The 57,317-nt window shown below is 71.9% G+C and carries 47 protein-coding genes, 1 tRNA gene and 1 pseudogene (2 of these 49 cut by a window edge); 22 read left to right on the plus strand and 27 right to left on the minus strand.

Features of this window, described 5'->3' with window-relative positions; translation table 11 throughout:
* Positions 1–904 carry the 5' portion of a hypothetical protein gene (locus ACZ7L0_RS35200; RefSeq protein ID WP_471246619.1) on the minus strand. The gene continues 296 nt to the left of window position 1, outside the view, so the window shows 904 of its 1,200 coding nt (coding positions 1–904); it begins with the start codon at positions 902–904; the stop codon falls past the left edge of the window.
* Between the two features lie 62 nt (positions 905–966).
* Complete coding sequence (locus ACZ7L0_RS35205; RefSeq protein WP_471246620.1) at positions 967–2,094, minus strand: alpha/beta hydrolase; 1,128 nt, start codon at positions 2,092–2,094, stop codon at positions 967–969.
* 229 nt (positions 2,095–2,323) lie between these two features.
* On the opposite strand from ACZ7L0_RS35205, the gene ACZ7L0_RS35210 reads away from it, so the two are divergent.
* From ACZ7L0_RS35210 to ACZ7L0_RS35235, 6 genes are all read left to right on the plus strand, one after another.
* Positions 2,324–4,147, plus strand: a complete 1,824-nt coding sequence (locus tag ACZ7L0_RS35210; RefSeq protein ID WP_471246621.1) for a phosphatidylglycerol lysyltransferase domain-containing protein — start codon at positions 2,324–2,326, stop codon at positions 4,145–4,147.
* 75 nt (positions 4,148–4,222) lie between these two features.
* The gene (gene folP, locus ACZ7L0_RS35215; protein WP_471246622.1) at positions 4,223–5,113 is read left to right on the plus strand and encodes a dihydropteroate synthase; all 891 of its coding nucleotides are present in this window, start codon (positions 4,223–4,225) and stop codon (positions 5,111–5,113) included.
* Positions 5,110–5,613: a nuclear transport factor 2 family protein gene (locus tag ACZ7L0_RS35220; protein WP_471246623.1), complete on the plus strand. Its 504-nt coding sequence runs from the start codon at positions 5,110–5,112 to the stop codon at positions 5,611–5,613. Before folP ends, ACZ7L0_RS35220 begins: the two co-directional genes overlap by 4 nt.
* A 246-nt stretch (positions 5,614–5,859) precedes the next feature.
* Positions 5,860–6,219, plus strand: coding sequence for a dihydroneopterin aldolase (folB, locus tag ACZ7L0_RS35225; protein WP_471246624.1), 360 nt, complete (start codon positions 5,860–5,862; stop codon positions 6,217–6,219).
* Positions 6,216–6,827, plus strand: a complete 612-nt coding sequence (folK, locus tag ACZ7L0_RS35230; protein WP_471246625.1) for a 2-amino-4-hydroxy-6-hydroxymethyldihydropteridine diphosphokinase — start codon at positions 6,216–6,218, stop codon at positions 6,825–6,827. Before folB ends, folK begins: the two co-directional genes overlap by 4 nt.
* Positions 6,828–6,881: 54 nt before the next feature.
* On the plus strand, positions 6,882–7,370 hold the full coding sequence (locus tag ACZ7L0_RS35235) for a DUF3180 domain-containing protein (RefSeq protein ID WP_471246626.1): 489 nt from the start codon (positions 6,882–6,884) through the stop codon (positions 7,368–7,370).
* Between the two features lie 27 nt (positions 7,371–7,397).
* Here ACZ7L0_RS35235 and folE read toward each other — a convergent pair whose 3' ends face one another.
* The 6 genes from folE to dacB all read right to left on the minus strand — a co-directional run bounded on the left by folE (position 7,398) and on the right by dacB (position 15,065).
* The gene (folE, locus tag ACZ7L0_RS35240) at positions 7,398–8,003 is read right to left on the minus strand and encodes a GTP cyclohydrolase I FolE (RefSeq protein WP_471246627.1); all 606 of its coding nucleotides are present in this window, start codon (positions 8,001–8,003) and stop codon (positions 7,398–7,400) included.
* A 124-nt stretch (positions 8,004–8,127) separates the two neighbouring features.
* A complete protein-coding gene (gene ftsH / locus ACZ7L0_RS35245; RefSeq protein ID WP_471246628.1) occupies positions 8,128–10,167 on the minus strand; it encodes an ATP-dependent zinc metalloprotease FtsH in 2,040 nt (679 codons plus the stop codon).
* Positions 10,168–10,363: 196 nt separating this feature from the next.
* A complete protein-coding gene (hpt, locus tag ACZ7L0_RS35250) occupies positions 10,364–10,924 on the minus strand; it encodes a hypoxanthine phosphoribosyltransferase (RefSeq protein ID WP_471246629.1) in 561 nt (186 codons plus the stop codon).
* A gap of 76 nt (positions 10,925–11,000) precedes the next feature.
* Complete coding sequence (gene tilS, locus ACZ7L0_RS35255) at positions 11,001–12,032, minus strand: tRNA lysidine(34) synthetase TilS (RefSeq protein WP_471246630.1); 1,032 nt, start codon at positions 12,030–12,032, stop codon at positions 11,001–11,003.
* A 193-nt stretch (positions 12,033–12,225) separates the two neighbouring features.
* Positions 12,226–13,362, minus strand: a complete 1,137-nt coding sequence (locus ACZ7L0_RS35260; protein ID WP_471246631.1) for a zinc-dependent metalloprotease — start codon at positions 13,360–13,362, stop codon at positions 12,226–12,228.
* Positions 13,363–13,466: 104 nt separating this feature from the next.
* Entirely contained in the window at positions 13,467–15,065 is a 1,599-nt protein-coding gene (gene dacB, locus ACZ7L0_RS35265; RefSeq protein ID WP_471246703.1) for a D-alanyl-D-alanine carboxypeptidase/D-alanyl-D-alanine endopeptidase, read from the minus strand.
* A 123-nt stretch (positions 15,066–15,188) separates the two neighbouring features.
* On the opposite strand from dacB, the gene ACZ7L0_RS35270 reads away from it, so the two are divergent.
* Together ACZ7L0_RS35270 and ACZ7L0_RS35275 are read left to right on the plus strand one after the other, a co-directional pair.
* Complete coding sequence (locus ACZ7L0_RS35270) at positions 15,189–15,680, plus strand: inorganic diphosphatase (protein ID WP_003991985.1); 492 nt, start codon at positions 15,189–15,191, stop codon at positions 15,678–15,680.
* A gap of 115 nt (positions 15,681–15,795) precedes the next feature.
* Positions 15,796–17,460 carry a threonine/serine exporter family protein gene (locus ACZ7L0_RS35275; RefSeq protein WP_471246632.1) on the plus strand — a complete coding sequence of 555 codons (1,665 nt, stop codon included), beginning with the start codon at positions 15,796–15,798 and terminating at the stop codon, positions 17,458–17,460.
* A gap of 4 nt (positions 17,461–17,464) precedes the next feature.
* Here the strand turns inward: ACZ7L0_RS35275 and ACZ7L0_RS35280 are convergent, their stop codons facing one another.
* Positions 17,465–18,415, minus strand: a complete 951-nt coding sequence (locus ACZ7L0_RS35280; RefSeq protein ID WP_471246633.1) for a DedA family protein — start codon at positions 18,413–18,415, stop codon at positions 17,465–17,467.
* Positions 18,416–18,553: 138 nt separating this feature from the next.
* Here ACZ7L0_RS35280 and ACZ7L0_RS35285 point away from each other — a divergent pair, with 138 nt between their 5' ends.
* Complete coding sequence (locus ACZ7L0_RS35285) at positions 18,554–18,919, plus strand: YbjQ family protein (protein WP_471246634.1); 366 nt, start codon at positions 18,554–18,556, stop codon at positions 18,917–18,919.
* Positions 18,920–18,934: 15 nt separating this feature from the next.
* On the opposite strand, the gene ACZ7L0_RS35290 is transcribed toward ACZ7L0_RS35285, so the two are convergent.
* Positions 18,935–19,696 (minus strand): MerR family transcriptional regulator, encoded by a 762-nt coding sequence (locus ACZ7L0_RS35290; RefSeq protein WP_471246635.1) that lies wholly within the window; start codon positions 19,694–19,696, stop codon positions 18,935–18,937.
* A 110-nt stretch (positions 19,697–19,806) separates the two neighbouring features.
* Between ACZ7L0_RS35290 and ACZ7L0_RS35295 the strand changes: the two genes are divergently transcribed.
* Both ACZ7L0_RS35295 and ACZ7L0_RS35300 read left to right on the plus strand, forming a co-directional pair.
* Positions 19,807–21,093, plus strand: a complete 1,287-nt coding sequence (locus tag ACZ7L0_RS35295) for an ion channel protein (RefSeq protein ID WP_471246636.1) — start codon at positions 19,807–19,809, stop codon at positions 21,091–21,093.
* A gap of 32 nt (positions 21,094–21,125) precedes the next feature.
* The gene (locus ACZ7L0_RS35300; protein ID WP_471246637.1) at positions 21,126–22,538 is read left to right on the plus strand and encodes a glutamate decarboxylase; all 1,413 of its coding nucleotides are present in this window, start codon (positions 21,126–21,128) and stop codon (positions 22,536–22,538) included.
* 20 nt (positions 22,539–22,558) lie between these two features.
* Here ACZ7L0_RS35300 and ACZ7L0_RS35305 read toward each other — a convergent pair whose 3' ends face one another.
* The 6 genes from ACZ7L0_RS35305 to ACZ7L0_RS35330 all read right to left on the minus strand — a co-directional run bounded on the left by ACZ7L0_RS35305 (position 22,559) and on the right by ACZ7L0_RS35330 (position 28,097).
* A complete protein-coding gene (locus ACZ7L0_RS35305; protein WP_471246638.1) occupies positions 22,559–23,320 on the minus strand; it encodes an ABC transporter permease in 762 nt (253 codons plus the stop codon).
* Positions 23,317–24,282: an ATP-binding cassette domain-containing protein gene (locus ACZ7L0_RS35310; protein ID WP_471246639.1), complete on the minus strand. Its 966-nt coding sequence runs from the start codon at positions 24,280–24,282 to the stop codon at positions 23,317–23,319. The genes ACZ7L0_RS35305 and ACZ7L0_RS35310 overlap by 4 nt, the downstream gene beginning before the upstream one ends.
* Before the next feature lie 84 nt (positions 24,283–24,366).
* Complete coding sequence (locus tag ACZ7L0_RS35315; RefSeq protein WP_471246640.1) at positions 24,367–25,008, minus strand: PadR family transcriptional regulator; 642 nt, start codon at positions 25,006–25,008, stop codon at positions 24,367–24,369.
* A gap of 18 nt (positions 25,009–25,026) precedes the next feature.
* Positions 25,027–25,563, minus strand: a complete 537-nt coding sequence (locus tag ACZ7L0_RS35320) for a DinB family protein (RefSeq protein WP_471246641.1) — start codon at positions 25,561–25,563, stop codon at positions 25,027–25,029.
* Positions 25,564–25,655: 92 nt separating this feature from the next.
* Entirely contained in the window at positions 25,656–27,116 is a 1,461-nt protein-coding gene (locus tag ACZ7L0_RS35325; RefSeq protein WP_471246642.1) for an aldehyde dehydrogenase family protein, read from the minus strand.
* Between the two features lie 156 nt (positions 27,117–27,272).
* Positions 27,273–28,097 carry a helix-turn-helix domain-containing protein gene (locus ACZ7L0_RS35330; RefSeq protein WP_471246704.1) on the minus strand — a complete coding sequence of 275 codons (825 nt, stop codon included), beginning with the start codon at positions 28,095–28,097 and terminating at the stop codon, positions 27,273–27,275.
* 333 nt (positions 28,098–28,430) lie between these two features.
* Here ACZ7L0_RS35330 and ACZ7L0_RS35335 point away from each other — a divergent pair, with 333 nt between their 5' ends.
* Entirely contained in the window at positions 28,431–28,928 is a 498-nt protein-coding gene (locus tag ACZ7L0_RS35335; RefSeq protein ID WP_471246643.1) for an ATP-binding protein, read from the plus strand.
* A gap of 96 nt (positions 28,929–29,024) precedes the next feature.
* On the opposite strand, the gene ACZ7L0_RS35340 is transcribed toward ACZ7L0_RS35335, so the two are convergent.
* The gene (locus ACZ7L0_RS35340; protein WP_389143463.1) at positions 29,025–29,294 is read right to left on the minus strand and encodes a DUF397 domain-containing protein; all 270 of its coding nucleotides are present in this window, start codon (positions 29,292–29,294) and stop codon (positions 29,025–29,027) included.
* Between the two features lie 467 nt (positions 29,295–29,761).
* Between ACZ7L0_RS35340 and ACZ7L0_RS35345 the strand changes: the two genes are divergently transcribed.
* The gene (locus ACZ7L0_RS35345) at positions 29,762–30,262 is read left to right on the plus strand and encodes a hypothetical protein (protein ID WP_471246644.1); all 501 of its coding nucleotides are present in this window, start codon (positions 29,762–29,764) and stop codon (positions 30,260–30,262) included.
* Between the two features lie 81 nt (positions 30,263–30,343).
* Positions 30,344–30,859, plus strand: a complete 516-nt coding sequence (locus ACZ7L0_RS35350; RefSeq protein WP_471246645.1) for a DUF4232 domain-containing protein — start codon at positions 30,344–30,346, stop codon at positions 30,857–30,859.
* A gap of 3 nt (positions 30,860–30,862) precedes the next feature.
* On the opposite strand, the gene ACZ7L0_RS35355 is transcribed toward ACZ7L0_RS35350, so the two are convergent.
* Positions 30,863–31,969 carry a DUF2786 domain-containing protein gene (locus tag ACZ7L0_RS35355; RefSeq protein ID WP_471246646.1) on the minus strand — a complete coding sequence of 369 codons (1,107 nt, stop codon included), beginning with the start codon at positions 31,967–31,969 and terminating at the stop codon, positions 30,863–30,865.
* 126 nt (positions 31,970–32,095) lie between these two features.
* Between ACZ7L0_RS35355 and ACZ7L0_RS35360 the strand changes: the two genes are divergently transcribed.
* The 3 genes from ACZ7L0_RS35360 (at position 32,096) to ACZ7L0_RS35370 (ending at position 35,287) form a co-directional block, all read left to right on the plus strand.
* Positions 32,096–32,722: a LysE family translocator gene (locus ACZ7L0_RS35360; RefSeq protein WP_471246647.1), complete on the plus strand. Its 627-nt coding sequence runs from the start codon at positions 32,096–32,098 to the stop codon at positions 32,720–32,722.
* Between the two features lie 61 nt (positions 32,723–32,783).
* On the plus strand, positions 32,784–33,551 hold the full coding sequence (locus tag ACZ7L0_RS35365) for a Clp protease N-terminal domain-containing protein (RefSeq protein WP_471246648.1): 768 nt from the start codon (positions 32,784–32,786) through the stop codon (positions 33,549–33,551).
* Positions 33,552–33,601: 50 nt separating this feature from the next.
* Positions 33,602–35,287, plus strand: coding sequence for a bifunctional 3'-5' exonuclease/DNA polymerase (locus ACZ7L0_RS35370; protein ID WP_471246649.1), 1,686 nt, complete (start codon positions 33,602–33,604; stop codon positions 35,285–35,287).
* A gap of 15 nt (positions 35,288–35,302) precedes the next feature.
* On the opposite strand, the gene ACZ7L0_RS35375 is transcribed toward ACZ7L0_RS35370, so the two are convergent.
* The 3 genes from ACZ7L0_RS35375 to ACZ7L0_RS35385 all read right to left on the minus strand — a co-directional run bounded on the left by ACZ7L0_RS35375 (position 35,303) and on the right by ACZ7L0_RS35385 (position 42,141).
* Entirely contained in the window at positions 35,303–38,545 is a 3,243-nt protein-coding gene (locus ACZ7L0_RS35375; RefSeq protein WP_471246705.1) for an AfsR/SARP family transcriptional regulator, read from the minus strand.
* 474 nt (positions 38,546–39,019) lie between these two features.
* Positions 39,020–41,404 carry an ABC transporter permease gene (locus ACZ7L0_RS35380; protein WP_471246650.1) on the minus strand — a complete coding sequence of 795 codons (2,385 nt, stop codon included), beginning with the start codon at positions 41,402–41,404 and terminating at the stop codon, positions 39,020–39,022.
* Positions 41,401–42,141, minus strand: a complete 741-nt coding sequence (locus tag ACZ7L0_RS35385) for an ABC transporter ATP-binding protein (protein WP_471246651.1) — start codon at positions 42,139–42,141, stop codon at positions 41,401–41,403. The genes ACZ7L0_RS35380 and ACZ7L0_RS35385 overlap by 4 nt, the downstream gene beginning before the upstream one ends.
* 215 nt (positions 42,142–42,356) lie before the next feature.
* On the opposite strand from ACZ7L0_RS35385, the gene ACZ7L0_RS35390 reads away from it, so the two are divergent.
* Positions 42,357–43,829 carry a sensor histidine kinase gene (locus tag ACZ7L0_RS35390; RefSeq protein WP_471246652.1) on the plus strand — a complete coding sequence of 491 codons (1,473 nt, stop codon included), beginning with the start codon at positions 42,357–42,359 and terminating at the stop codon, positions 43,827–43,829.
* Positions 43,826–44,494 carry a response regulator gene (locus ACZ7L0_RS35395; protein WP_471246653.1) on the plus strand — a complete coding sequence of 223 codons (669 nt, stop codon included), beginning with the start codon at positions 43,826–43,828 and terminating at the stop codon, positions 44,492–44,494. Before ACZ7L0_RS35390 ends, ACZ7L0_RS35395 begins: the two co-directional genes overlap by 4 nt.
* A 25-nt stretch (positions 44,495–44,519) precedes the next feature.
* Here the strand turns inward: ACZ7L0_RS35395 and ACZ7L0_RS35400 are convergent, their stop codons facing one another.
* The gene (locus tag ACZ7L0_RS35400; protein WP_471246654.1) at positions 44,520–45,830 is read right to left on the minus strand and encodes a UDP-glucose dehydrogenase family protein; all 1,311 of its coding nucleotides are present in this window, start codon (positions 45,828–45,830) and stop codon (positions 44,520–44,522) included.
* 303 nt (positions 45,831–46,133) lie between these two features.
* Here ACZ7L0_RS35400 and ACZ7L0_RS35405 point away from each other — a divergent pair, with 303 nt between their 5' ends.
* The 3 genes and pseudogenes from ACZ7L0_RS35405 to ACZ7L0_RS35415 all read left to right on the plus strand — a co-directional run bounded on the left by ACZ7L0_RS35405 (position 46,134) and on the right by ACZ7L0_RS35415 (position 48,251).
* Positions 46,134–46,352, plus strand: a complete 219-nt coding sequence (locus ACZ7L0_RS35405) for a hypothetical protein (RefSeq protein WP_471246655.1) — start codon at positions 46,134–46,136, stop codon at positions 46,350–46,352.
* Complete coding sequence (locus tag ACZ7L0_RS35410; RefSeq protein WP_471246656.1) at positions 46,349–47,743, plus strand: glycosyltransferase; 1,395 nt, start codon at positions 46,349–46,351, stop codon at positions 47,741–47,743. Before ACZ7L0_RS35405 ends, ACZ7L0_RS35410 begins: the two co-directional genes overlap by 4 nt.
* Positions 47,744–47,889: 146 nt before the next feature.
* Positions 47,890–48,251 (plus strand): annotated as a pseudogene (locus ACZ7L0_RS35415) (type II toxin-antitoxin system VapC family toxin).
* Positions 48,252–48,661: 410 nt separating this feature from the next.
* Here ACZ7L0_RS35415 and ACZ7L0_RS35420 read toward each other — a convergent pair.
* The 5 genes from ACZ7L0_RS35420 to topA form a co-directional block, all read right to left on the minus strand.
* Positions 48,662–48,735 (minus strand) — tRNA-Thr (locus ACZ7L0_RS35420).
* A gap of 120 nt (positions 48,736–48,855) precedes the next feature.
* Positions 48,856–50,466, minus strand: coding sequence for an alpha/beta hydrolase (locus ACZ7L0_RS35425; RefSeq protein WP_471246657.1), 1,611 nt, complete (start codon positions 50,464–50,466; stop codon positions 48,856–48,858).
* Between the two features lie 112 nt (positions 50,467–50,578).
* Positions 50,579–51,784: a DNA polymerase III subunit delta' gene (locus tag ACZ7L0_RS35430; protein ID WP_471246658.1), complete on the minus strand. Its 1,206-nt coding sequence runs from the start codon at positions 51,782–51,784 to the stop codon at positions 50,579–50,581.
* 107 nt (positions 51,785–51,891) lie between these two features.
* The gene (gene tmk, locus ACZ7L0_RS35435; RefSeq protein ID WP_471246659.1) at positions 51,892–55,104 is read right to left on the minus strand and encodes a dTMP kinase; all 3,213 of its coding nucleotides are present in this window, start codon (positions 55,102–55,104) and stop codon (positions 51,892–51,894) included.
* Positions 55,105–55,234: 130 nt separating this feature from the next.
* Positions 55,235–57,317, minus strand: the 3' portion of a protein-coding gene (topA, locus tag ACZ7L0_RS35440) for a type I DNA topoisomerase (protein ID WP_471246660.1). It continues 734 nt past the right edge of the window; only the last 2,083 of its 2,817 coding nucleotides appear in the window; the start codon falls outside the window, past its right edge; it ends in the stop codon at positions 55,235–55,237.

Raw genomic sequence — 57,317 nt, forward strand, 5'->3', positions numbered from 1 at the left:
GTACCGTGAAGTGCCCCGTGGTCTGCGAACCGAGCTGCGATTCGGGCTGCGATTCGGACTGCGGCGCGGACTCGTCCGGTGCCGTCGTGGCGGTGGCGGCGGCCGCGCGCTGATGCCCGTCGACCGCCTCGGGCTGCCCCTGGACCTCGTCCTCCTGGGCCGCTTCCCGGCCGGCCGCTTCCGTCACGCCCTCGTCGACGCCATCCCCTTTGGCAACGGCCTCGGCCTCGCCCCCGGGAGTCTCGTCACCGGCGGCGAACCGGCCCAGCGCCACCTTGGCCCGCAGGAACAACTGGGAGCCCTGCGGCGAGAACACCCCGGGAGCCACCGGCTCGGTCACGGCGTCCACGGCCGCCTCGGCGCTCTCCTCCTCGGCCGGGGCAGCCACAGCCTCGGCATCGTCCTCCGCCGCGCGCGCGGGCGGCAGGGCGAGCGACGAAGACGGCGGCCCGGCCTCTATCTCGAGCAGACGCCGCCCCTCCAGCGCGCTGGCCCGCTCGGTCTCCGCCGTGGCGTACCGCCGCAGCAGCGCGGCGTGCTCGTTGCGCAGGCCCGCCAGCTCCGCCCGCTTGGCGCGCAGCCGCTGCTCCAGCTTGGCGCGCAGCTCGCGGGACTCCTCGAGGTCGGTCTCCAGTTCGGCGACCCGCTCCTCGAACCGCCACTCGTCACCCGCCCGCGCGCGCACGAGGTCGGCCACCTGCTTGCCCGCCTGCGTGTCCCAGCGGCGCATGACGACCGCACCGGCGATCGCCGTCGCCGCGGCGGCCGCGGCGAGGGCGCGCAGCACCGTCTGCTCCGAGAACACCCAGGGCCCCAGCGCGCAGACGACGGAGACGCCTGCGATCGCCGACGGGGGCAACAGCCTGTGCAGGGGCGGGGAATGGCGGTGACGTCCACGTGGCATGGCCAGAAACTTACCGCGAGTAGGCGATTCTTGGCGCGCCGCCCCCGTAAAAACACGGCCTTTCAGCGGTCGCTGAGCCGCCCGCTGATCCACTGCAGCGTCCCCGGGATCTCCCGCCGCCAGGTGTTGAAGTTGTGACCGCCGCTCTCCAGGATGATCGACGAGATCCGGGTCAGGTTCGTGGCCCGCACACGCTCTATGAATTCGAGCGTGTCCTTGTAGTTGGATTCGCCGATCTTGCTGCTGCTGACGAGCAGTGAGGTGTCCGGGGCCGGCTCGTGCTTGAGGCACCACCACAGATCGGAACGATTCCGCAGTTTCCGGTCACCGTGGAAGAGGTCACCGGTCGTCGGGTCGATCGGCGCCTTGTAGTACGGAGACAGGCCCGCCCCGGCCGCGTACACGTTCGGGTGGTGCATGGCGAGCTTCAACGCGCAGTACCCGCCCGTGGAGTCACCGATGATCCCCCAGCTGCCGGGCTTCTTGCCCACCCTGTAGTGGGCCAGTACGGCGTCGGGCAGGTCCTTGGCGAAGAACGTCTCCGTCTGCGGGCCGCCCGGAACGTCCACGCACTCCGTGTCGCGCGGCGGCGCCACCGTCGGCCGCAGCATGACCAGGATCATCGGCTGCATCCGCCCGTCCTTGGCCAGGTCCTGCGCCGTACGCGGGTAGTGCAGTTTGTCCACCAGGGCCTGTGCGGTGCCGGGGTATCCGGTGAGGACTACGGACGCGGGGAACGTACGCGTGCGGTACTGCGGCTGGAAGTACTCCGGGGGGAGGTAGACGTACGCCGGTGTGGCGATGTGGGTCGTACGGCCCACGATGTCGACCTTCTGGACCTGTCCGGCCGTCTGCGGCCGCGCTCCGCCCGACCCGTTCACCCGCCGCGTGGAGATCACCTGGAGCGGACCGCCGGTGCCGCCGCCCGCCGTGTGGTCGATGACTATCCCCTGGTCGGTCTCCTGACCGAGCAGGTCGGCCCAGCTGGCGTAGAAGCCGAAGGCCTGGTTGGCGCCGATGCCCACGGAGGCGAAGAGCGTCACCTGGGTGGCGAGAAGCAGACCGACCCGCCCGCTGACGGACCGCCAGCCGCGCCGGGCCAGCCGTGGCCACAGCCACACCGTGCCGACGAACAGCAGGACGGCGAGCGCGATCGCCACCACCAGCACATTGTTGCTCGTGAGACCCATGAGCTGTTCCTGCCTGCGCTTTCCGCCCGCGGCTCGCCCACGCGATCGTCGCAAGGGCTTGCCCCAGGCTTTCCCTGGGCTTTGAACCGGCTTTCCGGCGAGGAAGGAACCTCCTTCCCCGAGACACCGTCCTAGAGGGCGCAATGTCGCCGGATGCCCGAAACGGGCGCCGGACTCAAGGTCTCTCGCAGAACTACGGGATGCGATGTCTGTCAGGATAGATGGGGAAATGTCGGGCGGGGTTCCGAGCCGATCAAGCCGGGCGCGGCGCGTCTTCCGCGGTCCGCGTCCCGAGGTCGTCCCCGCGCTCATCGGCAGGGCCTGCGCGGTCGTGGGGCTGCTGGACATTGCCGCGGGCGTGTTCCCGCGCTTCCGTCACAGCCGTATGCACGCCATGGCCGAGGTGCTGCCGGGCTCCTTCGGCCCGTTCGCCGCGGCGCTCTCGCTCAGCGCGGGCGTGCTGTTGCTGCTGCTCGCGCACGGGCTCAAACGGCGCAAGCGCCGGGCGTGGCGGGCCGCGGTGGCGCTGCTGCCGGCCGGCGCGGTGGCGCAGTTCGTGTACCGGCACTCCGTCATCGGGATGGTCATCTCGCTGGCCCTGCTCGTACCGCTGCTGCGCCACCGCGCCGAGTTCGCGGCCCTGCCCGATCCGCGCAGCCGCTGGCGCGCGCTCGCCAACTTCGTCCTCATGAGCGCCGGTTCCCTCGTCCTCGGACTGGTCATCGTCAGCGTCCACCCCGACCGGCTGGTCGGCGACCCGAGCCTGGCCGATCGGCTGACCCACGTCATCTACGGCCTGTTCGGCTTCGAAGGCCCGGTGGACTACCAGGGCAACACCTCCTGGACGGTCGCCTTCTCCCTCGGCGCCCTGGGCTGGATCACCGCGGTCACCACCGTCTACCTGGCCTTCCGCCCCGAACACCCGGCCGCCCAGCTGACCGAGGAGGACGAGTCCCGGCTGCGGGCCCTGCTGGCCAAGCACGGCGGACGCGACTCCCTCGGCCACTTCGCGCTGCGCCGCGACAAGGCGGTCGTCTTCTCGCCCAGCGGCAAGGCGGCGGTGACGTACCGGGTGGTGTCCGGCGTGATGCTCGCCAGCGGTGACCCGATCGGCGACGTCGAGGCCTGGCCCGGCGCCATCGAACGGTTCATGGACGAGGCCAAGGCCCACTCCTGGACCCCCGCCGTCATGGGCTGCTCGGAGACGGGCGGCGAGGTGTGGACCCGCGAGACCGGCCTGGACGCCCTCGAACTGGGCGACGAGGCGGTGGTGGACGTGGCGGATTTCTCGCTCGCCGGACGCGCGATGCGCAACGTGCGCCAGATGGTCAAGCGCATCGAGCGGGCCGGCTACGAAACCCGGGTACGGCGCATCCGTGACCTCGGCGAGGCCGAACTCGACCGTATCCGGCGCGCGGCGGAGGACTGGCGCGGCACCGACACCGAGCGCGGCTTCTCCATGGCGCTCGGCCGCATCGGCGACGCCGCCGACGGCGACTGCCTGATCGCCACCGCGCACAAGGCCGACGAACAGCCCGGCCCGTACGGCGACCTCAAGGCGATCCTGCACTTCGTGCCCTGGGGCACCGACGGCGTCTCGCTGGATTTGATGCGGCGCGACCGCTCGGCCGACCCCGGCATGAACGAGCTGCTGATCGTCGCCGCGCTCCAGGCGGCCCCGAAGTTCGGCATCGCCCGCGTGTCGCTGAACTTCGCGATGTTCCGCTCCGCCCTCGCCCGCGGGGAGAAGATCGGCGCGGGGCCGGTGCTGCGCGCCTGGCGCGGGCTGCTGGTGTTCCTCTCCCGGTGGTTCCAGATCGAGTCGCTGTACAAGTTCAACGCCAAGTTCCAGCCACGCTGGGAGCCGCGCTTCGTGGTCTACCGGGCCTCCGGCGACCTGCCCCGCATCGGCTTCGCCGCCATGCAGGCGGAGGGCTTCGTCGACCTCGCCCTCCCGCTGCCGCGCTTCCTGCGCCGCCGCTCCACCGCCGCCGCCCGCCCGTGCTCCCACGGGCTCGCGGAACGCGACGTCCGCGACGTCCGGGCGGCGTGACCCCGAACCGGTCCGGGCCGAAGCCCCCGGGTGGGCCGTACTCGGCCCTCCCCGGGCTGGGCCTACGCTGAACGTATGAGCAACGAGAGCGGGCGCGGCCGAGTGGCGGGCCTTCCGGCATGGGACCGCTGCGCGGTCATGGGGGTCGTCAACGTCACCCCCGACTCCTTCTCCGACGGCGGCCGCTTCTTCGACACCACGGCCGCCGTCAAGCACGGGCTCGAGCTGGTCGCCGAGGGCGCCGACCTGGTGGACGTCGGCGGCGAGTCCACCCGCCCCGGCGCCACCCGCGTCGACGAGGACGAGGAGCTCAGACGCGTCGTCCCCGTCGTCCGCGGCCTCGCCTCCGAGGGCGTCGTCGTCTCCGTCGACACCATGCGCGCCTCGGTCGCCGCACAGGCCCTCGCGGCCGGCGCCGCCGTCGTCAACGACGTCAGCGGCGGCCTCGCCGACCCGGCGATGATCCCGGTGGTGGCCGAGGCGGGCGCCCCCTTCGTCGTCATGCACTGGCGCGGCTTCCTCCAGGGCGGCAACGTCAAGGGCGTGTACGAGGACGTCGTCACCGAGGTCGTCGACGAACTGCACGCGCGCGTGGAGGCAGTCCTGGCGGGCGGCGTCGCCCCCGACCGCGTCGTCGTCGACCCCGGACTCGGCTTCTCCAAGGAGGCCGAACACGACCTCACCCTCCTCGCCCACCTCGGCCGCCTGCGCGCCCTGGGCCATCCGCTGCTGGTCGCCGCCTCCCGCAAGCGGTTCCTCGGCCGGGTGCTGGCCGGACCGGGAGGGGCTCCCCCGCCCGCCCGCGAACGCGACGCCGCCACCGCCGCCGTCTCCGCCCTGGCGGCCCAGGCCGGCGCCTGGGCGGTGCGCGTCCACGAGGTACGCGCCACGGCGGACGCGGTCCGGGTGGCCCGGGCGGTGGAGGGGGCGCGTTCGGCGGAAAGCGCACCGGAAGGAACCCGGTGAGCGCCCCCCACACCGACGTCGAGCAGGTGGAACAGGCCAACACCGCCTTCTACGAGGCGATGGAGCGCGGCGACTTCGAAGAGCTGTCCTCGCTCTGGCTCGCCCCGTCCGACCTGGGCGTCGACGAGACCTACCACGACCCGGCGGACGTCGGCGTGATCTCCTGCGTGCACCCGGGCTGGCCGGTGCTCACCGGCCGCGGCGAGGTCCTCAGGTCGTACGCGCTGATCATGGCGAACACCGACTACATCCAGTTCTTCCTCACCGACGTGCACGTCTCCGTCACCGGTGACACCGCCCTCGTGACCTGCACGGAGAACATCCTCAGCGGCGGCCCCGCACCCGAGGGCGGCGAGGAACTCGGCCCCCTCGTCGGCCAGCTCGTCGTCGCCACGAACGTCTTCCGCCGTACCTCCCTCGGCTGGAAGCTCTGGTCCCACCACGCGTCCCCCGTTCTGGCCGAAAACGACGAGGAAGAGGACGGCGACACACCCGCCTGAGTGGGTAGGCGGGCCACAGGGAGCAAGAAGTGGTTGGAATCACGAACCCACGGGTAGGTGCGGCTACCAGCCCGTGAGCCACCGGGTTCCGCAGGGGAAACTCGCGATGAACCCTCCGGTCCCGCAGCCGGCCCAGGTCCCCGTGGCCCGGCTCCGTCAGCGCCCGCGGGTAGATTCGTCCGAGGCCGGTGCGCCGCCCGCACACGGCACGGACCGGCCGTACCGACGACTGCAGGAGTGATTCGCGTGGATCGTGTCGCGCTGCGCGGCCTGAAGGCCCGCGGGCACCACGGTGTGTTCCCCAAGGAGCGCGAGGAGGGCCAGACCTTCTTCGTGGACCTCGTCCTGGGCCTGGACACCCGGCCGGCCGCGGCCGACGACGACCTGGCGAAGACCGTGCACTACGGCATCGTGGCCGAGGAGGTCGTGGCCGTGGTCGAGGGCGAGCCGGTGAACCTCATCGAAACGCTCGCCGAGCGCATCGCCCAGACCTGTCTGAAGCACGAGGGGGTCCAGGAGGTCGAGGTCTGCGTCCACAAGCCCGACGCGCCGATCACGGTCCCCTTCGACGACGTGACCGTCACCATCACCCGGAGCCGAGTATGACCGCGCCCTTCACCAAAGGTCACAGCGACCCGACCGTTCAGCCGGTGCCCGCCTCCGTCGTCGAGAAGGTCGACGCCGCCGACACCACCCTGCAGAACCCACGGCGGGCCGTGATCTCCCTCGGCTCCAACCTCGGCAACCGCCTGGAGACCCTCCAGGGCGCCATCGACGCCCTGGAGGACACCCCCGGCGTCCGCATCAAGGCGGTCTCCCCCGTGTACGAGACGGAGCCGTGGGGCGTGGAGCCCGGCAGCCAGCCGTCCTACTACAACGCGGTCGTGGTCCTGAAGACCACGCTGCCCCCGTCCTCCCTCCTGGAGCGCGCGCACGCCGTCGAGGAGGCCTTCAACCGGGTACGGGACGAGCACTGGGGCCCGCGCACCCTGGACGTCGACATCGTCGCGTACGCCGACGTCACCTCCGACGACCCGCACCTCACCCTGCCCCACCCGCGCGCCCACGAGCGCGCCTTCGTGCTGGCGCCCTGGTACGACGTGGATCCCGAGGCCCAGCTGCCCGGCCGCGGCACGGTCGCCGACCTTCTCGGCGCCGTCACCCGCGAGGGCGTCGCGGCCCGGGGGGACCTGGAACTCCGGCTGCCCGAGTAGTCGTTAAGGTCAAGACGACCGGAAGACGGGCACAGTGGGAGCTGAAGGGACACCGTGAGAGAGCTGCGCATCAGGGTGCTGGCGGGCGTGTTCGTCGTGGCAGGCATCCTGTCCTGGGCGGGCGCCCGCCTGTGGAATTCGATCGGAACCCTGCCGAGCGTCCCCGTGGCCGCCCCCATCGTGCTCGCCCTGATCGCCGTGGTCCTGCTGTCCACGGCCCTCTCCCTGCGCGCCCGGTTCAAGGCCCAGCGCGAGCGCCGCCCCGGCGCCAAGGGCGTCGACCCCCTGATGGCCGCCCGCGCGGTCGTCTTCGGCCAGTCCAGCGCCCTCGTCGCCGCCCTGGTCGCCGGGATGTACGGCGGGACCGGCGTCTTCCTCCTGGAACTCCTCGACATCCCCGCCCGCCGGGACCAGGCCATCTACGCGGCCTTCTCGGTACTGGCGGGCATCGCCGTCATAGTGGCGGCCCTGTTCCTGGAACGCGTATGCAAACTGCCGGAGGACGACGACGAGAACCATCCGGGGGCGGAACCGGTGGCGTGACCCGCCCCCGTCGCGTCCACGGGGCGTTCAGCGCGCCATGATGAGGCTCATCGCCTCGTTCCGCGTCGCCGCGTCCCGCAGCTGACCACGCACCGCCGAGGTTATGGTCATCGCGCCCGGCTTGCGGATACCGCGCATCGACATGCACATGTGCTCGCACTCGATCACGACGATCACACCCCGCGGCTCCAGGATCTCCATCAGGGAGTCCGCGATCTGCGTGGTGAGTCGTTCCTGTACCTGCGGGCGGCGGGCGTAGACGTCCACCAGCCGGGCCAGCTTGGACAGGCCGGTGATCTTGCCGGAGACCGACGGAATGTAACCGACGTGAGCAACACCCCGGAACGGGACCAGGTGGTGCTCACAGGTCGAGTACACCTCGATGTCCTTCACGAGCACCATCTCGTCGTGCCCGAGGTCGAACGTCGTCGTCAGTACGTCGTCGGGCTTCTGCCACAGGCCCGCGAAGATCTCCTTGTACGCCCGCGCCACCCGCGCCGGCGTCTCCCTCAACCCCTCGCGGTCCGGGTCCTCGCCGACCGCGATCAGGAGTTCGCGTACGGCGTTCTCGGCGCGCTTCTCGTCGAACTCGCCGATGGTGCCCTCGCCGTCCAGCGTCACGGGGTCGGTCATCTGGTGCCTCGTTCCTGTGCGGGTCACGCGTGTGGGCCACGCGCCTCATCTGCGGCCATGCGAAACGCCGCGCCCCCCAGGCTAGAACCTGGGGGGCGCGGCGTTCATTCCGGTCCGGGAACGGTCAGCTCTCGGGACGGTCCTCCGGGGCCGGCTCGGTCACCGGGGCGGACTCCGCCGCGGTGGACTTCGCCGTGTTGATCGCCGGAGTCGCGCCGTTCGCACCGTTGGTCAGCGCGAGCTCCTTGGGGGAGAGCACCGGCGGGCGGGTGGACGGCGTACGGCGGGAGGAGCCGGTCCAGGCGGGCCGCGGCGGGCGCTTGTGGATCGGGGCGAAGATCTCGGCGATCTCCTCCTTGCCCAGGGTCTCCTTCTCCAGCAGCTGGAGGACGAGGTTGTCGAGGACGTCGCGGTTCTCGACCAGGATCTCCCAGGCTTCGTTGTGCGCGTTCTCGATGAGCTTCTTGACTTCCTCGTCCACCAGCGCGGCGACCTCTTCCGAGTAGTCGCGCTGGTGAGCCATCTCACGTCCGAGGAACGGCTCGGTGTTGTCGCCGCCGAACTTGATGGCGCCGAGGCGCTCGGTCATGCCGTACTGCGTGACCATCGCGCGAGCCGTGGCCGTGGCCTTCTCGATGTCGTTCGCGGCGCCCGTGGTCGGGTCGTGGAAGACCAGTTCCTCGGCCGCGCGGCCGCCCAGCATGTACGCCAGCTGGTCGAGCATCTCGTTGCGCGTGGTCGAGTACTTGTCCTCGTCCGGAAGCACCATCGTGTAGCCGAGGGCGCGGCCTCTCGACAGGATCGTGATCTTGTGGACCGGGTCGGAGTTGGGGGAGGCCGCCGCGACCAGGGCGTGACCGCCCTCGTGGTACGCGGTGATCTTCTTCTCCTTGTCCGACATGATCCGGGTCCGCTTCTGCGGGCCCGCGACCACGCGGTCGATCGCCTCGTCCAGCATCTTGTTGTCGATGAGCTTCTGGTCGCTGCGGGCCGTGAGCAGGGCCGCCTCGTTCAGCACGTTCGACAGGTCGGCGCCGGTGAAGCCGGGCGTGCGGCGGGCGACCGCGGCCAGGTCGACGTCCGGGGCGACCGGCTTGCCCTTCTGGTGGACCTTGAGGATCTCCAGGCGGCCCTGCATGTCCGGGCGGTCGACCGCGATCTGGCGGTCGAAGCGGCCGGGGCGCAGAAGGGCCGGGTCGAGGATGTCGGGCCGGTTCGTCGCGGCGATGAGGATCACGCCGCCCTTGACGTCGAAGCCGTCCATCTCGACGAGGAGCTGGTTCAGGGTCTGCTCGCGCTCGTCGTGACCGCCGCCGAGGCCGGCGCCGCGGTGTCGGCCGACCGCGTCGATCTCGTCGACGAAGACGATCGCCGGGGCGTTCGCCTTGGCCTGCTCGAACAGGTCACGGACTCGGGAGGCACCGACGCCGACGAACATCTCGACGAAGTCGGAACCGGAGATCGAGTAGAACGGCACGCCCGCCTCGCCCGCGACGGCGCGCGCGAGCAGGGTCTTGCCGGTGCCGGGCGGGCCGTACAGCAGCACGCCCTTGGGGATCTTGGCGCCCACGGCCTGGAACTTGGCCGGTTCCTGCAGGAACTCCTTGATCTCGTGGAGCTCCTCGACGGCCTCGTCCGCGCCCGCGACGTCCGAGAACGTCGTCTTCGGGGTGTCCTTGGTGATGAGCTTCGCCTTGGACTTGCCGAAGTTCATGACCCGGGAGCCGCCGCCCTGCATCTGATTCATCAGGAACAGGAAGACGACCACGATGAGGACGAAGGGGAGCAGGGAGAGCAGGACGCCGAGGAACGGGTTCTGCTTGGACGGCGACACCGTGTAGCCGTCCGGGATCTGCTTGTCCTGGTACTTGGTCTGCAGGGTGCTGGCGATGGTCACGCCCTGGTCGCCGATGTAGCTCGCCTGGATCTTCGAGCTGCCGTCGACCTTCACGCCGTCCTTGAGCGTGACCTTGACGGTCTGCTCGTCGCCGGTGGTGAGCTTGGCCGACTCGACCTTGTTCTGATTGATCGCCGCCACGACCTGGCCGGTGTCCACCGTCTTGTAGCCGCCGGACGAGCCGACGACCTGCATCAACACGACCACGGCAAGGACGGCCAGCACGATCCACATGACCGGCCCACGGAAGTATCGCTTCACGTCCATCCATACGGAGCGGTGCCGCCCCGTCCCTCCTGCCATAGTGAGTTTGATAAGACAGTTCTTCTGACGGTACCCCAGCATTGTCGCCCGAAGCCGCACGAAGCTGCTCGGACGGCTGGCAATCCCGTCTCTGCATCCTCCAACGGCGCGAAACCCGCTGGGGTTCCCGATCGTCTTACGAGCTTGGGCCCTCGGGGACTCAGCCGCCGTAGACGTGAGGCGCGAGCGTACCGACGAACGGGAGGTTCCGGTACTTCTCGGCGTAGTCGAGGCCGTAGCCCACGACGAACTCGTTGGGGATGTCGAAGCCGACCCACTCCACGTCGATGGCGACCTTGGCGGCGTCGGGCTTGCGCAGCAGCGTGCACACCTTCAGGGAGGCGGGCTCGCGGGAGCCGAGGTTGGAGAGCAGCCAGGACAGGGTCAGCCCGGAGTCGATGATGTCCTCGACGATCAGGACGTGCTTGCCCTTGATGTCCGTGTCGAGGTCCTTGAGGATCCGGACGACACCGGAGGACTGGGTGCCCGCGCCGTACGACGACACGGCCATCCAGTCCATCGTGACGGGGGTGGACAGCGCCCGGGCGAGGTCCGCCATGACCATCACCGCGCCCTTGAGGACGCCGACGATCAGCAGGTCCTTGCCCGCGTACTCCGCGTCGATCTTCGCGGCCAGCTCGGCCAGCTTCGCGTCGATCTCTTCCTTGGTGATGAGCACCTCTTTGAGGTCGGTGCCCATGTCTTTCGCGTCCACCCGCATCACTTTCGGTCGTCCCGCACTTGCGGCCTCCGGCTGCCCGAACCACGCCGGACGGTCCCTGGCGGGAGGTACGGATTCAGCCTTGCCGAATCACCAGTCTGCCACCCTGCCGCCGGGCGACGACTTTGCCGGGGAGATTGATGGCTCCCTGACCGCGCCAGCCGGTGATCAGCCGGTCCACTTCCTCGATGTGGCGGGCGAACAGCGAACCGGCCGGGGCACCGGCCTCGATGGCGGCGCGGCGCAGGATGCGGCGGCGCACGGCGGGCGGGAGGGCGTAGAGCTTGGCGCACTCCAGGAGTCCGGCGGAGTCACGGACGGAGGCCTCGGCCTGGCGGGCCCAGGCGTCGAGGGCGTCGGCGTCGTCGCGGGAGAGCTGGGCGGTGCGGGCGAGGGCCTCGACGACGCCTTTGCCGAGCGCCTTCTCCAGGGCGGGCAGGCCCTCATGGCGGAGCCGGGAGCGGGTGTAGGCGGGGTCCGCGTTGTGCGGGTCGTCCCAGACGGGGAGGGACTGGACCATGCAGGCCTTGCGGGCGGTCTGCCGGTCGATCTGGAGGAAGGGGCGGCGGTAACGGCCGCCGGCCCCCGAGACCGCGGCCATTCCGGACAGGGAGCGGATGCCGGAGCCGCGGGCGAGGCCGAGCAGGACGGTTTCGGCCTGGTCGTCGCGGGTGTGGCCGAGCAGGATCGCGGTGGCGCCGTGGCGTTCGGCGGCGGCGTCGAGGGCGGCGTACCGGGCGTCGCGGGCGGCGGCCTCGGGGCCGCCCTCGCGGCCCACGGTCACGGCGGTGGACTCCACGGGGTCGAGGCCGAGTTCGCGCAGCCTGAGGACGACCTCCTGGGCGCGCTGGTCGGAGCCGGACTGCAGGCCGTGGTCGACGGTGACGCCGCCGGCGCGGATGCCGAGCTTGGGGGCTTCGAAGGCCAGAGCGGAGGCGAGGGCCATGGAGTCGGCGCCGCCGGAGCAGGCCACGAGCACGAGCGGGGAGGGGGGACGCTCGGCTGCCTCGTCCGGGGTCGTGCCGGAGGTCTGGTGGTCGTTGAGGATGTCGTGGAGAACGCGGCGGACCGCCAGGCGTATCGCCGCGACCGCAGGATGGGGACCCATGTCCGGTTCCCTTCATGAAGTTTTCGGGGGGTGAACCCGAGATCGGTCACTCAGAGTGTGTCGATGGTGACAGAAACGGGCCGTTCCCCGAGCATCGCACGCCTACCCATCGCTCACGGTCCCTCGGACGGGTGATTGAAGGGGCGTTCGCCTGCCGTCGGCCGGATTCGTTTCACAACTTCCGCACCGGCGTTCACGAATCGGCCTTGCGGTGCACCCGTGCGACCCAGTCCGCCGGTTTGGCGATCTCCGCCTTGGTCGGCAACGTGTTCGGAGAGGTCCACACCCGGTTGAAGCCGTCCATGCCGACCTGGTCGACGACGGCCCGTACGAAGCGTTCGCCGTCCCGGTACTGCCGGAGCTTGGCATCCAGGCCGAGCAGCTTGCGCAGGGCCAGGTCGAGGCGGGAGGCGCCCTTCGCGCGGCGCTGCTGGAACTTCTCGCGGATCTCCGCGACGGTCGGTACGACTTCCGGGCCGACCCCGTCCATCACGAAGTCGGCGTGGCCCTCCAGGAGGGACATCACGGCGGTGAGGCGGCCGAGGATCTCGCGCTGGGCCGGGGTCTGCACCAGTTCCACGAAGGACCGGCCGCCGTCCTCGCCCTCCTCGCCCTCGGGGCGACCCCCGGCGAGCGACTGGGCGGCCTCCCGGACGCGTTCCAGGACGGTCATCGGGTCGACGTCGGTCTCCGCCAAGAAAGACTGGATTTCGCCCTCGAGGTGGTCGCGCAGCCAGGGCACGGCGGTGAACTGCGTGCGGTGCGTCTCCTCGTGCAGGCACACCCACAGGCGGAAGTCGTGGGGCTCGACGTCGAGTTCGCGCTCCACGTGGACGATGTTGGGGGCGACCAGGAGCAGCCGGCCGCCGCCGTTGCCGCTCGAAGGGAGGTCGCGGGCGGCGGGGGCGAAGGTCTCGTACTGGCCGAGGACGCGGGAGGCCAGGAAGGACAGCAGCATGCCCAGTTCGACGCCGGTCACCTTGCCGCCGACGGCGCCGAGGACCGCGCCGCCGGGGGTGCCGCCGCGGCGCTCCTGCATCTTCTCCAGCAGCGGCTTGAGGATCTCCCGGAACCCGGCGACGTTGGCCCGGACCCAGCCCGGGCGGTCGACGACCAGGATCGGTGTGTCGCGGGCGTCCTCGGTGTCCATACGGGTGAAGGCCCGGACGTGTTCCTCCGAGACCTTCGCGTGGCGGCGCAGCTCCGCGACGACGGCCCTGGCCTCGTCGCGGCTCACCTCGGGGCCCGGCCGTACGAGCCGGGTCGCGGTCGCCACCGCGAGGTTCCAGTCGACCATCCCTGAAGAAGCGGCACCACCGATGCTCGTCATGTGTCAACCGTACGTGAGCGCCGCCGCTGGGGGCAGGGCGTGGGGCGGTAGGGGTGAGGGCGTCCGGTGGTGGCCGGGGTACCTGCGGTGGGCCGGGGCTGCCGTCAGCCGCAGCCGCACTCCGCCAACGCCGTTGCCGTGCGGTCCAGGGCCGCCTGGGCTTCTGTGGGGTCCGTCGTGTCGGAGGTCAGGAAGGCGAAGGCGAGGAGGCGGCCGTCGTGGTCGACGACCGTGCCGGCCAGGGTGTTGACGCCGGTCAGGGTGCCCGTCTTGGCGCGTACGAGGCCGGCCGCGCCGTCGGTGTAGCGGCTGGTCAGGGTGCCGGTGAAGCCCGCGACGGGGAGGCCGGTGAGGGCGGGGCGGAGTTCGGGGCGGGAGGGGGAGCCGGCCTTGACGAGGAGGGCGGTCAGGAGGTTCGCCGTCAGTCTGTCGTCGCGGTCGAGGCCGCTGCCGTCGTGGAACTCGGCGCCGGACATCGGCAGGCCGAGCTTCTTCAGCTGTGCGGCGATGGCCGCGGCGCCGCCGGCGAAGGTCGGTTGCCGACCGGTCCCGAGGGCGGTCTGGCGGGCCAGGGCCTCGGCGATGTCGTTGTCGCTGTTGGTCAGCATCCGTTCGACCAGGGCGGACAGCGGGGGCGAGGAGACGGTGGCCAGGGTGCTGGCGCGGCTGGTGGCCTTGGACGGGCCGGGGGAGGTCGTCCTGATGCCGTCCTCGTCGAGGAGGGCCGCGAACTTGCGGGCCGCGTCCGCCGCCGGGTCGGTCACCCGGGTCACCGGACCGCTGGTGGAGTCGTCGGTGCGGCCCTCGTCGGCCGTCAGTGCGCTGACGGGGGCGATGTTGTCGTTGACACCGATGGGGTGGAGGTCGGGGCCCGCGGCCGTTTCCGGGTAGCGGGTGGTGTCGTACGAGAGCGTCACCTCGCGGATGCCGCGCCCCCGCAGCGCCTTCGCCGTCTCCGCGGCGAGCGTGCGCAGACTCGCCCAGCCGTCGGCCTCCTTGTGGGCGGTCAGGGTGGGGTCGCCGCGGCCGACCAGGACGAGCTCCTTCGTGTCCGGTTCGAGCGCCGTGCGGGTGGTGAGGCGGTGGTCGGGGCCCAGCGCGGACAGGGCGGCGACGGCGGTGGCGATCTTGGTGGTGGAGGCGGGGGTCAGGGCCTTGCCGGCGCCGGTGCCGTACAGGCGCCTGCCGGTCGCCACGTCGACGACCGCCGCCGTACGGACGCGGCCGAGCGCCGGGGAGTCCAGGAGGGGATCCAGGACGTCCGCGAGGGCCTTTTCGGCGGGGGCGGACTTCACGGTGTTCGCGGCGCCGCCGAGGCCGGTCAGGACGGACGCGGCGCTGGGGGCGGGCCGGGGCCCGTCGGCCGCCGTACCGGTGTCGCCGCCGTGATCTGTGCCACCTGACCGCTCCAGGGCGGCGGCCCGGTCGCGCTCGGCCGTACGCTGACCGGTGGCGTCCCAGGGACCGGCGGCGGTCACCACACCGGCGGCCAGTGCCAGTCCGGCGGTGGCGGCGCCGGCGGTGTACTGCCAGGTCCTGAGGGCCGTCGGCCGGGAGGCTGCCGGGAACCGTGTGGGGTTCGTGGACCGCGTGATCCGTGCGAGGCGCGGTCGCACGGCCCGCGTCACCCGCGCGACCTGCGGTTTCGCGGCCGTGGCGGCCCGTGCCAGTCGCGGTCGTACCGCGTCCGCGATCCGCACCACGTGCGGTCTCGCGGCTCGCCAAGGCCTCAGCTCTGGCACGACACCAGCCCCTTTCGCGATCACACACCTGCGTGAGGGACACTTAATCACCAGAACTATGTGCTGATCATGGAGGAGCCACCGGTGGAGTTCGACGTCACGATCGAGATTCCGAAGGGTTCGCGGAACAAGTACGAGGTGGACCACGAGACCGGTCGGATCCGCCTGGACCGTCGTCTCTTCACTTCGACCAGCTACCCGGCCGACTACGGCTTCGTCGAGAACACCCTCGGCGAGGACGGCGACCCGCTCGACGCGCTGGTCATCCTGGACGAGCCGACCTTCCCGGGCTGCCTCATCCAGTGCCGCGCCATCGGCATGTTCCGTATGACGGACGAGGCCGGCGGCGACGACAAGCTGCTGTGCGTCCCGGCGCACGACCCGCGTGTGGAGCACCTGCGCGACATCCACCACGTCTCGGAGTTCGACCGCCTGGAGATCCAGCACTTCTTCGAGGTCTACAAGGACCTGGAGCCCGGCAAGTCGGTCGAGGGTGCCAACTGGGTCGGCCGCACGGACGCCGAGGCGGAGATCGAGCGGTCCTACAAGCGCTTCAAGGAGCAGGGCGGTCACTGACCCGCAGGTTTCGTCGTCGGCGGGCCGCGGCACCCTGGTGGGGTGCCACGGCCCGTCTGCGTACCTACGCGCATACTGAGGCCTACGGGAGGTGTCGTTCAGGGAGCGTTGCGGAGTGACGGAGGCGCAGGACCGCAAGCCTCGGTCGGACGAGGCGAGGAGCTCGTACGACCCCGAGATCACGTCCGAGTTCGCGGTTCCCGAGGGACTGGCCGCGCCCAGGGCCGGCAGTGAGTCCGAGACGACCTCCGAGTTCGCGGTGCCGAAGGGGCTGGGCGCGCCACAGCCGCCGAGCCCCGAACCGGAGGGGTCGGCGTTCAGCACGCCCAGCACCTACAGCGCCCAGCAGGCCCCGCCCGCCTTCACCCCGCCGACCGGCATCCCGGCCGTCAGCCTGATCAAGGACGCTCCCTGGCAGGACCGGATGCGCACGATGCTGCGCATGCCGGTGACGGAGCGGCCCGCGCCGGAGCCGGTGCAGAAGGCGGAGGAGGAGGGCGGCCCGGCCGTCCCGCGCGTGCTCGACCTGACGCTGCGTATCGGCGAGCTGCTGCTCGCGGGCGGGGAGAACGCCGAGGACGTGGAGGCCGCGATGTTCGCGGTGTGCCGGTCGTACGGGCTGGACCGGTGCGAGCCGAACGTCACCTTCACGCTGCTGTCCATCTCGCACCAGCCGTCGCTGGTGGAGGACCCGGTCACTGCGTCCCGGACGGTGCGGCGCCGGGGCACCGACTACACGCGGCTGGCGGCCGTCTTCCGGCTCGTGGACGACCTGACCGACCCGGAGACCCATATCTCGCTGGAGGAGGCCTACCGGCGCCTCGCCGAGATCCGCCGGAACCGGCATCCCTACCCCGGATGGGCGCTGACCTCGGCTGCCGGGCTGCTGGCCGGGGCGGCTTCCCTGCTCGTCGGCGGTGACGCGATCGTGTTCGTGGCCGCCGCGCTGGGCGCCATACTCGGCGACCGGCTGGCGTGGCTGTGCGCGGGACGCGGGCTGCCGGAGTTCTACCAGTTCACGGTGGCCGCGATGCCGCCCGCGGCGATCGGGGTGGCGCTCACGCTGGCGCACGTCGACGTGGTGGCGTCCGCGGTCATCACCGGTGGGCTGTTCGCGCTGCTGCCGGGGCGGGCGCTGGTGGCGGGCGTGCAGGACGGGCTGACCGGCTTCTACATCACCGCCTCCGCACGGCTGCTGGAGGTCATGTACTTCTTCGTCGGCATCGTCGTCGGGGTGCTGGTGATGCTGTACTTCGGCGTGAAGGTGGGCGCCAAGCTCAATCCGGACGCGGCGCTGAACCTCGCCGAGCGGCCGCTGCTGCAGATCGCGGCGTCGATGCTGCTGTCGCTGACCTTCGCCGTGCTGCTCCAGCAGGAGCGGTCCACCGTGCTTGCCGTGACCCTCAACGGGGGTGTCGCCTGGTCGGTGTACGGGGCGATGCACTACGCCGGCGGTATCTCGCCGGTGGCCTCCACGGCCGTGGCGGCGGGGCTGGTGGGGCTGTTCGGACAGCTGCTGTCGCGGTACCGGTTCGCGTCGGCGCTGCCGTACACGACGGCGGCGATCGGGCCGTTGCTGCCGGGATCGGCCACGTACTTCGGGCTGTTGTCGATGGCGCAGAACGAGGTCGACAAGGGTCTGGTGTCGTTGGCCAAGGCGGCGTCACTCGCCATGGCCATCGCCATCGGGGTCAATCTGGGCTCGGAGATCTCGCGGCTGTTCCTGCGGTTCGGCTCCGCCGAGGGGCGGCGGGCCGCCAAGCGGACCAGGGGCTTCTGAGTACCTACCGGCGGTAATTGCCCTGGTCGTAGCCGCCCTGGCCGTAGCTGCCCTGGTCATAGCCGCCCTGGCCGTAGTTGCCCTGGCCGTAGTTGCCCTGGTCGTAGCCGCCCTGGTCGTAGCCGTAAGGGTTCTGCTGGTTCTGCGGGTTCTGCTGGTGGTCGCCGTACTGCTGCTGCGGGTACTGCTGGCCGTAGTACTCGTCGTACCCCTGGGGGGAGCCGTACTGCTGCTCCTGCTGGACCGGCTCGATGCGGCGCAGCCGGGTCGTGGCGTCGTCCATGACCGGGGGCTGCTGCTGGAGCGGCTGCCGCTGCTCGGCGGGCGGGGCGTTCTTGGCCTTGGAGCGGGCGCGCAGGAACTCGATGGCGATCGGGACCACCGAGACGAGCACGATCAAGATGAGGATCAACTCGATGTGCTTGTTGACGAAGCCGACGTTGCCCAGCCAGGAGCCGAGCAGGGTCACACCCGCGCCCCACAGGACGCCGCCGATGACGTTGAAGGTCAGGAACGAGCGGTACTTCATGCCGCTGACGCCGGCGATGATCGGCGTGAACGTGCGCACGATGGGCACGAAGCGGGCCAGGACCAGGGACTTGGGGCCGTACTTCTCGAAGAACTCGTGCGCCTTGGTGACGTTCTCCTGCTTGAACAGGCGGGAGTCCGGGCGGTTGAAGAGGGACGGTCCGACCTTCTTGCCGAACATGTAACCCGCCTGGTCGCCGAGGATCGCGGCGACGCAGATGAGGGCGATCGCGGCCCACAGCGGGAAGTCCAGGTCGCCGGACGTGATCAGCAGACCGCAGGTGAACAGCAGCGAGTCACCCGGCAGGAAGAAGCCGATGAGCAGGCCTGACTCGGCGAACACGATGAGGAGCAGGCCCCAGATGCTGTACGTGTCGAGCAGGTAGTTGGGGTCCAGCCAGCTCGGGCCGAGGGCGAGCGTCGTCACGGTTCCGGGCTCCTGAGGGGTGAAGGCAAGGCGGCGTCCTCGCGCGGACGCCCAAGCTATCAACGTGATGTGTCCGCCCCAGGTTCCACCGGTGCCTCCAGGATGCACTGTGCGGCGACTGGCACAAAGCTGTGAGCCATGGGCATCGATGAATACGGCGGCGGCCAGGGGCCCCAGTCGGACGTACTGGTAGTGACCACCAACGACGTACCCGGGTACCGGGTGCAGCAGGTGATCGGCGAGGTGTTCGGGCTGACCGTGCGCTCGCGGCACCTGGGCAGTCAGATCGGCGCCGGACTGAAGTCGATGATCGGCGGTGAGCTCAAAGGGCTGACCAAGACCCTCGTGCAGACCCGTAACCAGGCCATGGAGCGGCTCGTCGAGCAGGCACGCGCGCGTGGGGCCAATGGAGTGCTGATGTTCCGCTTCGATGTGACGGAGGCCGCGGACGTGGGCACGGAGGTGTGCGCGTACGGGACGGCGGTGGTCCTGGCCCGGGAGTGACCCCGGGCCAGGGGGTCACGAGGTGTGCCGGGCCGCGTTCGCGGTGATCGCCTCCTTGAGGTGCTCCGCGAAGCCCGGGCGCATGGAGTCGAAGTACGCCTTGAAGCGCTCGTCGGAGACGTACATGTCGCCGAGGCAACGGTGCATCTCGTACGGGCAGTCGTAGAACCATGTGCCGATGTGCCGCCGGTGCTCCTCGGCCCGGTCCATGGCCGCCTCTCCGGTCGGCGGCTCCCCGGCGGCCATCAGGGCCTTGTAGCGTTCGGCCCAGGCGTCGGCTTCGGCCTGCATGCGCTTCCAGTCGTCCTTGGTGTAGCGGGCGGCGCGGCGCTGCGACTCGGCGTAGGCCTCCGTGCCGCCCCAGCGCCGCTCGGTCTCCTCGGCGTACCGCGCGGGGTCGTCATCCCCGAAGACCTCGAACCGTTCCTCGGGTGTCAGGTTGATGCCCATCTTGCGTGCCTCCATGGCTTGCTCCACGGCCGCGGCCATCTTCTGCAGCTTCTCGATCCGGGCGGTCAGCAGTTCGTGCTGGCGGCGCAGGTGTGCGCGCGGGTCCGCCTGCGGGTCGTCGAGCAGGGCCGCGACCTCGTCGAGCGGGAAGCCGAGCTCCCGGTAGAACAGGATCTGCTGCAGCCGGTCGAGGTCGGCGTCGCCGTAGCGCCGGTGACCCGCGTGGCTGCGCTCGCTCGGGACGAGCAGGCCGATCTCGTCGTAGTGGTGCAGGGTGCGCACCGTGATCCCGGCGAACCCGGCGACCTGTCCGACGGAGTAGCTCACTTCCGCTCCTTCTCTCGGTACGCACTCCACGGTGGACCCTCACGTGACGTGAGGTGCAAGCCCGTTTCCCTCGGGATGTTGCGCCGGTTTTGTCCGCTTATGGTGATCTCGTGGCCCAGGACACCGCGCGGCAGAAGCCCCCGACCGCCCCGGCGACGACCGCGCGTGCCCTGTTGCCGCTGATCCTGCCCGCTCTGGTCGTCGGGATCGGGTCCTGCCTGCTGTTGCTGCTGGTGAGCGGGGTGGCCGAGCGGCTCCAGGACGTGCTGTGGACGGACCTGCCGGACGCGCTCGGGGTGGGCCGGTACTCGGTGCTGTGGATGCTGGTGATGCTCACAGCGACGGGTGCACTGGTCGGGCTGGTGGTGTGGAAGGTGCCCGGGCACGCGGGTCCGGACCCGGCCACGTTGTCGCTGCACGCCGTGCCGCTGCCGCCCGCCGTGCTGCCGGGACTGCTGCTGGCGACCGTGCTGATGCTCGCGGGCGGACCCAGTCTCGGGCCGGAGAACCCGATCATCGTGGTGAACGTCGGGCTCGCGCTCTGGCTCGGGCAGCGGCTCATCCCCCGGCTGCCGGGCGGCCTGTGGGCCATGCTGGCGGAGTCGGCGACGATCGGCGCGCTCTTCGGCACGCCGGTGGCGGCGGCGCTGGTGATCTCCGAGGCGCTGGCCGGACGGCCGCTCAAGGGGGCGCTGTGGGACAACGTGTTCGCTCCGCTGGTCGCCGCGGCGGCGGGCGCGCTGACCGCCGCCCTGGTGGCCCACCCCGCCCTGGACCTCGGTCTGCCCCCGTTGGGCCGACCGGACTGGGGTGATCTCGTGGCCGCCCTGGTGATCGCGCCCGCGGCGGCCCTGCTGGGGCTGTGCGCCGTGTACGCCTTCCCGTATGTGCACGGCGGCTTCCGGCGGCTGCGGCACCCGATGCTGGCCCTGCCGGCCGGCGGGCTCGTGCTGGGGCTGCTGGCCGCCCTGGGCGGGCAGCTGACGCTCTTCAAGGGACTGGCCCAGGCCGCGGAGCTGGCGCGGGATCCCGAGGGCTACTCCGCCGGGCGGCTCGCGGTCTTCGCGGTGGTGAAGACGGCCGCACTGCTGGTCGCCGCGTCCTGCGGCTTCCGCGGCGGGCGGATCTTCCCGTCCGTGTTCATCGGTGTCGCGCTCGGTCTGTGCGCGCACGCGTGCGTGCCCGCCGTCGATCCCGCGCTGGGCGTGGCGGCGGGCGTGCTGGGCATGCTCCTGGCGATCACCCGGCAGGCCTGGGTGAGCCTGTTCACGGCCGCGATCATCGTGGCCTCGCCGACGGTCCTCGCCGTGCTCTGCATCGCCTCGCTGCCGGCCTGGCTGCTGGTCACGGGGCGGCCCCAGATGCAGTTGCACGAGGACGGAACCTCGGTCCGCTGACCCTGTCGAGACCCCTTCAGGAAGGCACCTCCATGGCACTGCACAAAGGCCCCGGGAAGCACGACGAGCGGCCCCTGTCGGTCAACCCGTTCTTCGGCGAGGCGAACCCGGTCGCGGACATGACCGAGGCCCCGCCCAAGCAACGGCTGCCAAAGGCGCCGCTGCCGCCGTCGACCGCGTACCAGCTGGTCCACGACGAGCTGATGCTGGACGGCAACTCGCGGCTGAACCTGGCCACCTTCGTCACCACCTGGATGGAGCCGCAGGCCGGGGTGCTGATGGCCGAGTGCCGGGACAAGAACATGATCGACAAGGACGAGTACCCGCGCACCGCCGAGCTGGAGCGGCGCTGTGTGGCGATGCTCGCCGACCTGTGGCACGCGCCGGACCCGGCCGCCGCGGTGGGCTGTTCGACGACCGGCTCCAGTGAGGCGTGCATGCTCGCCGGGATGGCGCTCAAGCGGCGCTGGGCGCGGCGCAACGGCGACCGCTACCCCTCGCCGACCGCCCGCCCGAACCTCGTCATGGGCGTCAACGTCCAGGTCTGCTGGGACAAGTTCTGCAACTTCTGGGAGGTGGAGGCCCGCCAGGTGCCGATGGAGGGCGACCGGTACCACCTCGACCCGCAGGCGGCGGCCGAGCTGTGCGACGAGAACACCATCGGGGTCGTCGGCGTCCTCGGCTCCACCTTCGACGGGTCGTACGAGCCGATCGCGGACCTGTGCGCGGCCCTGGACGATCTCCAGGCGCGCACCGGTCTCGACGTCCCCGTGCATGTGGACGGCGCGTCCGGCGCCATGATCGCGCCCTTCCTGGACAAGGACCTGGTGTGGGACTTCCGCCTCCCGCGCGTCGCCTCGATCAACACCTCGGGGCACAAGTACGGGCTGGTCTACCCCGGGGTCGGCTGGGCGCTGTGGCGGGACAAGGAGTCCCTCCCCGAGGAGCTGGTGTTCCGCGTCAACTACCTGGGCGGCGACATGCCGACCTTCGCCCTCAACTTCTCCCGGCCGGGCGCCCAGGTGGTCGCCCAGTACTACACGTTCCTGCGGCTGGGCCGGGAGGGCTTCCGGGCCGTGCAGCAGACCACGCGGGACGTCGCGCGGCAGCTCGCCGACCGGATCGAGGCGCTCGGCGACTTCCGGCTGCTGACCCGGGGCGACGAACTGCCGGTGTTCGCCTTCACCACCGCCGAGGACGTCACCTCGTACGACGTGTTCGACGTCTCCCGGCGCCTGCGGGAGGCGGGCTGGCTGGTGCCCGCCTACACCTTCCCGCCCAAGCGGGAGGACCTGTCCGTCCTGCGGGTGGTCTGCCGCAACGGCTTCTCCGTCGACCTCGCCGAGCTCTTCGTCGAGGACCTGGGCCGCCTGCTACCGGAACTGCGCCGGCAGCCGCGTCCGGTGACGCGCGACAAGGGCACGGCCACCGGGTTCCACCACTAGGCCGTCTCCTAGGCCGTGTCCTAACGGCCCAGGCGCGCGAACTTCCGTACCGCCAGCGGGAAGAACACCGCCAGCAGGGCGAGCGGCCAGGCGAGGGCCGCCCAGGTGTGCCCCGGTTCGCCGCCGGAGCCGCCGAGCAGGTCGCGTACGGCCGCCGCCGTCTGGGACAGGGGGTTCCACTGGACGGCCGTGCCGAGCCAGTCGGGCATGGCGGCGGGGGTGGCGAAGGCGTTGGAGAGGAAGCCGACCGGCCAGACCAGGATCTGCACGGCCTGCACCAGCTCCGGCTTGCCCGCGAGCAGGGCGAGGTGGATGCCGACCCACAGCATGGCGAAGCGGAACAGGAGCAGCAGCCCGAAGGCGGCCAGGAAGGCGCCGGGGCCGCCGTGCGCGCGCCAGCCCAGCGCGTACGCCACCCCGGTCATCAGCGCGAGCGCCACCGCCGACTGGAGCATGTCGGCAGCCGAACGACCCACCAGCACCGCCCCGTCCGCCATCGGCATCGAGCGGAAGCGGTCGATGACGCCCTTGTTGAGATCCTGGGTGACCGCGAGCATGGTGCCCTCCAGGCCGAAGGCCATGGTGAGCGCGAGCATGCCGGGCACCAGGTAGTCGACGTAGTCGCCGCGCACACCCCGGCCGCCGCCCACCAGATAGCCGAACATCAGCAGCAGCATCACGGGGAAGACCAGGGCGATCAGCACCTGCCCGGGCCGCCGTGCCCAGTGGGCGAGTTCGCGGCGGGTCATGGTCCAGGAGTCGGCCACGAAGTAGGTGCTCACAGGGTCTCCTTCGTACGGTCCGTGCGGTCGCCGCCTCCCGTGAGGTGCAGGAACACCTCGTCCAGCGTGGGGCGGCGCAGGGCCACGTCCACCGCCTCGACGCCGGCGGACTCCAGGGCCCGTACGACCCCGGAGAGTGCCGCCATCCGGTCGGTGACCGGGGCGCTGAGCAGTCGGCGGTCGGGGTCGACGGAGATGTCCTCGGGCGGGAGCGGCAGCAGGGCGACGGCGGCGCCGAGCTGGCCGGCGTCGCGCAGGACGACGTCGATGCGGTCGCCGCCGGTCATGGCCTTGAGGTCGTCGGCCGTGCCGTCGGCGATGACGCGGCCGTGGTCGAGGACCGAGATGCGGTCGGCGAGCTGGTCGGCCTCCTCCAGGTACTGGGTGGTCAGCAGCACCGTCGTACCGCCGCCGACCAGGGAGCGGACGGACGACCACACCTCGGCCCGGCCGCGCGGGTCGAGGCCGGTGGTCGGTTCGTCGAGGAAGAGCACCTCGGGTTCGGTGATCAGGGCCGCGGCGAGGTCGAGGCGGCGCCGCATGCCGCCGCTGTAGCGGCCGACCGGCTTGCGGCCGGTGCCGTCGAGGCCGAAGCGCTCCAGGAGCTCGCCTGCGCGTACGCGGGCGGGGCGGGCGCCCAGGTGGTGGAGGCGGGCGAACATCTCCAGGTTCTGGCGGCCGTCGAGTTCCTCGTCGAGGGCCGCGTGCTGGCCGAGCAGGCCGATGCGCCGGCGGACCGCGCGGGCCTCGGTCGGCACATCGTGCCCGGCGACCGTGATCCGGCCGCCGTCCGGCCGGAGCAGGGTGGACAGGATCCGGACCAGGGTGGTCTTGCCCGCGCCGTTGGGGCCGAGCAGTCCGTGCACCGTGCCGCGGGTGACCTGGAGGTCGAGCCCGTCCAGTGCCTGTTTGCCGCCGTAGGCCTTGCGTGCGCCCTCGACGGTGATAGCCGTGCCGGCCACTTGCCACTCCCCCTCGCCGATCTGTGTAGTCAAATTTGATTACCCGGTGAAGGTAATGCCCAGCGGGGCATTGGTCAAACTTGATCAGTGACTGTCTTCCGGATGCCGCTGCCCCGTCGCGTACGGGTTCTCCTCGCCCTCGGCCAGGACGCCGACGAACGGTTCGCCCTCGCCGGCGAAGGTGTAGGCGCCGCCTTCGAGGCGTTCGATGAGCCCGCGGGTCCAGGCGGCGTCCGAGTCGGCCGTGTGGACCCACAGGTTCATGATCTCCCCGATGTGGCCCAGCTGTTCGGGCCCGTTCTCGGGGATGTAGTGCTCGGTCACGGCGGACCGCCACTGCCCGATCCGCCGGATCCGCTCCTTGAGCAGGGCCACCGCCTCGTCCCGCTCCAGCTCGACCAGGAAGCCGATCCCCGCCGACTGGATGTCCATCTTCTGGTCGTAGGAGACCAGGGACTCGCGCAGCAGCCGGAAGAACTCCTCCGTCCCCCAGTCGGTGATCTCGTACTCGGTGCGCGGCGGGCCCCCGGCCGTGGACGGCGCGATCTCGTGCGCGTGCAGCAGCCCCTGCTTGGCCATCTGCTTCAGGGCGTGGTAGATCGAGCCGGGCTTGGCGTTGGACCACTCGTGCGCGCCCCAGTACTCCAGGTCGTTGCGCACCTGGTAGCCGTGGGCCCGCCCGTGCTGGCGGACCGCGCCCAGCACGAGGAGACGGATCGTTGACATGCGGTCCAGGTTATGACCTCAGTTCTCGGCGAGAGCAACCAGCTCGAACGCCGTCTTCCCGTCCAGCGACTCCCGGATGATGTCGGCGTGGCCCGCGTGCCGGGCGGTCTCCCGGATCAGGTGCAGGCACAGCCAGCGCAGCGAGACGGCCTCGTCCGGCGGGAACCAGGGGTCGTTCGGCAGCGGGAAGGTGTCGTCCAGGCTCGGCGCGGAGCGGATGAAGGCCTCCGTCTCGGCGGCGACCTCCTCCCAGTACGCCAGCTGCGAGGCGAGGGTCTCGCCGTCGGCCAGCTGGAAGCACTCGTGCCAGTTCGACTCGTCCCGCTTGACCGCCGGCGGCTCGCCCTTGGCGCGGGCGATCCAGCCCTGCTCGACCTCCGCGACATGCTTGACCAGCCCGCCCAGGGACAGCTCGCTGGCGCTGGGCCGGCTCGCGGCCTGCTCCTCGCTCAGCCCCAGCACCGCCCGCCGGATGCCGCCGCGCTGCTCCGCGAGGAAGGAGAGCAGCGCTCCCCGCTCGTCGCCCTGCGCCTCGGCTCGCACGTGAGTGACCATGACCGTCCGCCTTTCATCGGGGGTTCCTGCCTGACACCGACGACGTTACGGACCCTTGCGGTCAGCTTCTGTCCGCGACTACGGGACCGGACTCAGAACGGAAAGGCGCTCCGCCCGTACTGCACCGAGATCCACTTCAGCGTGGTGAAGGCGTCCAGCGTCGTCTCGCCGTTCAGCCGGCCGATCCCGGAGTGCTTCTCGCCGCCGAAGGGGACCAGCGGCTCGTCGTGGATCGTGCCGTCGTTCACATGGAACATGCCGGTGTCGATCCGCTTGGCGAAGGACACACCCCGTTCGACGTCCGCGGTGTGGACGGCGCCGCTCAGGCCGTAGGGCGTGTCGTTGACGATGCGGACCGCCTCCTCCTCGCCGTCGAAGGGGACGAGCAGGGCCACGGGCCCGAAGATCTCCTTGTGCAGGAGGGAGGAGCCGGAGGGCACGTCCGTCAGGACGGAGGGCTCCACCAGGTTGTCGGTGGTCGAGCCGCGTACGAGGAGCGTGGCGCCCTCGGCCACGGCCTGCTCGATGGTGGCCGAGATGGTGTTCGCCTGAAGGGAGTTGATGACCGGACCGATGACCGTCTGCGGGTCGCTCGGGTCACCGGTCTTCAGCGTTCTGACCTTGGCGACGAACTTCTCGGTGAACTCGTCCGCCACCGACCGGTCCACCAGGACGCGGTTGGCGGCCATACAGACCTGGCCCTGGTCGGCGTACCGGCTGAAGACGGCCGCGTCGACCGCGTAGTCGACGTCGGCGTCGTCCAGCACCACCAGCGCGCTGTTGCCGCCCAGTTCGAGGACCGTGCGCTTGAGCTGCGCGGCGCACACGGTGGCGATGTGCCGGCCGACCTTGTCGGAGCCGGTGAAGGAGATCAGCTTGGGGACGGGGTGCTCGATGAAGGCGTCGCCTATCTCGGCTATGTCGGTGAGCACCACGTTCAGCAGGCCGGGCGGCAGACCGGCGTCCTCGAAGAGCTTCGCGAGCAGCGTGCCGCCGCAGATCGGGGTGTCCTGGTGCGGCTTGAGGACGACGGCGTTGCCGAGGGCGAGGGCCGAGGCCACCGGCTTGACCGACAGCAGGAACGGGAAGTTGAAGGGGCTGATGACGCCCACCACGCCTACCGGGACGCGGTAGAGGCGGTTCTCCTTGCCGTCGATCGGCGAGGGCAGGAACCGGCCCTCGCAGCGCAGCGCCAACTGGGCCGACTCGCGCAGGAACTCCTTGGCCAGGTGCAGTTCCAGCTGCGCCTTCATCCGGGTGCCACCGAGCTCCGCGATGATCATCTCGGTGATCTCGGTCTCCCGCTCCTCGACGAGGCGCAGGACCTTCTCGAAGAAGACGCGGCGGGTGTAGGGGTTGGTCTCGGCCCATTCCCGCTTCGCGCGGGCCGCCGCCCGGTAGGCCTCGTCGACCTCGTCGGTGGTGGCTATCGTGATCGAGGCCAGCTTCTCACCGTCGTACGGGTTGAAGTCGATGATGTCCCAGGAGCCGGTACCCGGGCGCCACTCACCGTCGATGTACTGCTGGGCCAGGTCGGTGAAGCAGGACGACATGTGATCCCTCGATCCTTGCTGCCGAAGCGGTCGAGACAGACACCCGATCAACTTCACGGTCCGATGAGACTGATCACACATCATCGTACTTGTGATTGTGGTGAGTTGGGGTGTCACCTGGGGACACGACGGCTGTGAAGTCAAGGGCGCCCTGCGTCAGGACAGCTGCAGCAGCCCTCGCAGCAGATCCCGGCTCTCGTCCGGTCCGGGGCTGTCCTGCTGGAGCTCCTTCAGGGCCTGTTCGTACTGGGCGACGTCCTCGCGCTTGTCCAGGTAGAGCGCGCTGGTGAGCTGCTCCAGGTAGACCACGTCCGACAGATCGGACTCGGGGAAGCTGAGGATCGTGAAGGCACCGCTCTCCCCCGAGTGGCCGCCGAAGCTGAACGGCATGACCTGCAGCCGGATGTTGGGCCGCTCGGAGATCTCGATCAGGTGCTGGAGCTGGCCGCGCATCACCTCGCGGTCGCCGTACGGGCGGCGCAGGGCGGCCTCGTCGAGGACGATGTGGACGTCGGGGGCGTTCTCGGCCACCAGGTACTTCTGCCGCTCCAGGCGCAGCGCCACGCGCCGCTCGACATCGGCCGTGCTCGCGCCCTTCATACCGCGCCGCACGACCGCGCGGGCGTACTCCTCGGTCTGCAGCAGACCGTGCACGAACTGCACCTCGTACGCCCGGATCAGGGAGGCCGCGCCCTCCAGGCCGACATAGGTGGGGAACCAGCTCGGCAGGACGTCGGAGTAACTGTGCCACCAGCCCGCCACGTTGGCCTCCCTGGCGAGGGAGAGCAGAGACTCGCGCTCGGCCTCGTCCGAGATGCCGTACAGCGTCAGCAGGTCCTCCACGTCCCTCGTCTTGAAGCTCACCCGGCCCAGCTCCATCCGGCTGATCTTCGATTCGGAGGCCCGGATCGAGTAGCCCGCCGCCTCTCGCGTGATCCCCCGCGATTCACGCAGTCGCCTGAGTTGTGATCCGAGCAGCATGCGCCGCACCACCGATCCCGGCTCTCCCGCGCTCACGTTCGCCAGCCTCCCCAACCGTCTTCAGGGGCCGCAGTCTGCCACTAAAACACTTCGAGCAGTACTCGTCCGGTTACGGAAACGGAAAGACGCCAATGATTTCACACAGGAAGTTGCAAGGGAGAGGTGTGGGACGTGCATGAGCTTGGCGGAAAAAATGGCCAACAAGCGGTACGGGGCGGCTCAATTCGGTCTCGTGCACGTGCATCTGCCCTTGCATCTGCTGTGCGCATCCGAAACCATGGTCCCGCGCCACCGCTGCATCGCAACGACCGCGAATTCCCGGGAGTGCCTCGCATGGGGACGAATGGATCGACCATGCTCGAGCCGTTACGGCAGGGCCTTCCGCCGCTGGATCCCGCGGCCGTGTCCAGCGCCGCCTCCTGCGCTCTGCCCGCCCGCTACGAAGCGGTGCGCGAGGCCCGCCTGTTCACCCGCCGGACGCTCGACCAGTGGGACGTGGGCGACCGCTTCGACGACATATGCCTGGTCGTCTCCGAACTGGTCACCAACGCCCTGCGGCACGCGCTGCCGGGCGACACCGGGCGGTGCGCGGACCATGCCTCGTCGGTGCGGCTGCACCTGATGCGGTGGACCGAGCGGCTGGTGTGCGCGGTGCGCGACCCCAGCCACGAGACCCCGGTCGCACGCGACTCGGACGACTTCTCGGCGGAGTCGGGACGCGGTCTGTTCCTCGTCGACTCCTTCAGTGACGGCTGGGGCTGGCACCCGCTGGCCGGCACCCTCGACGGCAAGGTCGTCTGGGCGCTGTTCCGGCTGCGGCCGGACGAATGACGAAACGCGGCGTCGTCCGACGCCGCGTTTCTACGCGCGTCCAGCGCGAGTGTTGTCGTGAAGGCCCTGGTGTGTCCCCGGCCGGGCGCGTGTGCGTCAGCCTGCTACCAGGTGGTCGAACTCGCCGTCCTTGACGCCCAGCAGCATCGCCTCGATCTCCGCGCGCGTGTAGACGAGCGCGGGACCGTCCGGGAAGCGCGAGTTGCGCACCGCCACATCTCCGCCCGGCAGTCTCGCGAACTCCACGCAGGAACCCTGCGAGTTGCTGTGCCTGCTCTTCTGCCAGGCCACTCCGTCCAGCTGCGTGGCAGCCATGCCGTTGTACACGTCGTACCCCCCGTACACGCCGTCAACGTCGCGGTCCACAGGTCGCTCCCCGGTGGTGCACTTTGGCTGGTGTGGCCATAGATGCTTTGGTCAACTGTGCCGGATCATAACCCTGTTCACGTGCAGATGCATGGGCAGATGCACGTGCACGAGGGGTGGCTCTCCGGTTACAGCTTGGACGACTGCCGTACCGAAGCTGTTCCAGCGCCTGCCCCAGTGCTCGCCGCACATGCGAACGCCGACCCCCGTCCGTGATCATCAGCGCATGGTCTGCGCCCAGGTCGTCCGGTTCGAATCCTTCGTGCACTAGGAAGAGACGCGCATCGCGCCCTTGGTGTTCCAACGTTCACATATTGGTGCGGTCCGCGAGATCGGCCGGATCGGCGTCAGCCGGGCATCCGGAGGTCCTCCTGGGGAGTCCTGGTAGCTTGCTGCGGTCCCTCCGGCCAACCGGCGGCCGACCGGCTACAGCTTGGGAGCTTGCAGTGATTTCGGCGACTACGAGGGTGGCGACCACGAGAGCGCGGATCACGGCCGTGGCCGCGGCGCTGGCGGGCGCGCTGGCGCTGACCGCGTGCGGCGGCGGGGGTGACTCCGAGGACGACGCCTCGACCAGCCCGAGCGCGTCCTCGGCCCCGGCCTCGACCGCGAACACCGGGGGCGGTACGGGCGGGGTCACCGGCGCGTCCGACGACCTGCAAGGCAGCTGGCTCGCCACGACCGACGGCAAGGCGGTCGCCCTGGTGGTCAACGGCAAGAAGGCCGGGCTCTTCGCGACCGGCGGCACCGTGTGCAGCGGGACCGCCGGCGAGGAGGCCGGGATGGAGATGATCCACCTGACCTGCGCCGACGGCAGCAAGGCCCGGGCGACCGGGATGGTCGGCTCGGCCGGCAAGAACGCGATGACGGTGACCTGGTCGGGCAAGCTCGGCAAGGAGAAGTACACCAAGGCCGAGGGCGGAAAGCTGCCGCCGGAGCTGTCGACGGCCGCTTCCCCCGCGTCGTAGCGGTGGGGCGTGCGACGGGGCACCGGGCGCAGGCGTGATGATGCTGGGGCACCGTCACGATTTCGACAGGGGACTCCACTCATGCGCGCCATTCCGCTCACCGTCACCGCCCTCGCCGCCGCCCTCGTCCTGACCGCCTGCGACGACGGCGACGGCGGCGGCGGCAAGGGCAAGAGCAGCTCCGCCTGCGAGATCGGCGGGGTCTCCGTGCAGGTCGGGTCCGCGAGCGTGGCCCCGGCCGCCGGTGACACGGGCGAGGTGCCCGTCAGCATCACCAACCAGAGCAAGCCGTGCACCCTGGACGGTTTCCCCGACGCCACCCTGGACGGGGGCGGCGCCTCGGTGAAGCTCGCCGCCCAGCAGGGCGCGAAGGCGCAGAAGCTGAAGCTCCAGAAGGGCGACTCCGCGTCCTTCACCATCACCTACGAGCGCAGCGCGGCGGGCGACAAGAACAGCCTCGCCGCCAAGACCGTGAAGATCGGCCTGCCCGGCGGCGGCACCCCGCAGACCTTCCCCTGGAAGTACGGCCCCGTCGCCGGCAAGAGCAAGGCGGGGGACCAGGCTTCCGTGAGCGCCTTCCAGCAGGTGGGTGACTGAGCGTCAGTCGATCACCGGGCGGGCCCTGACCTGGGCCCGGTCGGCGGCCCGGGCGCCCTCCGTCCAGCCCGCCGCGTCGCTCACCCCGCGCAGACGGGTCGTGGTGGTCTGCGGGAACAGGTGCTCCAGGCGGTCGGTGACGGCCATCTCGCGGGTGGCCAGGACCGGGAGGAGATCCTGGGTGACCTGGGTCTCGGCGGCGGCCGTGAGGCGCTCGCCGACGCGGTGGGCGTAAGCCGCGAGGAAGGACTGCCGGAAGGTCTTCGTCCGCTTCCGGCCGCCCGCCCTCTGGGCCGCCTCGGCCTTGGTCATCGCGTGCGTGGCCTGGACGAGGAGCGAGGTGTAGAGCAGCTCGACCGACTCCAGATCGGGCTCGAAGCCGACGACCGTGGAGAAGCCCAGCGGTTCGTTCCACACCGCGCGGCAGTGGTTGGCGGTGGCGACCGCGTCGAGCAGGACCGCCTTGGCCTGCTCGTACGGCGGCTCGACACCGATGCGGCAGGCGCCGGGCGCGTCCGCCGAGGGCGCCCCGGCCGCGAGCAGCGCCTCGTCGATGCTGTGCCGTGCCATCAGCTCCTGCGCCTTGGCGCTCAGCGCCTCCGCCTCCTCCGGGTACCCGGTCGCCTCGGCCTTGGCGAGCAGCGCGCGGATCCGGGTGAGCATGCGGGAGGCGGGCCGGTGCTGCTCCCGGCGGGGTTCCTCCAGGGGTTCCAGGGCGGGCAGGCGCAGCAGCAGGCGGTAGAGCTCCAGGACGGCGGTGGCGTGCGAGAAGCGGTCGGGCCCGCGCGAAGGGGCGGCGGGGAGGTCGTCGAGCTGCGCGGTCCAGCGAGGGCCACGCGGCCGGTCCCGCGGCGCCTGCGCGCGGATCAGCGCCGCCGCCAGGGCCACGTGCACGTCGTCCAGCTCGCGCCGCACCAGCCGTACGACGTCGGCGGGCTGCCAGCCGCGCCGCCAGGCCGTCTCGACGAACTCCTCCCCGCGCCGGGCCAGTTCGGCGTCCGCCGCGGGGTCGGACGCGAGGAGGGAGGCGCCCGTGTCCAGGCCGGGGTCGGAGTCGTCGTACAGGGCGGCCCGGAAGGCTCGCTCGACGGTGGTGGTTTCGCTGCTCACCCGTCGATCGTGCCATGGGACGCCGACAAAGGGCCGCGGTTGTCCACAGGCTGTGGACAACCGTCCGTGGTCCTGGCGTCTCGCTCTCCGGAATTCGGTTTGGCCATCCCGGTGGCCGCGCGAAGCATGGTCGACACATCTCTCTACGCGGCGTTCCTCGTCGCGGCCTTCGCGCTCTGCGTCACTCCCGGCCCCGACATGATGTTCATCGTGGCGATGGGCGGCCGGGGCGGCCCGTCGGCGGGGGTGACGGCCGCCGTCGGGGTGGCCTGCGCGATGTTCGTGCACGCGGTCGCCGCCGCGCTCGGGCTGTCGGCGCTGTTCCTGACGCTGCCGGTGCTCTACCACGTGCTGCGCTGGGCGGGCGCCGCCTATCTGCTGTACCTCGCGGTCAGGGCGTTCCGCGGCGGCTCCGCGCCGGTCGAGGCGGAGGGCACCGCGGGCCCGGGGCGGTGGCGTGCCTTCTGGCGAGGAGCCGTCACCAACCTGCTCAACCCCAAGGTGATCCTCTTCAACGTCTCCTTCCTGCCGCAGTTCGTGAACCCCGAGCTGGGCCACGTACGGGAGCAATTCCTCGTCCTCGGCGCCACGATCACGGTGATGGGCCTGCTCGTGGACGGCTCGGTCGGGCTGCTGTCCGGGAAGCTCGCCACGCTGCTGCGGCGCAGCCGGCGGGTGGCGCGGGGGCTGGACCTCCTGAGCGGGACGGTGTTCGCGGGGCCGGCGGTACGGCTGGCGGCGGCGCCCAGGTAGAAATCCCGCCACCTGTCAACTTCGGGTTGACGCCCTCGGGCCGTCAACCTACGGTTGACACATGACGACGAACTCTCCCGGCACGGCTTCCGTGCGACTCGACGACCTCATCGAGGCCATCAAGAAGGGCCACACCGAACCCCTGGACCAGCTCCAGGACGCGGTGATCGCCGCCGACCACCTCGGCGACGTCGCCGACCACCTGATCGGTCACTTCGTCGACCAGGCGCGGCGCTCCGGCGCGTCCTGGACGGACATCGGCAGGAGCATGGGCGTCACCCGGCAGGCTGCGCAGAAGCGCTTCGTGCCCAAGGAGTCGGCCGACCTGGACCCGAGCCAAGGCTTCAGCCGCTACACCCCGCGCGCGCGGAACGTGGTCATGGCCGCCCACAACGCGGCCAAGAACGCCCGCAACACCGAGGTGCTGCCCGAGCACCTCGTCCTGGGCCTGCTCGCGGAGCCCGAGGGCCTCGCCGCGAAGGCGATCGCCGAACAGGGCGTCTCCTTCGACGCCGTCCGCGAGGCCGCGACCGCCGCGCTGCCCCCGGCCGCGGACGAGGTGCCCGAACTCGTCCCGTACGGCGCCGCCGCCAAGAAGCCCCTGGAGCTCACCTTCCGCGAGGCCCTCCGCCTCGGCCACAACTACATCGGCACCGAGCACCTCCTGCTGGCCCTGCTGGAGTACGAGAACGGCGAGGGCGTGCTGAGCGGCCTCGGCATCGACAAGCCGAAGACCGAGCGGTACCTCGCGAAGGTGCTGTCGCTGCTCGTGCTCGGGCAGGAGGAGGAGACGGGGGAGAAGACGGAGGAGAACGGACCTGAGAGCTGAAAGGCGCAGGTCAGCGCCGTTTGTCAGACCCGCCTGCCACACTCGCGACCATGACCGACCGCTGGGCCCTCGCCCCGGCCGAGGACGGTGGCGCGGAGCTCGCCCCCCTCGGCCCGGACGGGCTGCCCTGCGGGCCGGCGAGGCGGGAGCCCGATCTCGCCGGGGCGGTGCGGAGCCGCCCGGAGGTGACGCGCTGGGTGTGGCTGTCGACCGCCGAGGTCTATCCGCGTCTGCTCGCCACGGGGGTGCGAGTGGAGCGGTGCTACGACATCGAGGACGCCGAGACACTCCTGCTGGGCCACGAGGGCCGGTACGGCGAGCCGCGTTCGGCCGCCGCCGCCCTGGCCCGCCTCCGGGGCGGCCCCGTACCGCCCGATCCGCCGCAGCGCTCCGCCGAACCGGGCGCGCAGTCACCGCTGTTCGAGCCGCAGGGCGCCCGCCTGCCGCTGACGGACCTCCTCGCGGTCTACGCCGAGCAGCAGCGGCGGCACGACCGGGCCGCGCACCCCGACCGGATGCGGCTGCTGACGGCGGCCGAGTCGGCGGGGATGCTGGTGGCCGCCGAGATGAACCGGGCGGGACTGCCGTGGAGCGCGGAGGTGCACCGCGAGCTGCTGCGCGACCTGCTCGGCGAGCGGTACGCGGGCGGGGGTGAGCCCCGCCGTCTGGCCGAGCTGGCGGACGAGGTGTCCGCCGCGTTCGGCCGCCGGGTGCGGCCCGATCTGCCCGCCGACGTGGTCAAGGCCTTCGCGCAGGCCGGGATCAAGGTGAAGTCCACCCGCCGCTGGGAGATCGCCTCCGTCGACCACCCGGCGGTGAAACCGCTGCTGGAGTACAAGAAGCTGTACCGCATCTGGGTGGCGCACGGCTGGTCCTGGCTGCAGGACTGGGTCCGCGAGGGGCGGTTCCGGCCGGAGTTCCTCGCGGGCGGCACGGTCACCGGACGCTGGGTCACCAACGGCGGGGGCGCGCTGCAGATCCCCAAGGTGATCCGGCGGGCCGTGGTCGCCGACCCCGGCTGGCGGCTGGTGGTCGCCGACGCCGACCAGATGGAGCCGCGGGTGCTGGCGGCGATCTCCCGCGACCCCGGGCTGATGGAGGTGGCGGGCCGGGAGAGCGACCTGTACCAGGCCGTCTCCGACCGGGCCTTCTCCGGCGACCGCGCACAGGCCAAGCTCGCCGTGCTCGGCGCGGTCTACGGCCAGACCTCCGGCGACGGCCTGAAGAACCTCGCCGCGCTCAGACGCCGCTTTCCCCGGGCGGTGGCGTACGTCGACGAGGCGGCGCGGGCCGGCGAGGAGGGGCGGCTGGTGCGCACCTGGCTGGGGCGGACCTGCCCGCCCGCGGCGAGGTCCGGCGAGGACACGGCGGAGGAGGCGGGCATCCCGGTCGGGGACGAGGAGACCGACGGGCAGCAGTGGGTCCCCGGTTACGCCTCCACCAACGCCCGCGCCCGGGGCCGCTTCGCCCGCAACTTCGTCGTCCAGGGCAGCGCCGCCGACTGGGCGCTGCTGCTGCTCGCGGCGCTGCGGCGGAGCTGCGCGGACCTGGCGGCCGAGCTGGTCTTCTTCCAGCACGACGAGGTGATCGTGCACTGTCCCGAGGAGGAGGCCGAGGCGGTGGTGGCGGCGATCCGGGAGGCGGCGGGCCTGGCGGGGCGGCTGACCTTCGGTGAGACGCCGGTGCGGTTCCCGTTCACGACGGCGGTGGTGGAGTGCTATGCGGACGCCAAGTGATCCGGCACCCGCTGCTCAGCCGGCTCCCGCGAGCAGCTCCCGCAGCTCGGCCAGGACCGCCGTCTCGTCCGTTCCGTCCAGCGCGGTGAGCGCCGCGCGCCACACCTCGTGCGCCTCCGCCACGCGCCCCTTCTCGTGCAGCAGGAGTCCGTGCTGGTGCCGGGCGAGGCCGCCCACGTAGCGGTCGGCGCGGGCGTCCGCGCGGCCGAGCAGCTCGGCGCACTCGCGCCCGGCGCGTTCGGTGCGGCCCAGGTGCCTGAGCGCGCGCACCAGGCCGAGCCGGGTCTGGGACTCGCCGTGCCAGTCGCCATGGCCGCCGAGGATGCGCAGGCTCTCCTCGAAGTGCGCGGCGGCGGCGGCCGGTTCGCCGAGGGTGAGGTGGGCGTAGCCGATGTTGCAGTGCGCGGAGTGCTGCACGATCACGGCGCCGATCGCGTCCCCGATGGCCAGTGAGCGCCGGTGCTGCTCGATGGCGGCGCGCGGGTCGGTGTGCTCGTACAGGTTGCCGAGGTGGCTGTAGGTGACGGCCTCGCCGTAAGGGTCGTTGAGCTGCCGCGAGTACTCCAGGCTCTGCCGCAGCGCGTCCCCGGACTCCGCGTACCGCCCGAGGCCCTCCAGCAGCAGCCCCCGGTTGTTGAGGCAGCGCCGGATCCAGGAGACCGTGCCGAGCCGCCGCCAGATCGTCAGGGACTGGTCGGTCAGGGCGAGGGCGTCGTTCTGCCGTCCGGTCAGGAAGTGCAGGCCCGCGAGGTCGCCGAGCGCGTACGCCTCGGCCGCCTCGTCGCCGAGCCGCCGCGCCGTGTCCAGGGCGGCCCGGCCGAGCACCTCCATCTCGGCGACCCGGCCGCTGCGCTGGACGTAGGGGAAGAACAGCCGGGCGAGGGTGGAGAGATGGGCGGCCTGCCGGTCGTCCGGTGTCCCGGCGTACCGCTCGACCAGGGCGACGACGTTCTCCAGTTCCCCCTCGCCCCAGGCGAAGGCCTCCTCGGCGGAGCCGAAGGGCGGTACGGCCCGCACGGTCGCCGCGTGCGCGGGCGGCTGGGCGGCGGTCGGGCGACGGCGGTCGTCCTGGTCGAGGCCGGGTTCCACGATCGCGGTGAGGGTGCGCTCGGCGACGGCGGCGTACCAGCCCAGGGCGGTGGTGGCGGCGGTGTCCTCGCCGGGGCCGGCGAGTTCGCGGGCGAAGTCGCGGACCAGGTCGTGGGGTGCGTAGCGGCCGTACGCCGTCTCCTCCAGCAGGGCGACGTCGACCAGGCGGTCCAGGGCGGCCTCGGCTCGGCGCTCGTCGGTGCCGGTGAGGCGGGCGATCAGGGCCGCCCCGTAGGCGGGCAGGTCGAGGGCGCCGATGCGGCGCAGGACACGGGCCGCGTCCCGGTCGGCCTCGCGGACGGAGGCGGCCAGCGCGTCGTGCGCGACGGCCAGGGAGCGGCGGACGCTCAGGTCGTCGTACTCCAGGTGGTGCAACCTGCCCTCGGTGGCCGCCAACTGACCCGCGAGCATGTCCGGGGTGAGGGCGTGTCGGGCGGCCAGCCGGGCGGCGACGACCCGCAGGGCGAGCGGCAGGCGGCCGGTGAGTTCGACCAGGGGGTGCCCGGCGTCGAGTCCGTCGCGGCCGGAGACCGTGCGCAGCAGCGCCGCGCTGTCCTCGCCGGTCAGCGGTCCGAGCGGGAAGCGACGGGCGCCGTCGAGGGCGGCCAGCGGGGAGCGGCTGGTGACGATCACCGCGCACCCGGGGCCGGCCGGCAGCAGCGGCCGTACCTGCGCGGCGTTCGCGGCGTCGTCCAGCACCATCAGGGTGCGGGTCGGCGCGAGCAGGGAGCGCAGCAACGCGGCGGCGGCGTCCGGGTGTTCGGGGATGCCCCGGGGTTCGGTGCCGAGGTCGCGGAGCAGGGCGCCGAGGGCCTGGGCGGGGGCCAGCGGGGACATGCCGGGGGTCGCGCCGTGCAGGTTGACGTACAGCTGGCCGTCCGGGAAACGCTCCCGCAACTGGTGTGCCACACGCAGGGCGAGGGCGCTCTTGCCGACGCCGGCCATGCCGCTGATGACGGCGACGACGGAGCTCCGGGCGGTGGCCGCGTCCTCACCGGGTCCGGCGAGGGCGCGGCGCAGGTCGTGGAGTACGGCGCCGCGGCCGGTGAAGTGGGCGGGTGGCGGCGGGAGCTGCGCGGGGCGGGGCGCACGGGGCGCCGGGTCGGTGTCCTCGCGAGTGGACGCGGGGTGGTGCGGGGTGCCCTGCTCGGGCGGCGGGTCGTCGTCCGAGCCCGTGTCGGCGTCGGGGTGCGCCGCTCGCCGGTCCCCGCCCGCGAACTCACCGTTCTCGATGGACAGGTGCCCCTCGTACGCGCCCTCCCGCGCGCCGCTCCCGGTGGAGTCGGCCGGGTCCCCGGCCGCCCGCAGCACCTCGACATGGGCCTTGCGCACCGCCGGGCCCGGCTCGACGCCGAGTTCCTCGACGAGGCGGGTGCGCAGGTCGCGGTGGACGGCGAGGGCCTCGGCCTGGCGGCCGGTGCGGTGCAGGGCGAGCATGAGCTGGCGGTGGTAGGCCTCGCGCAGCGGATGCTCGGCCACGAGGGCGGCCAACTCCGGCACCAGCGCGGCCAGCCGGGGCCCGCCGAGGGCCAGTTCGGCGTCGTACCGCCACTCCAGCAGGAGCAGCCGGGCCTCCTCCAGGCGCTGGGCGAAGGCGTATCCGCCGAGTTCGGCGGGCAGTCCGCTCAGCGGCGCGCCCCGCCACAGCGCGAGCGCCGCCGTGCAGGCGCCCAGCACGCCCGCCCAGTCCCGGCGGCCGTGCGCGGCCCGTGCCTCGGCGACCCGGGCGTCGAAGACGTGCACGTCCAACTCGCCCTCGTCGACCCGCAGCAGATACCCCGGCGGCACGGCCCTGAGCCGCTCCGGCTCGTCGAGGAGCCTGCGCAGCCGGGTGACGTGGTTGTGCAGCGAGGCCTGCGCGGACGCGGGCGGCGCGCCGCCCCACAGCGCGTCCTTGAGCGAGTCGACCGACACGACACGGCCCGCCTCCAGCAGCAGCGCGGCGAGCAGGGCGCGCACCTTGGGGCTGCCGATCGCCCGGACCGAGGGGGCGAAGCCGTTGCGGTCGCCGGTGTCGCGGGCGCGGGTGTCGCACACAACCCGGTCGTCGGCGCGGTCGTCGGAGGCGTCACACGCGCGGCCCTCGGCGTCGTACGAAATACCGTACAGCGCACGGTCGTACAGAACGGGTGGTCCCAGCAGTCCGAACCGCAGCCCGCACCGCCGCATCAGCCGTTCCACTGCCTTCCCGCGCGGTCCCGTCCGACCGTGCTCCACGGTGGGCCCGGACCCGCCGTCCATGGCGGATTTCCGCCCTGTCCCCGGCGGTTTCCCGCCACCTTCCCTCTCCCGGACGCAGCTGGAATCCGCTACGGTTCCGGCCTACTGCCGCCATTGCCCGACGACTTCACGCCAGTTCGCCCGCGGTTCCAGAAAAGAACCGTTGGCCACATGTTAGCGATCCGTTGGTGCGTCCTGATGTGATCGTTCCATCGGATCTGGCCCGACGGCGCGCGCGTACGACGCGTAACTCGGGGGAGTGTCGCCGCTGGCCGGATCCGGGGACGCAAGAGGGCCCCGGTCGGCGGAGGTGACCGACCGGGGTCCTTGTCCCGCATGTTCTTCGGCGTCAGACGACGGGCGGGCGCCCCAGCCGGGCCGGCCGCCACACCGTCCGCCGACCGGATGCGTACGAGGGCCCGTTCATTCGCTGCGCAGCGCGCCGACGGTGTCCCCCCGGGCCGCCCACCCGGCCGGCAGCAGTGCTCCGGCGACCGCGATCACCAGTCCCCCGAGGGCGAGCAGGGCCAGTGTGGGTGCGTGGTAGACGGCGATGACCGACCGGGGCAGGGTCATGCCGACGGCGTCGCCCATGAGGGGGGTGACGTACCGGTGCAGGGCGACCCCGGCCGGGACCGCCGCCAACCCCGCGAGCAGGCCGACTGCGGCGACCGAGGTGACGACCATGGTCACGGTCTGGCGGGGGGTCATGCCCAGGGCCTTGAGGACGCCGAGGTCGTGGACGCGGTCGCGGGTGTCCAGGACGACCGTGTTGAGCACGCCCAGGCCCGCGACCGCGACGAGCATCAGGGTGAGCGTGCCGACCAGGGCGTCCATGGTCACGATCACCTCGGACGTGTCCCCGGTGTTGGCCAGGGCGACGGCCCCGGTCGGGTCGAGCGCGGTGTTGAGCGAGTCCAGGTAGGGCGCGAGGTCCGTGCCCGGCTTCGTCCGCACGGCGTAGCGGCCCGGCTTCGCGTCGAGTCCCAGGTCCGCGAGGGCCGAGGTCCCGGTCAGGAGTTCCATGCCCTCGCCCTCGGTGAAGAACGCCTCGCCGACGATCCGTACCGAGGTGTGCCGCCCCTGCTCCGTCAGGGTCACCGTGTCGCCGACGCGGATTCCGGCCGCCTTCAGGAAGCGGGTGGTGACCACCGCCTGACCCGGGCCGTCCAGCCAGCGACCGGAGACCATCCGGGGGGCGCCCCAGGAAGAGTCGCCCAGGTACGCGACCACGGTCGTGGCGCCGGTGACACCGGAGGCGCTCACCTCCGCCTGGGCGGTGCCGTAGAAGCGGTCGGTCCCCCGCTGGGCGCGGAGCGCGGCGGCGACCTCGGACGGTTCGGCCCTCTTCTCGCCGGGCCCGCCGTCCGCGGGGACCGCCTGGGCGCCGGGCGGGGCCTGCGAGCCGCCGGCCGCCACCACCACCGAACAGGCCGAGTCCAGCATGCGGCCCGACTGGACGGCCCCGAGCGTGAGCGCGAGCCCGACGCCGAAGGTGACGGTGGCGGCGCCGAAGGCGACCGCGGCAGCCGTCGTGGCCGCACGCGCCGGGCGGGCGAACGGGTGCGCCAGCCCGAGACCGACCGCGCGCGGCACCGGCAGCCGCCCGGCCGGCCGCCACGCCGGACGCCCCCGCCCGGCACCGGGCGTACGTCCGGCGGTGATCGCCTGTACGGTGCGCAGCCGGCCCGCGCGCAACGCGGGCGGCAGAGCGGCGAGCGCGACCAGGGCGAGGGCCGCGCCCGGCACGGCGACGTCGATCCACACCGGGATCGACGCCGACGGGCCGTCGAAGGCCTCGCCGACCTCACCGAGCACCGGCACGGCCAGCAGGTTCCCCAGCACCAGCCCCGGTCCGCAGCCCACCGCCGCCGGGATCAGCGCCTGCCCCACATAGGCCCGTACGACCTGCGCCGGGGTGAAGCCGAGCGACTTGAGGATGCCGATGCGCCGGGTCGCGGAACCGACGGCGCCGCTCACCACGATGCCGATGACCAGCACCGACAGCAGCAGTCCGAGGACCCCGAAGGCGGCCAGGAAGGGCACGAACGCCATCGCGTTGGCGGTCTCCTGCTGCCGGACGGTCAGATACGACTGAGCGGCGGTCATCGCGCCCTTCGGCACGGTCGCGCCGATCTCGGCCCGGTCGGCGGCCACTTCGGCGTCCGTGCCCGCGTGGCGGAAGCGGTACAGCATCTCGTACGTCGCCGTCCCGCCCCTCGCCGTGAGGGCCTCGGCCTGAGCCGGTGTCACCCAGGCGTCCGCGGTGCCCGTCACCGACCGGGCGACGCCGACCACGGTCAGCGTCGGGCTGCCCGGCGCTTCGGGAAGCGTCAGCCGGAAGCCCGGGCTCACCGGAAACCCGTCGTAGGCCAGCACGATCTCGCCCGGGCGGGTGGCCCAGACGCCCTCCACCAGGCCGACCCGGTCGACCGGGCCCGCGGCGGTCGACCGGCCGACCACGATCATCGGGGGCAGGTCGACACCGGCCGGGAGCATGTCGGAGGCCGAGGCCGTGCGGGGGCGTACGGAGAGGCTCCGGAAGGGGCCCGCCGCGTCGGTCACGCCGGGCGCGTGGGCGGTGGCCGCCAGCTTCCCGGCACTCACCTTCGTACCGTCGAACTGCGCGGTGAGGTGGGCGCCGTGCCGCTGGGCGAAGGCGCGGTCGAAAGGCGCCCGGGACGCGACGAGCAGCCCGGCGGCCAGAACCGAGGCGGTGACGGACATGAGGGTGGTCAGGATCAGCACGGCGGTCTGCACGCGGCGGCGCCCGACCCCGGCGCGGACCACCCGGGCGAGGGCGCTCATCGGGTCCTGCCCTCGGACGGCGCCTGTGACTGTGCCGGTCTCGGCCTTCGCGTGGGTCCGCTGTCCCGTACGATCCGGCCGTCCACGAGTTCCACGGTGCGGGTCGCGCAGGCGCGGGCGAGTCCCAGGTCGTGGGTGACCAGGACGACCGTCTGCCCTTCCGCGTTGAGGTCGGTCAGCAGTTCCCGGACGTCCGCGCCGGAGGCGGTGTCCAGCGCGCCCGTGGGCTCGTCGGCCAGCAGCAGGGCCGGACGGTTCATCAGGGCCCGGGCGACGGCGACACGTTGCCGCTCCCCGCCGGACAGAGTGCCGGGGTAGGCGTCGGCGTGCCGGTCGATGCGCAGGTACTCCAGCAGCCCGGCGGCGCGCCCGCGGGCCTCGGCCCTCGGCAGGCCCGCCAACTGGGCGGGCAGCAGGACGTTGTCGGTGACCGTGAGGTCGTCCAGGAGGTTGAAGAACTGGAAGACCATGCCGATCCTGCTCCGCCGGTACTCCGCCGACCTCGCCTCGCTCAGCGCGTCCACCCGCATCCCGTCGACCGTGACGCTGCCCGTGCTGGGCCGGTCGAGCCCGGCGATCAGGTTCAGCAGCGTCGACTTGCCGCCGCCGGACGGGCCGAGGACGGCGACCGACTCTCCGGCGCGCACGCTCAGCGTGACATCGGCCAGGGCCGGGGGGCCTTCCCCGTACGTCCTGGTCACCTCGCGGATGTCGATGACGGGGGTGGGCGTTGCCACGAGGCCTCCAGGAGTGGGTGGTTGGCGGAACGGCCCGAAGGTAGGGCGCGGGCGGTGACGGAGTCGTCGGCCGCGACGGCGAAACCGGCTGCCGTTCCCGGATGACCCGGCGGGCACGTCATCCCTGCGATGTAGGCGCGGGATGTAGCACTCTTCCGCGCTCGTCCGCAGCGGGAGGGATGTGGGCCGGTCCGGGGGATTGCCAGACTGGGCGCATGAGCGGGGCTGTGGGGGCGGGGATCGTGGAGCAGTGGCGGTCGGGGGTCGCCGCGGTGCTGCGCCGGGGGCCGCTGGGGCGGTGGGGTTCGCGGGCGCAGTGGAGTTGGCTGGCACGGTGGAGTCCGATCGCGCACCGGGGTCCGCTGCCGCGCCCGTCCCGGGGGATGTGGACGGCCGACGCGGTCCTCGCCGTCGTACTCGCCGTCTGCACGGTGGGCAGCGCCTATCGCGGGGGCAGCGGCGGGTTCCCGGTTCCGTCGGCGGTGGGGCGGGGGGCGGAGACGGGGCCGACGCTGCCGGAGCCGCCGGAGGTACCGGTGCCGGGGGCCGCACCCGGTGCTCCGAGTGCGCCGGTGAGCGGTGTGCGAGGTCTCGATCTCGGAGCCGTCCCGCCCGGGCAACTGGTCCTGGCGGCCCTGACGGCGTTGCCCCTGGTGCTGCGGAGGCGGTACCCGCTGGCCGCGTTCTGGGCGGTGACCGGCATGAGCCTGGCGTTCGACCGGCGCCTGGGCGGCGGCGACGCGACCGTGTACCCGTTCCTCTCCTGTGTGGTCGCCGCCTACAGCGCCGCGGTCTACAGCCCCCACCGGGCGGGCACCCTCGCCAGCCTGGTGGCCGGCGCCGGCCTGCTCGCCGCCTTCCACGACGACACCTTCCCGGCGCTCACACCCGGTCTGCTGCCGTTCCTCGCGCTGCTCGGAGTCGGGTTCGGGGCCAACGCCATGCACACCTGGAATCAGCGTCTACGCCTCCTGCGGGAGGAGCAGGAGACCGCCACCCGGCTGGCGGTCGACCGCGAACGCTCCCGTATCGCCAGGGAGTTGCACGACGTCGTCACCCACAATGTGAGCGTGATGGTCATCCAGGCGGGCGCGGCCCGCAAGGTGATGGACACCGCGCCCGACCGGGCCCGCGAGTCACTTCTCGCCGTCGAGGCCGGCGGGCGCACCGCGATGGCCGAACTGCGCCATGTCATGGGCCTGCTCACCATGGCCGCCACCGACTCGCCCGGGCAGGCCGGGGACACCGCCCCGGGCCAGGCCTCGGAAACCGACCTGGCTCCGCAACCGGGCCTCGGGCAGGTGGCCGCCCTCACCGACCGCGTGCGGGCGACCGGCGTCCCCGTCGAGGTCACGGTCACCGGCACCCCGGCGCCGCTGCCCGCCGGGGCCGACCTGGCCGCGTACCGCGTGGTGCAGGAGGCGCTGACCAACACCGTCAAGCACGCCGTCGGCGCCCGCGTCCGGGTCGCCATCGACCACTCCCCCGACGCCGTGCGCATCGAGGTGTCCGACACCGGCGGCACCTCCGCGACACCGGCCGGTCCCGGCGGCGGGCGTGGCCTGACCGGCCTGCGCGAACGCCTCGCCGTCTACGGCGGCACCCTCCAGGCGGGCGCACACCCCACCGGCGGCTTCCGGGTCCGCGCGGTCATCCCCATCGCGATACCGGCCCAGGAGCTCTCGTGACCGAACCGCCGCGCGTGGTGATCGCCGACGACCAGGCACTGGTCCGCACCGGCTTCGGCATGATCCTGACGGCGGACGGGATCGACGTCGTGGCCGAGGCCGCCGACGGGGACGAGGCGATCGAGGCGGTCCACCGCACCCGCCCGGACCTGGTCCTGATGGACATCCGGATGCCCGGCACCGACGGTCTGGAAGCCACGCGGCGCATCCTCTCCGGCACCGTGCCCGAGCCGCCCCGCGTCATCATGCTGACCACCTTCGACCTCGACCGCTACGTCTACGCCGCGCTCACCGCCGGTGCCAGCGGCTTCCTCCTCAAGGACGTCACCCCCGAACACCTCGTGGCCGCCGTCCGCCTCGCCCGCACCGGCGACGCGCTGCTCGCCCCGGCCATCACCAGACGCCTCGTCGAACGCTTCGTCACCCGCGGTCCCCACTCCCCCGCCCTCCACCGCGACCTGGCGGTGCTCACGCCCCGCGAACTCGAAGTACTGCACGCCCTTGGCACCGGCCTGAGCAACACCGAACTCGCCGCCCGCTTCCAGCTCAGCGAGGCGACCGTGAAGACTCACGTCGCCCGCATCCTCGCCAAACTCCGCCTGCGCGACCGCGCCCAGGCCGTGGTCGTGACCTATGAGACGGGGCTGATCGTGCCGGGGGCGTGAGGCCGCGGTGTCCGCGGTGTCCGTGTCAGGACACCGGTCGGAACGTGGCGCGTCCCACGCTGATGCAGGTGTAGCCGACGCGGGCGAGGGCCGCGGGGTCGAGCAGGTTGCGTCCGTCGAAGAGGACGGGGGTGCGCATCAGGTCCCGGGCCGCTTCCCAGTCGGTGTCGAGCAGTTGGGGCCACTCGGTGACGATGACGGCGGCGTCGGCGGCGGTGAGGGCCTCGGGGACGGTGGGCCGGCGTTCGGCCTGGTTCCAGGGCTGGGTGTCGGCCGGCCGGGCCATGGGGTCCCAGCAGGTGAGGGTGGCCCCTTCGGCGAGGAGGCGGGAGGCCAGTACGGTGCTGGGCGCCTCGCGCATGTCGTCGGTGCCGGCCTTGAAGGTCATACCGAGCAGGGCGATGCGCTTGTCACGCAGGGTGCCGAGTTCGGTCTTGAGGCGCTGAACGGCGCGGCGGGGCTGCAGATCGTTGATCTCGATGACGGCGTTGAGGAGCTGGAAGGAGTAACCGGAGTTGCTGGCCATGGCGCGCAGGGCGCGGGAGTCCTTGGGGAAGCAGGACCCGCCGTAGCCGAGGCCCGCGTTGAGGAAATGACGGCCCAGGCGATGGTCGAGACCGACGGCGTCGGCGACGCGCGTGACATCGGCTCCCGTCGCCTCGCAGACGGTGGCGATCTCGTTGATGAAGGTGATCTTCGTGGCGAGCAGGGCGTTGGAGGCGAGCTTCACCATCTCGGCGGAGGCGACGTCCATCGTCTGCACGGGGCCGTCGATGCCGGCGTGCAGGCCGGTCAGCAACTGCGCGGTGGCGGGGTCGTCAGTGCCGATGACGATGCGGTCGGGGTGGAGGAAGTCCGTGACGGCCCGGCCCTCGGCGGTGAACTCGGGGTTGGAGGCGTAGCCGACGTGGCCGAGGCCCGCCTCGTCCAGCGCGGTGCGCACGCGGGCGCCGGTGCCCACGGGAACGGTGGACTTCACGACGACCGCGGCCAGGTGCGTCGCCTCCCGCAGACTGTCGATGACGGACCAGACGCGCGAGAGGTCGGCGTCACCGGAGGCGGTGGGCGGCGTGTCGACGCAGATGTAGGCGACATGGGCGTCGCGGACGGCTTCGGCGGCGTCGAGCGTGTACGTCAGGAGCTCTTTGTTCTCGGCGAGCAGATCGCCGAGTCCCGGTTCGTAGATGGGTACGTCCCCCGCCTGAAGCAGCCGGACGCGCTCGGGCTGGATGTCGCGGACGGTGACGCGGTGGCCCAGGTGCGCGAAGCAGGCGGCGGTGACCAGGCCGATGTATCCGGCACCGAAGACGGCGATGTTGCGGGCGCTGCCCTGCATGAAGGGGCTCCAATGCGGTGAGGAGGCGGTGCTGCGTGGGGCAGGCGGGCGGACGCCTCAAGTGCGTGCGTGTGGCGGAAAAAAGCCGCAGCCGCAGCCATGGCGAAAGGGCTGCCGACCATCTGTGGCCATGCCAACGAAATGAGCTTACGGGCACTCATGACGCCGTTACCTGCACGGTTGTCTCCACGTGATCTTCTCGTGACTAAGTACCACTTTCAAATACTTGCGTGCTATACACATCTCTCACAGGATCTTCACCTGGCCTGTTCTTGATGGTTTCTCATCTCCTTGGGGGGAGTCATGTCCGGACACGGACAGCTTGCGCAGACCGGTATGCCCGCCATCGTCATCGGCGGCATCACCTACCCGCTGGGCGGCTGGATGGTCGCCGCCGCGGTCGCCGTGGTCCTCGGCGCCATCCTCGTGGTGCGCTTCAACTACCGCCGCGGCCTGACGGCCGGTCAGGGCACCACCGGTCAGGGCGGTGCGGTGCAGAATCGTTTCTTCCGCCGCCGGTGAGCACACGTCACACCGAAGGACCGGTGCTGTCGGCCCATCAGCACCGGTCCGCGACGGTCCTGATGGGGATCGTCGTCATGCTCGCGGCCGCCGCCTGGGCGGGCTACCACGCGCTCAGCGCGTTCGCGCACACCGGCCACAGCCAGAACCGGCTGACCGTCGTCTGGGCCTCACTGTTCCTGATCTTCCTGCTGCAGACGTTCATGTACCACCTGGAACGCCCGCGGCAGCTCACCTCGCGTATCGCCCGGCAGCTCGACGGCCTGCACGTGGCCATCCTGGTGCCCGTCTACAACGAGGACCCCGGCTACCTCCGGCTCGGACTCGAGTCCTTCCTGCGCCAGACCCGCAGGCCCGACTCCGTCCACATCGTCGACGACGGCTCCACCAACACCGAATACGCCGAGGTCCGCCTCTGGTGGGAAGAGGCCGCACACCACGCCGGCATCGCCACCACCTGGCAGCGCGTGCCCAACGGGGGCAAGCGTCACGCTCAGGCGCACGCCGTACGTGTCAGCCCCGAGGCCGACATCTACATCACCTGCGACAGCGACAGCTGTTTCGCGCCCGCCGCACTCGAACAGGCCCTCATCCCGTTCTCCCGCGCCCGTGTGCAGTCGGTGGCGGGGATCGTCATCGCCACCAACAACCGCGCCAACTGGCTCGTGCGCATCACCGACCTGTGGTTCGTCGTCTGCCAGCTCGTCGACCGCTCCGGCCAGTCCGCGGTCGGTGCCGTCATGGTCAACTCCGGTCCGCTGGCCGCCTACCGGGCCGGCATCATCCGCGACAACCTCGACGGATACCTCAACGAGACGTTCATGGGCCGGCCCGTGAACTTCTCCGACGACAGCATGCTCACCCTCTACGCCCAGGAGCGCGGACTGACCGTCCAGCAGCCCTCGGCGATCTGCTTCACCGCCATGCCGGAGAAGTGGTCCCACTTCAACCGCATGTACCTGCGCTGGATGCGCGGTTCCACCATCCGCTCCATCTGGCGGATGCGCTACCTCAGCCCCGCGCGCCCCGCGTTCTGGCTGCACGCCATGCGATGGATCCAGATGGTCCTCACCCAGATGGTCACCGTCTGGATGCTCGTCGTCGAACCCCTCGCCTACGGCAACCTGCCGCCCCGGAGCATGCTGGTCGTACCGTTCCTCATCGGCTGGGCACAGGGCCTGCGCTACCTGAGCATCATCCGCTCCGACGAACGCATCCGCTCCCGCGCACTGACCTGGCTGGCCATGCCCGCGGCCATCATCCTGGCCTGGACCGTCCTGCGCTGGCTGCGCTGGTACGGCATCGCGACCTGCGCCAAGACCGGCTGGGGAACCCGCCAGAACGGCGCCGAAGTCACCCTCACCGGCGCCGTCCCGACCACCCCGGCCTGACCCGGCCCCCCCCACACCGCCTCGAAGCGCCCGTCCACATCCCCGGACGGGCGCTTCGGCTTGCCGTGATCATTTGACGGCCCGCGTGACAAAACCGCCAAGCGGGCCATCCTGCGCGGGGACAAGGCCGGCCCGGTGGACGCCGCGTGAGCGGCACGCTCGTCCCGGACTGCGAAGGGCTGTCCAAACTGGTACGACGCACCCCCGGCTCACCGAATGGCTGGCTGCCGCCGAGGCCGAGGACATCCGCGTCATCACCAGCTCGGTCACCCTCGTCGAGGCCCGTGACCCCAAGACAAACCAGGCCCGCTTCGACTACGCCGTCTCCCCCGTGAACATCATCCCGCCCACCGAAGCCATCGCCCGCCGAGCCGGCAATCTCCTCGCCGCAGCCGGACCCCACGGCCACGAGTACGCCCTCGACTCGATCGTGGTCACCGTCCTGACCTCGGACCCCGAGGACCTCCTCATGCTGTGCGGCCCGGGCGTCCACGTCATCAAGGTCTGACACAGTTTGTTAACGTGCGACCCGTGACAGCTGATGAACGTGAAAAACCTGACACGGAGCACGAGTTAGCGGCGTCTCCGGAGAGCTGGGCGGGCCTGGGCCCGGTCGGCGGCTTCCTCTTGATGCTCTCTGGACTCGGACTGCTCCTTTGGGGGTTCCTGGGCCGGCCCAGCTCCAACCCTTCACTGATCTACCAGGCCGCGAAGGTCGTGGCGATCGGCCTGGTGGTCACCGGTACCACTCTGGTGGCACGCCGACGCGACTCGTCACGGCGCCCCGACACAGAGACAGAGCCTCCGCCACGGTCGTGACACGTACCGGCCCGAGCCGGAGATCTGGCCCGCGCCCGCCGCCGCGTCCGCTGAACGAGAAAGCCCAGCTCAGACAATGTCTGGGCTGGGCTTAGAAAGAGCCGCTTTCGGGATTCGAACCCGAGACCTACGCATTACGAGTGCGTTGCTCTGGCCATCTGAGCTAAAGCGGCGCGCTGTCCGCACTATGGTGCGATCAGCAACGTCGGTAAGTCTACACAGTTTCCGGGGGTGCTTCGTACACGCCCCGGGGCGGGGGCCGCCGGGGCGTGTGGTGGGGGTGTGGGCTGGGGTTATGTGCAGCGCTTGCCCTGGGCGGGGGGCGTGCCGTGGAGGAGGTAGGTGTCGATGGCGGAGTCGATGCAGGTGCTGCCGCGGCCGTAGGCGGTGTGGCCGTCGCCGACGTAGGTGAGGAGGCGGGCCGAGGCGAGCTGGTGGGAGAGGGACTGGGCCCAGCGGTAGGGGGTGGCGGGGTCCCGGGTGGTGCCGACCACGACGATCGGGGCGGCACCCTTGGCCTCGATGCGGTGCGGTGCGCCGGTGGGCTTCACCGGCCAGTACGCGCAGTTCAGGGAGGCCCAGGCCAGGCCCTCGCCGAAGGCCGGGGACGCCTTCTCGAAGGCGGGGAGGGACTTCTTCACCTGGTCGGCGTCGGCGAAGGAGGCCGGCAGGTCCAGGCAGTTCACGGCGGCGTTGGCGGCCATCAGGTTCGTGTAGCGGCCGTCGGGGTCGCGCTCGTAGTAGCTGTCGGAGAGGGCCAGCAGCCCCGTGCCGTCGTTCTTCTTCATGGCCGAGGTCAGCGCCTCGCGCAGCTGTGGCCAGGTCGCCTCGTCGTACATCGCGGCGATCACCCCGGTGGTGGCGAGGGACTCGCCGAGCTTGCGGCCGCCCGGGTCGCCGGCGGGGATGGGATGGGCGTCGAGCTTGCGGAAGAAGGCCTTGAGGTTGTCGCCGACCTGGGCGGGCGTCGTGCCCCGGTGGCCGAGCGGGCAGTCGCTCTGGCGTACGCAGTCCTTCGCGAAGGCCTGGAAGGCCGTCTCGAAGCCCGCCGTCTGGTCCAGGTTCAGGCGGCGCGCGGAGAGGGAGGGGTCCATCGCGCCGTCCAGGACCATCCGGCCCACGCGCTTGGGGAAGAGGCCCGCGTACGTCGCCCCGAGGAACGTCCCGTACGACGCCCCCACGTAGTTCAGCTTCGGGTCGCCGAGCACGGCCCGCAGGATGTCCATGTCCCGGGCCGCCTCCACGGTGGAGACGTGCCGGAGCAGTCCGGCTTCGTGCGCACCGCAGCCCTCGGCGAACTTCTTGTACGCCTTGACCAGCGCGTCCGTCTCCTTCTGGTCGTCAGGGGTGACGTCCGTCTGGGTGTACACGTCCATCTGCCGTCCGCCGAGGCACTCGACGGGCTCGCTGCGGGCGACGCCGCGCGGATCCATCGCGACCATGTCGTAGCGGGCGCGGACCTCGGCCGGGTAGCCGATCCCGGCGTACTGCTGCAGATAGCCGATCGCCGAGCCGCCCGGCCCGCCCGGGTTGACCTGCAGCGAGCCGAGCGGTCTGCCCTTGCCGGTGGCCTTCTTGCGGGCGACGGCGAGCTTGACGTCGCCCGAACCCGGTTTGGCGTAGTCCAGGGGGGCCTTCATGGTCGCGCACTGGAAGCCGGGGACACCGCAGTCGCGCCAGGTCAGCTTCTGCGCGTAGTACGGCTCGAGGGCGGACGGCGTGGCAGTGGGCAGCGCGGCGAGGGCCGCCTCGGCCGTGCCGTCGGGCGCGCTCCTCGCGCTGCCCGTGGAGCAGCCGGAGACGAGCAGCGCGGCGGCCACGAGGAGGGGTGCGGCCACCCTCTTGGTGGTGCGGGGGATCTGGGCGGTCGGGACGGTCGGGCGGAGGATTCGCCTGAGGTGCATCAGGCGAGCGTAACGTTGTGTCATGGATCGGATGCCCTACGTGTGCGCCATGCCTCGTACGGGTGAAGTCGTCATCCCGTACGGGTGCTGTCGTCATCCTCTGTGCGATCGGTCACCCCGCTCTCAGCGCCATCGTCATCGCCTCCACCGCCAGCAGCGGCGTCACATTGCGGTCGAGGGCCTCGCGGCAGGCGGCGATCGCCTCGATGCGGCGGAGGGTGGACTCCGGTGAGCTGCCCCGGGCGATCCGGTCCAGTGAGTCCTCGGCGTCCGCGTTGGCGATCGCCACACGGGAGCCGAGCTGGAGGGCGAGGACGTCGCGGTAGAAGGCGGTGAGGTCACCCAGGGCGACGTCCAGGCTGTCACGCTGCGTGCGTGTGCGGCGCCGCTTCTGCATGTCCTCCAGGTCCTTCATCACGCCCGCCGTACCCCGCGGCAGCCGCCCGCCCTGGGCCGCGCCGAGGGCCGCCTTCAGCTCCTCGGTCTCCTTGCCGTCCGTCTCCTCGGCGAGCTGCTTGGCGTCCTCGGCCGCCGCGTCGACCAGCTCCTGGGCGGCCTTGAGGCAGGCGCCGACCTCGTCGAGGCGCAGCGGCAGCTTCAGCACGGCGGAACGGCGCTCGCGGGCGGCCGGGTCGACGGCCAGGCGGCGGGCCCGGTCGACATGGCCCTGGGTGGCGCGGGCCGCCGCGGCGGCCACGCCCGGCTCGACGCCCTCGCGTCGTACGAGCATGTCGGCGACCGCGTCGACCGAGGGTGTGCGCAGGGTGAGGTGGCGGCAGCGGGAGCGGATGGTGGGCAGGACGTCCTCGATCGAGGGCGCGCACAGGAGCCAGACGGTGCGCGGGGCGGGCTCCTCCACGGCCTTGAGGACGGCGTTGGCCGACTTCTCGTTCAGCCGCTCGGCGTCCTCGACGAGGATGATCTGCCAGCGGCCGTTCGCCGGCGCGGTGAACGACTTGCGGACCGTGTCCCGCATGTCCCTCACCAGGATCTCGGCACCGACCGCGGCGACCGTGGAGACGTCCGCGTGGGTGCCGACCAGCGCCGTGTGGCAGCCGTCGCAGAAGCCGCAGCCGGGGGACCCGCCAAGTGCGCGGTCGGGGCTCACGCACTGCAGCGCGGCGGCGAAGGCCCGCGCCGCCTGGTTGCGGCCCGCGCCGGGCGGTCCGGTGAACAGCCAGGCGTGCGTCATCCTCGACGCCTCCGGCACGGGCATGTCGGCGGCGGCCGCGGTGACGAGGGCGTCGGCGTCCCGAGCCGCGCCGTCGAGCAGCGCGGCCACCTTCTCCTGCCCGACGAGGTCGTCCCACACGGTCACGGGTCACGCCGCCCTTTCGTCACGTTTCACCTTGCGGAATCCATTGTGCGGGGCGGCACTGACAAACGCGGGACGACGACGGGGTGCGGGCCCGCGGGCGGAGGGGCTCAGCGCCCCCGGCCCCGCCTGCGTCCCCGGCCCTCGTCGGGCTCGTCGTCGTCCTGACGCGGTCCGAGCAGTTCGTCCGCCAGCGTCGGCAGGTCGTCCAAGGGCGTCTCCTCGGCCCAGTCGGACCGTGTCCGCCGTCGCGGCGCCCCGTCCTCACCGACCTGCGGCAGCTCCCTCGTACGGCCCTCGGAGCCGTCGGGCCCCGCCGCCGGCCGCTCGTCGCGGAAGAACCCCGGCGGCACCCGGCCCGCGGGATCCTCGTCCCGCACCGGAGGCAGTACGGCCGTCTCATCGGCGGCCCCCGGAGGCACCGGGGGCAGTACGGCGGTCTCGTCCGCGGCGCCCGGAGGCACCGGCGGCAGCACGGCCGTCTCGTCCGCCGCTCCGGCGGCCGGCGGCTGCGGCAGCTCCGCCGTCACCTCGGAGTCGGCGCCGGCACCGGGCCCGCCGGAGGCGCCCCGGTCCCTGACCGGCCGCAGTACGGCCGTCTCCTCCACCGGTCCACCCGACGCGTTCGTCGGCGTCACGACGGGCGTGGGCACGGTCACCGCCTCCGGCGGCACCGCGGCGTCGTCGGGCGCCACCGGACGCGGCCCGGCCTGCGCCTCGGCCGCGGCCCGCTCGGCCGCCCTGCGGGCCTCCTCGGCCCGCAGCAGCGCCTCCTCGGCCTTCTGCTGCTTCTCCAGGCGCCGCGCCTCGGCCTCGGCGCGCAGCCGGGCCTCCTCCTCGGCCTGCTTGCGCCGCCGCTCCTCCTCGGCCCTGCGCCGGGCCTCCTCCTCGGCGCGGGCCTTCTCCTCGGCGAGGAGCCGGGCCCGCTCCTCCTCGGCACGCCTGCGCGCCTCCTCGGCCCGCTGCCGGGCCTCCTCCGCCTGCCGCTCGGCCTCGCGCCGCTGCGCCTCCTCCAGCTCGCGCCGCTTGCGCTCCTCCTCCTCGGCACGCAGCCGGGCGAGCTGCTCCTGGCGCTCGCGCTCCAGGCGCTCCTCCTCGGCCTTGCGGGCGGCCTCCTCCTCGGCCCTGCGGCGGGCCTCCTCCTCGGCCTTCTTCCGCGCCTCCTCCTGGGCCTTCACCTCTGCCTCGGACAGCGGCAGCATCTGGTCGAGGCGGTGCCGGACGACCGTGGTCACCGCCTCGGGCTCCTGCCCGGCGTCCACGACCAGGTACCGGCCGGGGTCGGCGGAGGCCAGCGTGAGGAAACCGGAGCGCACGCGCGCGTGGAACTCGGCCGGCTCCGACTCCAGCCGGTCCGGCGCCTCCGTGAAGCGCTCCCGGGCGGTCTCCGGCGCGACGTCCAGCAGCACCGTCAGGTGCGGGACCAGGCCGTTGGTCGCCCACCGCGAGATCCGCGCGATCTCGGTCGGGGACAGATCGCGGCCCGCGCCCTGGTAGGCCACCGACGAGTCGATGTACCGGTCGGAGATCACGACGGCCCCCCGCTCCAGCGCGGGCCGTACGACGGTGTCGACGTGCTCCGCCCGGTCGGCGGCGTACAGCAGCGCCTCCGCGCGGTGCGACAGGCCCGCCGACGACACGTCCAGCAGGATGGAGCGCAGCCGCTTGCCCACCGGCGTCGCCCCGGGTTCGCGGGTGAGCACGACCTCGTGGCCCTTGGCGCGGATCCACTCCGCGAGGGCCTCGGCCTGGGTGGACTTGCCGGCGCCGTCGCCGCCCTCCAGGGCGATGAAGAAGCCGGACGCCGCGGGCACCTGCGCGGGGTCGTCGCCGCCGAGCAGCGCGTCCCGCAGGTCGTGCCGCAGCGGCACCCCGGAGCGGTCGTCGACCTTGGCCAGCACCAGCGCGGCCACCGGCAGCAGCAGCGCGCCGACCAGCATCAGGGTGAAGGCCGCGCCGCCGTGCGCGAACACGAACTTGCCGTTCTCCAGGCGGTGCGGGCCGATGAGTGCCGCCACCAGGGGCGCGATCAGCGCGCCGAGCGCCACGAAGACCCGTACGACGGCGTGCAGGTGTTCGGTCGTGCGCGGGCGGCGGTACTCCTCGGTCTCCTGGTCGAGGAGCGTGTGCCCGGTGTTGGCGGCCACGCCCGCGCCGACGCCTGCCAGCGCCGCGATCAGCAGCACGCTGGTGACGTCCGGGACGAGTCCGGCGGCGAGCAGCGCGACTCCGGTGAAGGCGATCGCCAGTGCCAGCAGCCGGCGGCGGGAGAGCGCGGGCAGGACGGCGGGCGCCGTACGGATGCCGACGACGACTCCGCCGGTCAGCGCGAGCACCAGCAGCCCGTACAGCACCGGGCCGCCGCCCAGGTCCTTGGCGTCCAGCACGGCCACGGCCACCGCGGCGGAGATCGCTCCGGCGACGGCGGCGCAGGCGGGGACGAGCAGCGGCAGCGCGCCCGTGCGGCCCTTGTCGACGCCCGTGCCCGTCTTGGGGCGGCGCAGTCCCTCGAGCGGGGACCGCGCGCGGGGGGTGCGTGTCGCGGGCAGTTCCAGGGCGGTCAGCACGGACAGGGAGGCGGCGAACAGCCCGGCCGCCACGTACGACCCGAGGGCCGCCTGGTGCTGGGCGAACCAGTCGATCCCGGCGCCCAGCAGGTTGTTGATCAGCGCCGCGACGACGAGGGCGGCGGCCGCGAGGGGGACCGCCACGAAACTGGTGCGCAGCGACAGCCGGCGCAGGGCGTCCATGTGGTCGGGCAGCGGCCGTACCGTCGCGCCCTCCGGGGGCGGGGCGGGCAGCAGGGCCGGGGCGGCGCTCTCCCGGCACACGGTCCAGAAGCGCTCGGCGACCCCGATGACGAAGGCGGTGACCAGCAGGACCGCCAGCGCGTTGGCCGGGGTCCAGTCGATCCACAGCGGGGCGACGATCAGCAGCGCGGCGCGCAGTCCGTCGGCGCCCACCATGGTCCAGCGGCGGTCGAGCGGACCGTCCTGGGAGGTCAGGGAGGTGAGCGGGCCGAGGAGGACGGCGCCGAAGAGCAGGGTCGCCAGGATGCGCGCCGCGAAGACGGTCGCCACTGCGAACGCCACGCCCCGGTAGCCGCCGCCGAAAGAGCCCTCGGCGATCGCCGCCTGGAGGGCGAGGACGACCAGCACGAGGAGTGCGAGGGTGTCACCGACACCGCTCACGAGCTGTGCGCTCCACAGCCGCCTCAGCTGCGGTCGGCGCAGCAGCGCACGGACGGCGCGCTCACGGGAGTCCGCCACCAGGGTGTCGTCGGGGGCCGGGTTGTGGGCCGTAGGCTGCTCGGCTCGCGTCATGCTTTCAGCCTATCGGGAGCGGCTGACAGCCCGCCGCGACCGTCCGAACGTGCGCACGCCCCGACACCAAAGTGATGCCGGGGCGTTCGTTTCGCGAAGCCGCCGTGAAGGATTCGTGCGTGACGAGCCCTCAGTCCTCCGCCTTGGCGGCCGTCGCCTTCTTCGCGGTGGTCTTCTTGGCGGTGGTCTTCTTCGCGGCCGTGGTCGTCTTCTTCGCGGCCGTCTTCTTGGCGGCGGTCTTCTTCGCCGGGGTGGCCTTCTTCGCGGGCGCCTTCTTCGCCGTCTTCTTGGCGGGCGCCTTCGCCCGCTTCTCGGCGAGCAGTTCGAAGCCGCGCTCCGGGGTGATCGTCTCGACGCTGTCGCCGGAGCGCAGGGTCGCGTTGGTCTCCCCGTCCGTGACGTACGGCCCGAAGCGGCCGTCCTTGACGACGACCGGCTTGCCGCTGACCGGGTCCTCGCCCAGCTCCTTCAGCGGCGGCTTGGCGGCGGCCCGCCCACGCTGCTTGGGCTGGGCGTAGATCGCCTGCGCCTCTTCCAGCGTGATGGTGAAGAGCTGGTCCTCGGTCTGCAGCGAGCGCGAGTCGGTGCCCTTCTTCAGGTACGGACCGTAGCGGCCGTTCTGCGCGGTGATCTCCACGCCGTCGGCGTCGGTGCCGACGACGCGCGGCAGCGACATCAGCTTGAGCGCGTCCTGCAGCGTGACCGTGTCCAGGGACATCGACTTGAACAGCGAGGCCGTACGCGGCTTGACGGCGTTCTTGCCGGTCTTCGGGGTGCCCTCGGGGAGCACCTCGGTGACGTACGGGCCGTAGCGGCCGTCCTTGGCGATGATCTGGTGACCGCTCTCCGGATCGGTGCCCAGCTCGAAGTCGCCGCTCGGCTTGGCGAGCAGTTCCTCCGCCAGCTCGACGGACAGCTCGTCCGGCGCCAGGTCCTCCGGGATGTCCGCGCGCTGGTGGTTCTCGGAGTCCTTCTCGCCGCGCTCGATGTACGGGCCGTACCGGCCGACCCGCAGCACGATGTCGTTGCCCACGGGGAACGACGACACCTCGCGCGCGTCGATCGCGCCCAGGTCGGTCACCAGTTCCTTGAGGCCGCCGAGGTGGTCGCCGTCGCCGTTGCCGGCGTCGGCCGCGGGGCCCGCGACCGTGCCCTCGCCGAAGTAGAACCGCTTCAGCCACGGCACGGCCTGGGCCTCGCCGCGCGCGATGCGGTCGAGGTCGTCCTCCATCCGGGCGGTGAAGTCGTAGTCGACGAGCCGCCCGAAGTGCTTCTCCAGGAGGTTGACCACGGCGAAGGACAGGAAGGAGGGCACCAGGGCGGTGCCCTTCTTGAACACGTAGCCGCGGTCGAGGATCGTGCCGATGATCGACGCGTACGTCGACGGGCGGCCGATCTCGCGCTCTTCCAGCTCCTTGACCAGCGAGGCCTCGGTGTAGCGGGCCGGGGGCTTGGTGGCGTGCCCGTCGACCGTGATCTCCTCGGCGGACAGCGCGTCGCCCTCGTCGACCTGGGGCAGCCGGCGCTCGCGGTCGTCCAGCTCGGCGTTCGGGTCGTCGGCGCCCTCGACGTAGGCCTTGAGGAAGCCGTGGAAGGTGATCGTCTTGCCGGAGGCGGTGAACTCGACGTCCCGGCCGTCGGCGGCGGTGCCGCCGATCTTCACCGTCACGCTGTTGCCCGTCGCGTCCTTCATCTGGGAGGCGACGGTCCGCTTCCAGATCAGTTCGTAGAGCTTGAACTGGTCGCCGGTCAGGCCGGTCTCGGCAGGGGTGCGGAAACGATCACCCGAGGGGCGGATCGCCTCGTGCGCCTCCTGGGCGTTCTTGACCTTCCCGGCGTACGTGCGCGGCGTCTGGGGCAGGTAGTCGGCGCCGTACAACTGCGTGACCTGGGCGCGAGCCGCGGTGATGGCGGTGTCGCTCAGCGTCGTGGAGTCCGTACGCATGTACGTGATGTAGCCGTTCTCGTACAGCTTCTGCGCGACCTGCATGGTGGCCTTCGCGCCGAAGCCGAGCTTGCGGCTGGCCTCCTGCTGCAGCGTCGTCGTACGGAACGGGGCGTACGGCGAGCGGCGGTACGGCTTGGACTCGACGGACCGCACGGAGAAGCGGGTGTTCTCCAGGGCGGCGGCGAGGGCGCGGGCGTTCGCCTCGTCGAGGTGGAGGGTGTTCGCGCTCTTCAGTTGTCCCAGGGAGTCGAAGTCGCGGCCCTGC

Source organism: Streptomyces sp. NPDC039424, assembly GCF_055639495.1.

Excerpts from the sequence above, each read along its gene's own strand:
- ACZ7L0_RS35370 (WP_471246649.1), top strand. The coding sequence starts at position 33,602 with ATGACCGACCGCTGGGCCCTCGCCCCGGCCGAGGACGGTGGCGCGGAG.
- tilS (WP_471246630.1), bottom strand. The coding sequence starts at position 12,032 with ATGGGTCCCCATCCTGCGGTCGCGGCGATACGCCTGGCGGTCCGCCGC.
- tmk (WP_471246659.1), bottom strand. The coding sequence starts at position 55,104 with ATGACGCGAGCCGAGCAGCCTACGGCCCACAACCCGGCCCCCGACGAC.
- folE (WP_471246627.1), bottom strand. The coding sequence starts at position 8,003 with ATGACCGACCCCGTGACGCTGGACGGCGAGGGCACCATCGGCGAGTTC.
- ACZ7L0_RS35210 (WP_471246621.1), top strand. The coding sequence starts at position 2,324 with ATGTCGGGCGGGGTTCCGAGCCGATCAAGCCGGGCGCGGCGCGTCTTC.
- ACZ7L0_RS35350 (WP_471246645.1), top strand. The coding sequence starts at position 30,344 with ATGCGCGCCATTCCGCTCACCGTCACCGCCCTCGCCGCCGCCCTCGTC.
- ACZ7L0_RS35425 (WP_471246657.1), bottom strand. The coding sequence starts at position 50,466 with ATGCACCTCAGGCGAATCCTCCGCCCGACCGTCCCGACCGCCCAGATC.
- ACZ7L0_RS35335 (WP_471246643.1), top strand. The coding sequence starts at position 28,431 with ATGGGGACGAATGGATCGACCATGCTCGAGCCGTTACGGCAGGGCCTT.
- ACZ7L0_RS35400 (WP_471246654.1), bottom strand. The coding sequence starts at position 45,830 with ATGCAGGGCAGCGCCCGCAACATCGCCGTCTTCGGTGCCGGATACATC.
- ACZ7L0_RS35330 (WP_471246704.1), bottom strand. The coding sequence starts at position 28,097 with ATGCTGCTCGGATCACAACTCAGGCGACTGCGTGAATCGCGGGGGATC.
- ACZ7L0_RS35390 (WP_471246652.1), top strand. The coding sequence starts at position 42,357 with ATGAGCGGGGCTGTGGGGGCGGGGATCGTGGAGCAGTGGCGGTCGGGG.
- ACZ7L0_RS35405 (WP_471246655.1), top strand. The coding sequence starts at position 46,134 with ATGTCCGGACACGGACAGCTTGCGCAGACCGGTATGCCCGCCATCGTC.
- ACZ7L0_RS35260 (WP_471246631.1), bottom strand. The coding sequence starts at position 13,362 with ATGACGAGCATCGGTGGTGCCGCTTCTTCAGGGATGGTCGACTGGAAC.
- ACZ7L0_RS35315 (WP_471246640.1), bottom strand. The coding sequence starts at position 25,008 with ATGTCAACGATCCGTCTCCTCGTGCTGGGCGCGGTCCGCCAGCACGGG.
- ACZ7L0_RS35320 (WP_471246641.1), bottom strand. The coding sequence starts at position 25,563 with ATGGTCACTCACGTGCGAGCCGAGGCGCAGGGCGACGAGCGGGGAGCG.
- ACZ7L0_RS35300 (WP_471246637.1), top strand. The coding sequence starts at position 21,126 with ATGGCACTGCACAAAGGCCCCGGGAAGCACGACGAGCGGCCCCTGTCG.
- ACZ7L0_RS35365 (WP_471246648.1), top strand. The coding sequence starts at position 32,784 with ATGACGACGAACTCTCCCGGCACGGCTTCCGTGCGACTCGACGACCTC.
- ACZ7L0_RS35380 (WP_471246650.1), bottom strand. The coding sequence starts at position 41,404 with ATGAGCGCCCTCGCCCGGGTGGTCCGCGCCGGGGTCGGGCGCCGCCGC.
- folK (WP_471246625.1), top strand. The coding sequence starts at position 6,216 with ATGACCGCGCCCTTCACCAAAGGTCACAGCGACCCGACCGTTCAGCCG.
- ftsH (WP_471246628.1), bottom strand. The coding sequence starts at position 10,167 with ATGGACGTGAAGCGATACTTCCGTGGGCCGGTCATGTGGATCGTGCTG.
- ACZ7L0_RS35205 (WP_471246620.1), bottom strand. The coding sequence starts at position 2,094 with ATGGGTCTCACGAGCAACAATGTGCTGGTGGTGGCGATCGCGCTCGCC.
- ACZ7L0_RS35285 (WP_471246634.1), top strand. The coding sequence starts at position 18,554 with ATGGGCATCGATGAATACGGCGGCGGCCAGGGGCCCCAGTCGGACGTA.
- hpt (WP_471246629.1), bottom strand. The coding sequence starts at position 10,924 with ATGCGGGTGGACGCGAAAGACATGGGCACCGACCTCAAAGAGGTGCTC.
- folP (WP_471246622.1), top strand. The coding sequence starts at position 4,223 with ATGAGCAACGAGAGCGGGCGCGGCCGAGTGGCGGGCCTTCCGGCATGG.
- ACZ7L0_RS35360 (WP_471246647.1), top strand. The coding sequence starts at position 32,096 with ATGGTCGACACATCTCTCTACGCGGCGTTCCTCGTCGCGGCCTTCGCG.
- ACZ7L0_RS35375 (WP_471246705.1), bottom strand. The coding sequence starts at position 38,545 with ATGCGGCGGTGCGGGCTGCGGTTCGGACTGCTGGGACCACCCGTTCTG.
- ACZ7L0_RS35325 (WP_471246642.1), bottom strand. The coding sequence starts at position 27,116 with ATGTCGTCCTGCTTCACCGACCTGGCCCAGCAGTACATCGACGGTGAG.